General features: G+C 67.1%; 46 protein-coding genes and 10 pseudogenes (1 of these 56 cut by a window edge). 17 read left to right on the forward strand and 39 right to left on the reverse strand.

Going from position 1 to position 57,145, the window contains the following annotated elements; all coding sequences use genetic code 11:
• Positions 1 to 82: 82 nt before the first annotated feature.
• The 11 genes and pseudogenes from ACE7GA_RS26380 to ACE7GA_RS26430 form a co-directional block, all read right to left on the reverse strand.
• Complete coding sequence (locus ACE7GA_RS26380; RefSeq protein WP_376100810.1) at positions 83 to 1,069, reverse strand: TniQ family protein; 987 nt, start codon at positions 1,067 to 1,069, stop codon at positions 83 to 85.
• A gap of 44 nt (positions 1,070 to 1,113) precedes the next feature.
• Positions 1,114 to 2,028: a TniB family NTP-binding protein gene (locus ACE7GA_RS26385; RefSeq protein ID WP_376093935.1), complete on the reverse strand. Its 915-nt coding sequence runs from the start codon at positions 2,026 to 2,028 to the stop codon at positions 1,114 to 1,116.
• Complete coding sequence (locus ACE7GA_RS26390; protein ID WP_376093938.1) at positions 2,016 to 3,473, reverse strand: Mu transposase C-terminal domain-containing protein; 1,458 nt, start codon at positions 3,471 to 3,473, stop codon at positions 2,016 to 2,018. The genes ACE7GA_RS26385 and ACE7GA_RS26390 overlap by 13 nt, the downstream gene beginning before the upstream one ends.
• Before the next feature lie 318 nt (positions 3,474 to 3,791).
• Positions 3,792 to 4,082: pseudogene (locus tag ACE7GA_RS26395) on the reverse strand (transposase); the annotation flags it as partial.
• A gap of 213 nt (positions 4,083 to 4,295) precedes the next feature.
• A complete protein-coding gene (locus ACE7GA_RS26400) occupies positions 4,296 to 5,300 on the reverse strand; it encodes an isopenicillin N synthase family dioxygenase (protein ID WP_376100812.1) in 1,005 nt (334 codons plus the stop codon).
• A complete protein-coding gene (locus tag ACE7GA_RS26405; RefSeq protein ID WP_376100814.1) occupies positions 5,297 to 6,337 on the reverse strand; it encodes an ABC transporter substrate-binding protein in 1,041 nt (346 codons plus the stop codon). The genes ACE7GA_RS26400 and ACE7GA_RS26405 overlap by 4 nt, the downstream gene beginning before the upstream one ends.
• Before the next feature lie 1,202 nt (positions 6,338 to 7,539).
• Positions 7,540 to 8,250 (reverse strand): IS6 family transposase, encoded by a 711-nt coding sequence (locus ACE7GA_RS26410; protein ID WP_376100816.1) that lies wholly within the window; start codon positions 8,248 to 8,250, stop codon positions 7,540 to 7,542.
• 74 nt (positions 8,251 to 8,324) lie between these two features.
• Complete coding sequence (locus ACE7GA_RS26415; RefSeq protein WP_376100818.1) at positions 8,325 to 8,933, reverse strand: type II toxin-antitoxin system VapC family toxin; 609 nt, start codon at positions 8,931 to 8,933, stop codon at positions 8,325 to 8,327.
• On the reverse strand, positions 8,930 to 9,775 hold the full coding sequence (locus tag ACE7GA_RS26420) for a hypothetical protein (RefSeq protein WP_376100820.1): 846 nt from the start codon (positions 9,773 to 9,775) through the stop codon (positions 8,930 to 8,932). Before ACE7GA_RS26420 ends, ACE7GA_RS26415 begins: the two co-directional genes overlap by 4 nt.
• 59 nt (positions 9,776 to 9,834) lie before the next feature.
• On the reverse strand, positions 9,835 to 10,350 hold the full coding sequence (locus ACE7GA_RS26425) for a hypothetical protein (protein WP_376100822.1): 516 nt from the start codon (positions 10,348 to 10,350) through the stop codon (positions 9,835 to 9,837).
• A complete protein-coding gene (locus tag ACE7GA_RS26430; protein ID WP_376100824.1) occupies positions 10,347 to 11,114 on the reverse strand; it encodes a hypothetical protein in 768 nt (255 codons plus the stop codon). The genes ACE7GA_RS26425 and ACE7GA_RS26430 overlap by 4 nt, the downstream gene beginning before the upstream one ends.
• Before the next feature lie 204 nt (positions 11,115 to 11,318).
• Between ACE7GA_RS26430 and ACE7GA_RS26435 the strand changes: the two are divergent.
• Positions 11,319 to 11,588: pseudogene (locus ACE7GA_RS26435) on the forward strand (transposase); the annotation flags it as partial.
• Between the two features lie 154 nt (positions 11,589 to 11,742).
• Here ACE7GA_RS26435 and ACE7GA_RS26440 read toward each other — a convergent pair.
• Positions 11,743 to 12,249 carry a fasciclin domain-containing protein gene (locus ACE7GA_RS26440; protein WP_376100826.1) on the reverse strand — a complete coding sequence of 169 codons (507 nt, stop codon included), beginning with the start codon at positions 12,247 to 12,249 and terminating at the stop codon, positions 11,743 to 11,745.
• A 391-nt stretch (positions 12,250 to 12,640) separates the two neighbouring features.
• Between ACE7GA_RS26440 and ACE7GA_RS26445 the strand changes: the two genes are divergently transcribed.
• Entirely contained in the window at positions 12,641 to 13,786 is a 1,146-nt protein-coding gene (locus tag ACE7GA_RS26445) for an IS5 family transposase (RefSeq protein ID WP_376100828.1), read from the forward strand.
• 286 nt (positions 13,787 to 14,072) lie between these two features.
• Positions 14,073 to 14,297 (forward strand): annotated as a pseudogene (locus ACE7GA_RS26450) (hypothetical protein); the annotation flags it as partial.
• A gap of 56 nt (positions 14,298 to 14,353) precedes the next feature.
• Here ACE7GA_RS26450 and ACE7GA_RS26455 read toward each other — a convergent pair.
• The 3 genes and pseudogenes from ACE7GA_RS26455 to ACE7GA_RS26465 form a co-directional block, all read right to left on the reverse strand.
• Positions 14,354 to 15,091: pseudogene (locus ACE7GA_RS26455) on the reverse strand (IS6 family transposase).
• 267 nt (positions 15,092 to 15,358) lie between these two features.
• Positions 15,359 to 16,339 carry an MBL fold metallo-hydrolase gene (locus tag ACE7GA_RS26460; protein ID WP_376100830.1) on the reverse strand — a complete coding sequence of 327 codons (981 nt, stop codon included), beginning with the start codon at positions 16,337 to 16,339 and terminating at the stop codon, positions 15,359 to 15,361.
• Positions 16,340 to 16,409: 70 nt separating this feature from the next.
• Entirely contained in the window at positions 16,410 to 17,231 is an 822-nt protein-coding gene (locus tag ACE7GA_RS26465; RefSeq protein WP_376100832.1) for an alpha/beta fold hydrolase, read from the reverse strand.
• Between the two features lie 902 nt (positions 17,232 to 18,133).
• On the opposite strand from ACE7GA_RS26465, the gene ACE7GA_RS26470 reads away from it, so the two are divergent.
• Both ACE7GA_RS26470 and ACE7GA_RS26475 read left to right on the forward strand, forming a co-directional pair.
• A complete protein-coding gene (locus ACE7GA_RS26470) occupies positions 18,134 to 18,565 on the forward strand; it encodes a DUF6130 family protein (protein ID WP_376100834.1) in 432 nt (143 codons plus the stop codon).
• Between the two features lie 52 nt (positions 18,566 to 18,617).
• Entirely contained in the window at positions 18,618 to 19,535 is a 918-nt protein-coding gene (locus ACE7GA_RS26475; RefSeq protein ID WP_376100836.1) for an MBL fold metallo-hydrolase, read from the forward strand.
• Positions 19,536 to 19,828: 293 nt separating this feature from the next.
• Here ACE7GA_RS26475 and ACE7GA_RS26480 read toward each other — a convergent pair whose 3' ends face one another.
• Positions 19,829 to 20,278 carry a transposase gene (locus tag ACE7GA_RS26480; RefSeq protein ID WP_376100838.1) on the reverse strand — a complete coding sequence of 150 codons (450 nt, stop codon included), beginning with the start codon at positions 20,276 to 20,278 and terminating at the stop codon, positions 19,829 to 19,831.
• Between the two features lie 57 nt (positions 20,279 to 20,335).
• On the opposite strand from ACE7GA_RS26480, the pseudogene ACE7GA_RS26485 reads away from it, so the two are divergent.
• Positions 20,336 to 21,534: pseudogene (locus tag ACE7GA_RS26485) on the forward strand (Tn3 family transposase); the annotation flags it as partial.
• A 132-nt stretch (positions 21,535 to 21,666) separates the two neighbouring features.
• Here the strand turns inward: ACE7GA_RS26485 and ACE7GA_RS26490 are convergent.
• The 4 genes from ACE7GA_RS26490 to ACE7GA_RS26505 form a co-directional block, all read right to left on the reverse strand.
• Entirely contained in the window at positions 21,667 to 24,561 is a 2,895-nt protein-coding gene (locus ACE7GA_RS26490) for a winged helix-turn-helix domain-containing protein (protein WP_376100840.1), read from the reverse strand.
• Positions 24,562 to 24,658: 97 nt separating this feature from the next.
• The gene (locus ACE7GA_RS26495; protein WP_376100842.1) at positions 24,659 to 25,879 is read right to left on the reverse strand and encodes an ABC transporter substrate-binding protein; all 1,221 of its coding nucleotides are present in this window, start codon (positions 25,877 to 25,879) and stop codon (positions 24,659 to 24,661) included.
• A gap of 153 nt (positions 25,880 to 26,032) precedes the next feature.
• Positions 26,033 to 26,446 (reverse strand): DUF302 domain-containing protein, encoded by a 414-nt coding sequence (locus ACE7GA_RS26500; RefSeq protein ID WP_376100844.1) that lies wholly within the window; start codon positions 26,444 to 26,446, stop codon positions 26,033 to 26,035.
• 260 nt (positions 26,447 to 26,706) lie between these two features.
• Entirely contained in the window at positions 26,707 to 27,636 is a 930-nt protein-coding gene (locus tag ACE7GA_RS26505) for an SDR family NAD(P)-dependent oxidoreductase (RefSeq protein ID WP_376100846.1), read from the reverse strand.
• Positions 27,637 to 28,263: 627 nt separating this feature from the next.
• On the opposite strand from ACE7GA_RS26505, the gene ACE7GA_RS26510 reads away from it, so the two are divergent.
• The 5 genes and pseudogenes from ACE7GA_RS26510 to ACE7GA_RS26530 all read left to right on the forward strand — a co-directional run.
• Positions 28,264 to 29,021 (forward strand): IS5 family transposase gene (locus ACE7GA_RS26510; protein ID WP_376100848.1). Its coding sequence is split into 2 segments (ribosomal slippage): positions 28,264 to 28,600 and positions 28,600 to 29,021, totalling 759 coding nucleotides; the frame shifts between segments, so codons are not numbered across the junction.
• A 1,148-nt stretch (positions 29,022 to 30,169) separates the two neighbouring features.
• A complete protein-coding gene (locus tag ACE7GA_RS26515) occupies positions 30,170 to 30,703 on the forward strand; it encodes a DUF302 domain-containing protein (protein WP_376100850.1) in 534 nt (177 codons plus the stop codon).
• Between the two features lie 180 nt (positions 30,704 to 30,883).
• Positions 30,884 to 31,525, forward strand: coding sequence for an SDR family NAD(P)-dependent oxidoreductase (locus ACE7GA_RS26520; protein WP_376100852.1), 642 nt, complete (start codon positions 30,884 to 30,886; stop codon positions 31,523 to 31,525).
• Complete coding sequence (locus tag ACE7GA_RS26525) at positions 31,461 to 32,666, forward strand: IS30 family transposase (RefSeq protein WP_376100854.1); 1,206 nt, start codon at positions 31,461 to 31,463, stop codon at positions 32,664 to 32,666. Before ACE7GA_RS26520 ends, ACE7GA_RS26525 begins: the two co-directional genes overlap by 65 nt.
• 7 nt (positions 32,667 to 32,673) lie before the next feature.
• Positions 32,674 to 33,089 (forward strand): annotated as a pseudogene (locus ACE7GA_RS26530) (SDR family oxidoreductase); the annotation flags it as partial.
• 556 nt (positions 33,090 to 33,645) lie between these two features.
• Here ACE7GA_RS26530 and ACE7GA_RS26535 read toward each other — a convergent pair.
• The 4 genes from ACE7GA_RS26535 to ACE7GA_RS26550 all read right to left on the reverse strand — a co-directional run bounded on the left by ACE7GA_RS26535 (position 33,646) and on the right by ACE7GA_RS26550 (position 36,451).
• Positions 33,646 to 34,557, reverse strand: coding sequence for a helix-turn-helix domain-containing protein (locus ACE7GA_RS26535; protein ID WP_376100856.1), 912 nt, complete (start codon positions 34,555 to 34,557; stop codon positions 33,646 to 33,648).
• 157 nt (positions 34,558 to 34,714) lie between these two features.
• On the reverse strand, positions 34,715 to 35,581 hold the full coding sequence (locus tag ACE7GA_RS26540) for a YoaK family protein (RefSeq protein ID WP_376100858.1): 867 nt from the start codon (positions 35,579 to 35,581) through the stop codon (positions 34,715 to 34,717).
• 30 nt (positions 35,582 to 35,611) lie between these two features.
• Positions 35,612 to 35,767 (reverse strand): hypothetical protein, encoded by a 156-nt coding sequence (locus tag ACE7GA_RS26545; RefSeq protein WP_376100860.1) that lies wholly within the window; start codon positions 35,765 to 35,767, stop codon positions 35,612 to 35,614.
• 198 nt (positions 35,768 to 35,965) lie between these two features.
• Positions 35,966 to 36,451 (reverse strand): cytochrome P460 family protein, encoded by a 486-nt coding sequence (locus ACE7GA_RS26550; protein ID WP_376100862.1) that lies wholly within the window; start codon positions 36,449 to 36,451, stop codon positions 35,966 to 35,968.
• 331 nt (positions 36,452 to 36,782) lie between these two features.
• On the opposite strand from ACE7GA_RS26550, the gene ACE7GA_RS26555 reads away from it, so the two are divergent.
• A complete protein-coding gene (locus ACE7GA_RS26555) occupies positions 36,783 to 36,905 on the forward strand; it encodes a hypothetical protein (RefSeq protein WP_376100864.1) in 123 nt (40 codons plus the stop codon).
• A gap of 473 nt (positions 36,906 to 37,378) precedes the next feature.
• Here ACE7GA_RS26555 and ACE7GA_RS26560 read toward each other — a convergent pair.
• Both ACE7GA_RS26560 and ACE7GA_RS26565 read right to left on the reverse strand, forming a co-directional pair.
• A pseudogene (locus ACE7GA_RS26560) lies at positions 37,379 to 37,528 on the reverse strand (IS256 family transposase); the annotation flags it as partial.
• A 581-nt stretch (positions 37,529 to 38,109) separates the two neighbouring features.
• Positions 38,110 to 38,628 (reverse strand): hypothetical protein, encoded by a 519-nt coding sequence (locus tag ACE7GA_RS26565; protein ID WP_376100866.1) that lies wholly within the window; start codon positions 38,626 to 38,628, stop codon positions 38,110 to 38,112.
• Positions 38,629 to 39,401: 773 nt separating this feature from the next.
• Between ACE7GA_RS26565 and soxC the strand changes: the two genes are divergently transcribed.
• The 3 genes from soxC to tehA all read left to right on the forward strand — a co-directional run bounded on the left by soxC (position 39,402) and on the right by tehA (position 42,370).
• A complete protein-coding gene (soxC, locus tag ACE7GA_RS26570) occupies positions 39,402 to 40,673 on the forward strand; it encodes a sulfite dehydrogenase (protein WP_376101000.1) in 1,272 nt (423 codons plus the stop codon).
• Positions 40,660 to 41,220, forward strand: a complete 561-nt coding sequence (locus tag ACE7GA_RS26575) for a c-type cytochrome (RefSeq protein WP_376100868.1) — start codon at positions 40,660 to 40,662, stop codon at positions 41,218 to 41,220. The genes soxC and ACE7GA_RS26575 overlap by 14 nt, the downstream gene beginning before the upstream one ends.
• Positions 41,221 to 41,419: 199 nt before the next feature.
• On the forward strand, positions 41,420 to 42,370 hold the full coding sequence (gene tehA, locus ACE7GA_RS26580) for a dicarboxylate transporter/tellurite-resistance protein TehA (RefSeq protein ID WP_376100870.1): 951 nt from the start codon (positions 41,420 to 41,422) through the stop codon (positions 42,368 to 42,370).
• 417 nt (positions 42,371 to 42,787) lie between these two features.
• Here tehA and ACE7GA_RS26585 read toward each other — a convergent pair.
• Positions 42,788 to 43,684, reverse strand: a pseudogene (locus ACE7GA_RS26585) (IS3 family transposase); the annotation flags it as partial.
• A 65-nt stretch (positions 43,685 to 43,749) separates the two neighbouring features.
• Between ACE7GA_RS26585 and ACE7GA_RS26590 the strand changes: the two are divergent.
• The gene (locus ACE7GA_RS26590; protein ID WP_376100872.1) at positions 43,750 to 44,799 is read left to right on the forward strand and encodes an IS110 family transposase; all 1,050 of its coding nucleotides are present in this window, start codon (positions 43,750 to 43,752) and stop codon (positions 44,797 to 44,799) included.
• 241 nt (positions 44,800 to 45,040) lie between these two features.
• Here ACE7GA_RS26590 and ACE7GA_RS26595 read toward each other — a convergent pair.
• The 6 genes and pseudogenes from ACE7GA_RS26595 to ACE7GA_RS26620 form a co-directional block, all read right to left on the reverse strand.
• Positions 45,041 to 45,307, reverse strand: a pseudogene (locus ACE7GA_RS26595) (transposase); the annotation flags it as partial.
• A gap of 28 nt (positions 45,308 to 45,335) precedes the next feature.
• Positions 45,336 to 45,554, reverse strand: a complete 219-nt coding sequence (locus tag ACE7GA_RS26600; RefSeq protein WP_376100874.1) for a hypothetical protein — start codon at positions 45,552 to 45,554, stop codon at positions 45,336 to 45,338.
• A 505-nt stretch (positions 45,555 to 46,059) separates the two neighbouring features.
• Entirely contained in the window at positions 46,060 to 46,926 is an 867-nt protein-coding gene (locus ACE7GA_RS26605) for an MBL fold metallo-hydrolase (protein ID WP_376100876.1), read from the reverse strand.
• Positions 46,927 to 46,994: 68 nt separating this feature from the next.
• Positions 46,995 to 48,044, reverse strand: a complete 1,050-nt coding sequence (locus ACE7GA_RS26610; RefSeq protein ID WP_376100878.1) for an alpha/beta fold hydrolase — start codon at positions 48,042 to 48,044, stop codon at positions 46,995 to 46,997.
• Positions 48,045 to 48,142: 98 nt separating this feature from the next.
• Positions 48,143 to 48,961, reverse strand: coding sequence for an alpha/beta fold hydrolase (locus ACE7GA_RS26615; protein WP_376100880.1), 819 nt, complete (start codon positions 48,959 to 48,961; stop codon positions 48,143 to 48,145).
• A 7-nt stretch (positions 48,962 to 48,968) separates the two neighbouring features.
• Positions 48,969 to 49,547: pseudogene (locus ACE7GA_RS26620) on the reverse strand (alpha/beta fold hydrolase); the annotation flags it as partial.
• A 454-nt stretch (positions 49,548 to 50,001) separates the two neighbouring features.
• Here ACE7GA_RS26620 and ACE7GA_RS26625 point away from each other — a divergent pair.
• On the forward strand, positions 50,002 to 51,603 hold the full coding sequence (locus ACE7GA_RS26625; protein WP_376100882.1) for an ISL3 family transposase: 1,602 nt from the start codon (positions 50,002 to 50,004) through the stop codon (positions 51,601 to 51,603).
• Positions 51,604 to 51,821: 218 nt separating this feature from the next.
• Here ACE7GA_RS26625 and ACE7GA_RS26630 read toward each other — a convergent pair whose 3' ends face one another.
• From ACE7GA_RS26630 to ACE7GA_RS26655, 6 genes are all read right to left on the reverse strand, one after another.
• Positions 51,822 to 53,549, reverse strand: a complete 1,728-nt coding sequence (locus ACE7GA_RS26630) for a M28 family peptidase (protein WP_376093947.1) — start codon at positions 53,547 to 53,549, stop codon at positions 51,822 to 51,824.
• A 5-nt stretch (positions 53,550 to 53,554) separates the two neighbouring features.
• Complete coding sequence (locus ACE7GA_RS26635; RefSeq protein WP_376093950.1) at positions 53,555 to 53,686, reverse strand: hypothetical protein; 132 nt, start codon at positions 53,684 to 53,686, stop codon at positions 53,555 to 53,557.
• Positions 53,683 to 54,516, reverse strand: coding sequence for a Bug family tripartite tricarboxylate transporter substrate binding protein (locus ACE7GA_RS26640; RefSeq protein ID WP_376093953.1), 834 nt, complete (start codon positions 54,514 to 54,516; stop codon positions 53,683 to 53,685). Before ACE7GA_RS26640 ends, ACE7GA_RS26635 begins: the two co-directional genes overlap by 4 nt.
• Positions 54,517 to 54,606: 90 nt before the next feature.
• Positions 54,607 to 55,629, reverse strand: a complete 1,023-nt coding sequence (locus ACE7GA_RS26645) for a hypothetical protein (RefSeq protein ID WP_376100884.1) — start codon at positions 55,627 to 55,629, stop codon at positions 54,607 to 54,609.
• A gap of 70 nt (positions 55,630 to 55,699) precedes the next feature.
• Positions 55,700 to 56,407, reverse strand: a complete 708-nt coding sequence (locus ACE7GA_RS26650) for a hypothetical protein (protein ID WP_376100886.1) — start codon at positions 56,405 to 56,407, stop codon at positions 55,700 to 55,702.
• Positions 56,404 to 57,145 carry the 3' portion of a tyrosine-type recombinase/integrase gene (locus ACE7GA_RS26655; protein ID WP_376100888.1) on the reverse strand. Its footprint extends 254 nt past the window's final position, so 742 of the gene's 996 nt are visible here — the last part of the coding sequence; the start codon falls outside the window, past its right edge; the stop codon is at positions 56,404 to 56,406. Before ACE7GA_RS26655 ends, ACE7GA_RS26650 begins: the two co-directional genes overlap by 4 nt.

Raw genomic sequence — 57,145 nt, forward strand, 5'->3', positions numbered from 1 at the left:
TGTCACGGCACCTTAACCTGGAGAATGGAACGCGGCGCGGTGCTTGGCTCCTTAACCAAGCGAATATGAGGTGAAAGTGGGGTCACTCTGCCGTTGGCCATGCCCTACGGCGCATGCACCACTCGCGGCGATCCGCTTCGCAAAGCCTTTGCGGCAGAGAGGCGAGATCGCTCGTCCAGTGACCCAGTGGCGGACAGATCCTCTCCCGCAGCTCCGAAGTCCCGCTCATGGCGGTCGCGGTAGCCAGCAGGAGATGGCGCTCTTCCAGAGGAAGCGTGGCGAACTCGACCGGCCCGGGACGCCGGCGCCGCCTTAGGTGCCAAGGATTGTCCAGGACCGTCGAGGAGAAAGCCTCGTAGACGAGCCTGTCGGGCTCACGATGATCGGCGCGGGTGAAGGCCCAAGCGAGATCGCGCACGATGGCCGCCCGCCCCTTCCAGGATGATGGGGACTTGCCGTCCTGGCCAGCTACCTCCGTCAGCATGACATCCTGAACGACCGCCATCTCCTTGTGCAGAAGGGCAATCGCCCGATCAGCCAGCGGCGAGTGCAGCGCTGCCGGGATCTGGCGTTCCCGACCCGGACGCACGGCCGCTGCTTGGTAGGGTCTATAGAACTCTGACCAGAGCGGATGAGCAGGACTGCCGGGTACGACCGCGACCAGAGGGGCATGATGGATGGAGCAGACGGTCCGAGACGCCAGAACCCAGGCGCGACACAGCCAGCTGACGCCGCGTTCGATGCGCTGCTGTTCGAGACAGTGCGGACAGGCCGCGTAGTGCAGCCTCGGCCCGGTCATCCGGCTTCCGGCTGTCCCGGCCACCGTCGACGCGGCATTAGGTTGCGTGGCACCGATCGTGCGCGCCATGAGCCCGGCTACGTTCATCCCGAGCATCGTTGCCAGGGCTCCGAGCGCCCTCTGCTGCGTTCCGAAGTCCACGGCGGCGGGCAGGACGGGCGTTCGCCCATCACCCGCCGCGCGCAGCAACGCTGCAAGCGGAAGTCCATAGAACCCAGCAGTCCGATTGAGCCAGGAGGAGATCAGCTCGTCGTTCTCAAGGGGGGGCACGATGGGCAGGGCCCTTCCCGGCTGGAAGGTGCCCTCCCTTCCCCTCACGCCGGGATTTCGGCCCGGCGCCGCTGCTCCATCGAGAGGAGCGGCGCGGTGATGGGCAATGCCGAGAAAGTCTCCTGCCTGATGGCCTCGGTCCCACTCCGGATCGCCTCCACTGCAAGCCGCTCCAGAAGACGCACGATGCGCACCGTGATACCTTCCGAGAGCTTCAGGATCGCCGAGCGTGTCCTCTCCTCGTCCAGGTCTGAGGCCTGCCGGAGTGGCAGGATGGCGCCGTAGCTCGCCAGCAGACGCCGGAATGCGACATTGTTGGTCCAACGTGGTAGCTCAACCGACTCGAACCGATCTGCCAAGCCGTTGTCGGTCATCAAGGCGCGCCGGGCCTCTGGCGTGCCAGCGCAGACCAGCGGCATTTCCAGTTCGTTCGCAAGCAAGCGGATGACGTTGAGGAAAACCCGCTGCTGTCGATCGCCGCCGACAAGGAGCGCGTGGATCTCGTCGATCACCAGGACACGGGCACCGACGATGCGAAGCGCGTCACGGGCCATTCGTCGGGCCCTGATGCGGCTTACTTCTCCCACCAACGGCAGGCCAAGCGCCCCGAGCAGTTCCTCGTAGAAGGGCACCTCGGCCAGCTCGGGCGGCAGCTGCATCATCACGACCGGCGAGCGCGCGACGCCGAGGTGCGGATCGACCGTTCGCGGGTGATCGAGGAGGAACTTGCGCAGGATCATCGTCTTGCCCATGCCTGTCCGGCCATGCACGAGCAGGCAAGGCATCCGGCTGCGCTGCGGATAGGTCAGCAGGTCGCTCATGGCCCCGAGGGCCAGCTCCGCCGCGGGATAGCTGATCCACCTCTCGGCACGGATCCAGGCGATCCGCTCGTCGTCCGGAAGGTCAGCGGCAGGTCGATGGGCTGGGTCGAGGTGTGCGTAGGCGCTCAGATCGTCCACTCCTCGACCGAGTAGGGCAGGATCGGCCCGACATCCGTCTCCTCGTGACCCGTCGTGCCGACTGGCTGCGGCTCCGCAACTCGGCGCGTCGCGCCTCGGATGGCTCGGGATGTCCGCTCCCGCTCTCGACGGGCTCGCTTGGCTTCGGCGCTGGCGCCCTCGACAATCGTTCGCTGTGCTTCAATGGATGCGAAGATCTGGCGCTGCTCGGGATGCCGCACACCAGCGGCATGCAGACGCTTGGATGCCACCTTGATCTCCCACAACGTCGCGGCGGGAAGGCGGCGGTCGCTGTAGGGGATGGGCCAGTACGTGCCGTCGTCGTCCCGGAGATAGACGCGCGACATGTCACGCGGGTCATAGCGGACGACGAACTTGCGGCGTGCCTTCGCAAGGAATGTGGAGAGCACCCCGTCCGAGTAGGTGATGTTGAAGAGCGAGATGCCGTCACGCTGGATCATGCGATGCTCGAAGGGCAGGAAGTCGAGGTAGAAGCGCTCCGGGTCGTGCGGCAGCGGTGCGGGCGTCGGCCGCTCCTCTGTCGCTCTCCGCCAAGCCTCCAGGGGCGTGGTGCCGAGGGCGCTGTGAACGGTGTGGTGGTACACGCCGACGATCTGGTGGACGAGCCAGGTCTCGAGTTCGTCCAGCGTCATGATTGCGGTGGCTTCTGGGTCTCCTGGCCGATCAGAGACGCTCCTGCCCGTGGCACCTGGCAGGAGCCGCAACGCGCCCATGGTGGTCCCGATGAGGCGCTCAATGTGCCCGCCCCAATGCGGTGTAGCCGGTGGGCGATGGGTCACCTCGATCCCGTACTGGGCCATGCCGCGCCGGATTGCCGCGGAGCGAAACTCTTTGGCGTTGTCGAAGTGCAGCCGCTCGGGAAGCCCCGCAACGGGCCAGGGGAGGTCAACGCCTCTCGCCAGGAGGTAATCCTCCTTTGGGAGGACGGCATGGCTCAGCGCCAGCGCGACGCTGAGTGCAGAAGGGGGCTCGAGGCTGAGATGGAAGCCAGGCACGACCCGCGTCGCGACGTCGATGACCAAGGTGAGCCAGGGACGACCGAGCGGATGCCGGCCTGAGGCGGCGACCACCATGACATCGGCGAGTGTGTGATCGACCTGCACCAGCGCCAGGGGGCGTTCCTCGGTCAGGTGCCCGGCGATCAGTCCGAGCTTGCGGCGCGCGTGGGCCGCGCCGCTCCGGCGGCGCAGCACCTTTACCCGGTCCAGCGCGCGAACGCGCAGCGTGACGGCCCTGCGGGAGGGCGCCACGAGGCCGCGTTCGGCGCAGCGCCGCGCGATTTCCCGCATGAGGTCGGCGAGCGTCGGGCAACGGCGATCGAGATAGAACTCCTCGATCGCACCCGCCGTGACGGCTTCCACCTCGGCGCCGAGCAGACGAAGGCCGACCGGGCGACCGCCCGCACGCGGCAGCACCGAGGTCACGGCCGGCTCGGCGCGGAGGCGGCGAAGAAGGCGGTAGCACTGAGCCCGTCCGATTCCGAGTTCGCGGGCGGCGGCATCAATCGAGGACGCTGTCGTCCGTGATGATACCGCCAAGGGGCGGAGCACCCGCAGCCGCCGCTCGCCGGCCTCCCACGTTCGATCGTCTACTTCGTGGAGTTCAGGGCCTCGCAGCGCGAATGCTCCGGCTACGAAAGAAGTCGCGCGGTTATGGAGCGAGTTCTCCCGGTCAAGGGAAATCGCCCTCCCTTAGTCCTTGACCAGGACCGATCACCGCTCTCCTGGTTAAGGAGCGGTGACAAGATGCGTCGCGTCGATCATGACCGTGCTGATGTCCCCGTCAGCGTCGGCCAACGTCACGAGCATCCGTGCGAAGACCCCCATGCGGCTCCAGCGGACCCAGCGGTTGTAGAGGGTCTTGGGCGGACCGTAGGCAGCCGGCGCGTCGCGCCAGCGCAGCCCGTTTCGGTTGACGAAGACGATGCCGCTCAGGACGCGGCGGTCGTCGACCCGGGCGCGGCCACGCGACTTCGGGAAGAACGGCGCCAGCCGCTCCATCTGCGCATCATCCAGCCAGAAGAGATCGTCCATCCCGCACCCGCTGCCCATGGCCGGGGTGAATCACGACCAGCGTCCTCACAGCAAACCTTCATGGGTCCTGACCCTAGCACTCGTGCTCGCCACCCATCGCGCCATCGCCACACCTCCGCGGCGGCCTACCTCGCGGGATCAACGGCAACCATCAAGAAGGGCTTCTACGCTCCGCTTACAGTGCGGGTCTGGGTCGGACGACAACACCGCCGGTCAGCTAGCGACCAGCGGCTCCGCCTGAGACATCATGACCTTCTGCCGGCGGTGCTCGCCGGCGAGAACGGGCTGATGCCGCGGCGTTTCGTCGGGAGCAACGCATGTCGGAATGCATTTGATGAGGGCATCGTAGTTCGCGTGCGCGAAGAACGGCACGGAGATGCGGCTGGCCCTGCCCAGCGCCTCGGGCGGAGGGTTGACGACGCGATGTAGGTTCGAGACCCAACGGTCGTTCGTCCACATCGCCATGAGGTCGCCGATGTTGATGATGAACCGGTCGGAACGCGGCCGGACGTCGATCCAATCGCCGTCGCGCACCTTCACCTGAAGGCCGCCCGGCGCCTCTTCCGCGGCGAGGATAGTGAGGGCGCCGTAGTCGGTGTGGGCGCCAGAGCGGGTCTGGCCCGCTTCCGGCGCCGACGCCTGGTCCGGGTAGTGCAGAACCCGCATGACGCTCGTGTGGTGGGTAAAGGCGTCAAGGAGCGTGTCCTGGGATACACCGAGCGCGCCCGCAAAGACGCCGAGGAGACGGCGGGAGAGCGCTTCCATCTCCCGATAGTAGGTGCGGACCGCGTCCGCGAAGCCGGGCGGGCGGTCGGGCCAGACGTTCGGCTCGAAGGCAACCGCCGCGAAGGGCTGGCGGTAGTAGGGATCGTCGGGGAGGTCGGGGCGGCCGAACGCGACCTGCTCCTTCAGGTCCACACCGCCGCCGCCCGCGAGGGTGCGGCCGAGGTTCTCGGCGCCGACAGGAACGTAGCCGCGTCCCACACCCCCGCGCGGGTTACGGAACCGGAGCTTCTCCTCCGGCGGCAGGGCGAAGAAGGACCGCGCCGCCGCGAAAAGCCCGCCGCGGGCGGCATCGGGCACGCCGTGGCCGCTGACCGTGAAGAAACCCGTTGTGCGGAGCGCCTCGTCAACCGCGCCGTAGAGGTCGCGGGTACCGGCCACGTCCCCGACAAGGACGGGGGTAAGGTCGACGTTCGGAATTTCGGCCGCGCTCACCCTACGGCTCCGAAGCGACGGGCGTCCTGCGGTGGGAGGAACGATCCGTCGAAGACCTCCGCGGCTGCGGGAACCCGCGGCAGGGCGAAGGCCTCGGCGATGGAGCGGATCGTGTGGTCGAGGAGCCGTGGCTCGACGCCTCCGAAGCCCTCGGCAGCCGTGAAGGGCGTCAGCATGACGTTGCGGACGGTGTAGAGGAGGCGCCGCTTCTCGACCTCAGCGTCCAGTAGGGGCTCGACCGCGCGCAGGGACCGGATAGCCGCGTCGGGGTCAGCCATACCCTCGCGTACCGCACGGTTGATGCCAGCGAGGAGACCACGCACCGCACCCGGGTTTTCCCGCATGAGCTTCGGTGAGGCGATGACGCCGTTGCAGTAGATGTCGAGGCCGTTCTCGGCGTAGGTCAGCCAGCGCGCGTCCCGGTCGGGGTCGAGCCCGACGGCCGGCAGGTTGATGTAGATCGAGTAGTTGTGGCCGAGGATCCCGTCGAGGGCGCCTCGCTGCAGCATCGGCTCCTGCAGGTTGGCCGCGACGTTCGAGAGGGTTACCCGGGACGGGTCGATCCCGTTGAGCCGGAGAAGGGCGGGGAAGAGGCGAGCCGAAGCGCTCCCGGCCGGCGCCCCGACGCTCCGGCCCTCCAGGTCGCGAAGCGTGCGGACCGGACTGTCCGCGCGGACGACGACGGCGTAGGGGCCGCGGTTGTACATCTCGTAGACAATCCGGGGCGCCTCCGCCGGGTTCTGGGCCGCGGCGACGATGACCGCCGTGATGTCGCCGAAGCCCGCGTCGTAGGCACCCGACATCACCCGCGTGACCGCCGCTGCCGAGCCCTCTCCCTGGTCGATGACGACGTCGAGGCCGGCGTCCCGGAAGTAGCCGCGCTCCCGGGCCAGATAGAACCAAGCGTGCACGCCTTGAAGGCGCCAGTCGAGCGTGAACCGGATGCGTGTGAGGCCGGACTGGGCGGCCCCGTACCGGGAGAGAAGGGGGAGGGCGAGTGCGGCCCCGAGCCCCGCACGACGACCAATCGCGTTCATGCCGACAACTCCCTTCGAGCCACGCCGCCCCCACGGTGGCCGGCAGTCGGGCATGGTGTCGAAGCGCCGGTCGAACTGAGTGCCAGCAAGGAGGATGCCAGCTCCGCGGCGGCGGGCCCGCGGGTGATGACATCTCGGTCCGTTGCCCCGCGTGCACGGGGGACCGAAGGACTGGAAGGCCGTCACGACGACCTGGCGCGGGGCGACGCTCGCCTTTGGTTGCATGCGGGATAGCGGCGGCCTTCTCGGAAGGCGCCCGCGGAGGCGCCCGGGCATGCGCTCAGGCGCGCGAGATCAGGTCGGTGCGGCGCACGCCTGATCCGTCGGGCCGGTGGTGCTGTGGCGCGGCTGCGACGCGGACCCGAACGGCCGGCCCAAGAGGTCACGAAAGCGCGAGCCGCCGCACAAACTCCGTGTTACATTTGAATAGAGGAATGGGCTGTCGGCTTCCCGAGGTGAGCGTCGCTTTCCTGCAGGTCATCCCCCGATGGCCCAGCGGTGCCTGTGGAGACGTGACGACATGCGGGAGGCGCTGACCCGATTGCTCTGCGACAAGCATCCTGCCCTGTACGTGAAGCGGCACGGGCGGCCACAGGACAGCGCTCTTCCCGATCGCGGCATCGAGCATGACGATGGCTGGTTCGCGATCACCGCCGCGCTGTCCGAGGCCATCGCGACGAGGGCTCCTGAGGCGCGCGTCCTGCAGTGCAAGGCGAAGCTCTCGTCATACCGCCTACATCTCGAAAGCGGAGACGCCTTCTGCGAGGGCGCCATCCATGCGGCGGCCGCCGTCGCCCTCCGCTTCAGCGAACTCAGCGGCCGCCCTGGTCGGCCCATGGTCCAGCGACCGCCCATCACCCGTGTCCTTGCGCCTGCGGAGGCGCAGGGCTGGGCGCCTGCCTGGACTGCGCCGCCACCGCCCCGATCCGCCGGCGAGTTGCGGGCGCGCCATCCGAGGGCGCTGGCCGTGGCCGAGATCGCCGTGCCGGCGCCAGGTCTCGATCTCGCGGACGCATGGCTCGACGGCCTGCCGGACTCAGCTCGCCTGGTCCGACTGGGGCTTGGGGACGGCGCCACGTTTGCGGACGGGGCGAACGATGAGGTGCTCGGGGCGCTCGCCTTCCTGAACCGGCTCGCGCCAGGGATTGGCAAATTGTTGGGCGAGACGCCGGGTCTGACCGCGCGAGAGTGCGGGCGCGGGTTCAGGCCGCAATCTGGACGCACGTTTCCTCGCGCCAGACCCGGAAGGCCTTGGCCCGAGCGCGACGGTGCCGAGCGGCGGTCATCAAGTGCCGCCGCGGCCGGAAGTGGCCGTAGATCATCGCGTGCGCTGACAGGAACCGTTGCGCCTGCTCCGGTGACTTGAACCGCTGCATTTGCCGCTCTCGCCGGCGCGTCGGCCTGTGGGAGTTCTCGGCCCGGTTGTTCAGGTAGTGGCTGATCCGGTGCCGAACCTCTGGCATCACCTCGCGATGCGCAACGCCGTAGCCGCGCAGACCGTCGGTCACGAGGCGCTTCGGCTTGTACTTCAGCCCGACCAGCAGCCGCTTGAAGAACCGCTTCGCCGCACTCGCATTCCTGCGCGGCTGGACGAGCAGATGGAGTACTACGCCGTCTTGGTCCACGGCCCGCCAGAGATAATGCAGCTCGCCGTTAGTCTTCAGGAAGACCTCATCCAAGTGCCAGGTGTCGCCCGGCTTGGGCCGTCGCTTGCGCAGTTTGCCCGCGAACTCGGCGCCGAACTTCAGGACCCACCGCCGGATGCTCTCGTGTGTGACGGTGACGCCCCGCTCGGCAAGGATCAGCTCGATGTCACGCAGGCTGAGGCTGAAGACGTGGTAGAGCCACACGGCATGCCGGATGACCTCGGCCGGGAAACGATAGCCGGGGTAGGTGGCGGGCTCTGGCGTCATCCGGCCAGCTTCGCCCCGCCCCTTCGTTTCGGCCAGCCGTCGACAATGTGGCAATCCTCTCCCGCTTACTCCGCCTATATCCGCAGTATCCGGCGCGGCCTCATACTAGCCATCGTGAACAGGGGCGGCTGTGGATACAGCGGCTTCGTCCGGGGGAGGGCGATCACCTCGCTTTCGATGCTTCCGTCCGGCGCGTAGAGGATCCACTCCTCCAGTGCCAGCAGCGGGAAGCATTTTCCCTCCCAGCTCTTCCCCTTCCCCTCATCGAACGTGTGAAAGACCACGTTCTCGACGCCCATTTGCGAGCGCAGGTACGCGCACGTCGCCAGATGGATCGCGTCTGCCGTCCCGACCACCCGGTTGCACGGCTTCCCATCCGCCGGGTTCGTCGCCTTCGCATCCCTCAGGCGCCCAGCCGCCATCATGACGTTCGGGTTCGGCTCGATCGGGTGGAATGCAGCCACAAAGTCGTTCATGACCTGCGCCATGGTCTCATAGCCGCCCTGACGCAAATGACTGGGCTTCACTTCGGCGAAGAGGATCGTTGAAAAGTGAATCTTCCGCTCGCCTTTCATCGCATCATCAATGTAGCTCTGGATGTCCTGAGCCAGCTCCGTCGTGTCTCCGGTCAACCAGCGGATGAAGACGCACGAGTCCCAGAACACGTCCTTCGGGCCGATCACGTGTCGTCACCCTTCCACAGGTCCTGGGTGAAGGGCTCGAAGCTGTTCTTCCAGCGGCGCACGTCACCGCCGTCCGCGATTGCCTCGATGCTCATGACCTCGATGCGCCGGGGGAGTCCCGAGGTCCCATCGTAGAACACGCGTCCCGAGACCCGCACCCGGCGGTTCAGCGTCTCGCGAAGCTGCTGCACGCCCGGCTCGCGCAGGATGCAGTCGATCTCCTTGCGCCCGGCGGTCAGGACCAGCTTGACCTGCGGCAGGGCGCCGCGGAGGTCCACCAGCTTGATCTCCCCGTCGAAGGAGCCGTGCGCGAATCCCTGGAACCAGGTCGGGGGCGTCGCGGCAGCGTTCCCGCCGTCCAGGTCGATCCAGAGCCGCGAGGCCTTCTCGACCAGGTCCTCCATGAGACCATCGACGCGCACCGGCGGCTTCTCATCAACGGCAAGCTCGGCGTAGCTGAAGACCTTGCCCGATCCGCGCGCGAGGGTGCCGAGATGCTTCAGGCACGGCTCGAACCGCCGCATGGAAGCGACGTTCCCGAGCGCGACAGCGTCCAGACACTGATCGAAGACGTCGAGGCCGGATCTCCCGGAGCCGTCGGGGAAGATCTTCGGCGCCGCCCGTTCGGCCAGGACTGCTTCCGCGCTCCCGATGTTCAGCGCGGCGATCGTGTAGTCGTGGTTGTTCGCGCCGTTCGCGATCTTGTCAGCTGCGCGCAGGGCACGGACGAGCGCGCCCAGCTTCTGGGCGAAGACGGCCGCCAGCACCTCCTCACCGGACTGGGTGCCGCGCTTCTGGCCGTGGACCCTGAATCGGATCCGCTCCCGGCGTTCCTTGTCCATGACCCCTTGCGGGTTCCGCCCTCACCTTTGCCGCGAGCCTAGCACAGCCGATTCCGACGTCACCCCGCTGCGCCGGGCCGCGCCCGAAATCCCCGCAGGACCCAGCCCACCGCCATCCAAAGACTCAGCAGCACGAGGGGAGGGGCCACGGCTCGTATCGCCCACGGCCAGAGCCTGTCCGCATACCGCCACCAGCGACCCTCCCAGAACATCCGCGAGAGCTGCGTCTGGTCCGCTTCCGACCATTGCGCGCTCAGGTACAGGGCCGTCCGGTCGGGGAAGTCCATCTTCACCATGTTCCGGTCGCTGACGCGGCTGTTCCAGTCGGCCAGGTGCTGCCAGTCCACCGGCATGAACTTCTCCGGGAACGGGCCCTGACCCGGCGGATGCGCGATCTCGTAGATCGGGTGGTTGAAATCGGTCTCCCACGGCTGTGTCCGGAGCTGCATCACGTACTGGTAGTTTCCGGCGAACATCCCCTCCTTGAGCTCGAGGGCGAGGGAGACCCCCACCGTCACCAGCCAGAGGGCGCTGACGAAGACCCAGAGCCTGAAGAGGCCACGCCCCCAGCTCATTCCAGCCCGCAGCGCTCGAGAAACCGGGCCATAGGCGGGTGCCCTGACGCTCTCATGCTGTTGGCAAGGTCCATGATCAGCTTATGCCCGTCTGGTCGTTGCCGTACGATCGCGACCAGTCCCGCAATAAGCTGAAAGACCGGATCCCTCTTCGTGGCCTCGCTCTCGAGACTCGCAAGGTGCGGCTGCTTTACGGTCACAAGCTTAACGGCGCTCTCCAGATCCTTAAAGATCTTTAGGTCTCTGATTGGCCCCGGCTCATTGACGATGAGAGAACTGGCTTGAGCATCCGACAGCGCTTTTGGTGCCGGAAGAGTGGTTGCCTGATGGCTGATCAACTCCTCCGCCTGCCGCGGCTCCAGCTTAAAGTCGTAGATATCTGTCTTCCCGTCGTACTTAATGCTGACGTCGCAATTGTGCTTCGCCGCAGCCTCGGCCAAAACAGTGATCGTCTTGGTTCCCGGCCGCCGGCGATTTCGGAGCAAATAGGCGCCAGCGGCCGCGGCCCCCGCGATCATCGCCAGGTTCTTGGCAAAGTCGATCAGGTGGTTCGCCTTGTCGGCGAGCTCGGCCAGATCGCTGAATACGGTGACAAGTGAGCCTTGATATACCTCGACCAGAACCAGCTGCCGACGGCTGAACCGCCTGTAGTCAGTCGCGATTGCCGAAAGAAATCGTCCAACCTCGTCGGCCCCGAGCGGCTCCCTGCTCTCGATCCGGACGGTCAGTAACGGGGCGCTGTCAACGATCCTACTCTCGCTCAAATGAGCAGCCCCCGGGTCGGTACGGCAGCGTCTCTTCTATTGCAGCCCCTCTGAGCCGACAAGCCGAGGGGCGTCAGGCAAGCGCGCGCAGGACCTGTGGTCCTGACCCGCTGAACTGGTCCGGATGGAACGCAAGTTTTTCTGGCACTTTGAACCCCAAGTAGGGGTCGTGCCATGAAGCAGAAGCGATACACGGACGAATAGATCGCCTTCGCGTTGAGGCAAGCGGAGAGCAGCACGGCGGTGGCCGAGATCAGCCGCAAGCTCGGCGTCTCCGAGCCGACGTTCTACCGGTGGAAGAAGGAGTTTGCCGGGATGGGGACGGTGGAGATTCGGCGGCTGAAGCAGCTCGAGGAGGAAAACGCTAAGCTCAAGCGGCTGGCCGCCGACCTGAGCCTCGACAAAACCATGCTGCAGGATGTTCTGCGAAAAGTGGTGAGGCCCGCGCTGCGCCGCGACGTGGTTGCTGTGCTGCTGGAGTGCTCCCCATCAAACCGGACACGCGGCAGGGGTGGACGACTGGCTTGCGCATGCTCTCACCCCGTGAGTTCATCGCCAGCCAGTCGTCCACCCCAGCCTCATGTCCGGTCGAAGTGGGCGGCGCTCCAGAACACCCGCCGCCGATTGCTCAATCTGCCAAGAAGCCACCAATGCGGTGAATGTATCCGTTCGTCGCCCGAATATTACCTTCAACCGGGATGCCATTCGCGGTGATGCTGCCGCCGTTAGCCCCGTCACCTTCGGCCTGCTCACGAACGAAGCGAATCTGATTACCTGCTAGTGAGTTAGCGACGAACTCGTTATAGCCAGATGTGTAGTCAAGGCTACGCGCCCTCATCGTGACATGAGAGAGCACGAATCGCCGCACCGCGTCCCGGTTGGCTTCTGCCACAAGCATTGAGCGCATCTCGAACGACAACCGGCCGAAATCGGAATCTGTTGGTACGTAAAGTGAGAAAGGACCGCTCCCAGACAGTTGCTCGGCCAAGCCACTCCGCTCCACAAGCGTCGCGAAGATTCCCATGTCGGCCTGCTGACGCAGCACGTCTACGACGGTTTGAGCCCTCGCCGTCGTCGAGACTCCGACGTTCAATGCTCCGGCAAGCAGGATCCCCAAAGGCAGCATGTACGTCATAACTTGCTCTCCTATGTTGTGTTCAGACCTGACGCGTACTTCACAGCATCACGGCCACGATATAGCGGCCAGCGCTTTCATCGTTCGGCACTGGCGTGAGTCCAAATGCCCCGCCGTTTGCATCAGCAAGGACGCGACAAGTCTTACGCTCGTCTGTCGACAAGTCCCTATCTGGGATCGTGCAAAGTTTTCCGTTCGCGTGGTCGCATCATGGTCATCCCGGTGACTGCGTTACGGCCACCGTAAGTAAGCGGTATCCAGCCGGTGTGAGCCGCAGGCGTGGTGGGTTGACGAGGCGTTGCCACGTTGATGACCGTTAGCAGGCTGCTGAAAAACCCTCGCGGGTTGTGAGCTGGCGTGATTCCTTCTGGTGAGATGGCCGGAGGTTGCGATGCGCGGGGCGGACGGGCAGACGGCGGCGTTGTTCTCCTACGTGAGTTGCGAAGCACGCGTCCCGGCGGACCACCCGTTGCGGCTGATCCGGGCGGTGGTGGACGAGGCGCTGGAGGCGTTGTCGGGCGAGTTCGAGGGGCTGTACGCCCGGGTAGGGCGGCCCTCGATCGCCCCCGAGAAGCTGCTGCGCGCTCTCCTGCTCCAGGCGTTCTACTCGGTGCGCTCCGAACGCGCCCTGATGGAGCAGCTCGACTACAATCTGCTGTTCCGCTGGTTCGTCGGGCTCTCGATGGATGCCCCTGTGTGGGACGCGTCTACCTTCTCCAAGAACCGCGCCCGGCTGCTGGCAGGCGACGTCGCGCAACGTTTCCTCGCCGCCGTCGTCGCCCAGCCCCGGGTGGCAGCCCTGATGTCGTCGGAGCACTTCTCCGTCGACGGCACCCTCATCGGGGCCTGGGCGAGCCAGAAGTCCTTCCGCCCCAAGGCGGAGAGCGATGACGGGGGAGACGGCACGCCGCCCCCCTCACCCGCGGCCGGGGGTGGAGGGAGCGGGCGCAACGCGGACGCCGACTGGCGCGGCCAGAAGCGCTCGAACGAGACGCATGCGAGTACGACCGACCCCGACGCCCGGCTCGCCCGCAAGGCTGACGGGCAGTCCTCCCTGATGGCCTATGCCGGGCACGTGCTGATGGAGAACCGCTCCGGCCTCGTCCGCCTCGCCCTCGCGACGCGGGCCTCCGGCACCGCCGAGCGCGAGGCGGCGCTCGCCATGCTCGACCGGCTCCGCGCCACCACCCGGCGCCGCCTCACCCTCGGCGCCGACCGCGGATACGACGTGGGGGCCTTCATCGCCGATCTCCGGCAACGCCGCGTCACGCCCCACATCGCCCGCGACGACCACCTCACCAAAACGGGCAAGCGACGACGCTCCTCCATCGACGCCCGCACCACCCGTCATCCCGGCTACGGCGTCAGCCAGCGCGTCAGGAAGCGCATCGAGGAGGTCTTCGGCTGGCTCAAGACCACCGCCACCCTCCGACAGACCCGTCACCGCGGCCTGCCCCGCGTCGCCTGGACCTTCACCCTCGCGACGGCAGCCTACAACCTCGTCCGACTGCCAGGCTTGCTGCGAGGGGGAACGTAGACGAGGCACGAACAAGCCGCCGCAGCACGCCTCATCACCATCGGCACGCGCCAGAGCCACCCCGCCCCAGCCCGCTCAACACCAGAAAACTTCCCGCACGTCCGAGTTCTTCAGCAGCCTGTTAGCCGGAACGAAGAGGCTGGGCGAAGCTGGCGGGATGACGCCAGAGCCCGCCACCTACCCCGGCTACCGTTTACCGGCCGAGGTCATCCGGCACGCGGTGTGGCTCTACCACCGGTTCCTTTGTATCGTTTGCGTCCGGTGATGACCGGGGCCATGGTTCGGTATGGCGAAGCGGCGGCGGTTGGGTGAACTCCGGGCGGGTCGGTCCTTCAAGGGCCGCCAGTTCGCAGCCGAGGTGATCCTCTGGGCGGTCCGGTGATACCTCATGTTCCCCGTCAGCTACCGCGACCTCGATCGAATGCTTGGGGATCGAGGCGTGGAGATCGCGCACACGACGATCTTTCGTTGGATCCAGGCCTATGCGCCGGAGCTGGAGACGCGGATCCGGCTGGGTTGTGTTGCGAAGTTGGACGAGGGTCGAAGCGCGTCTTGCAGGGTGTCTGATCAGGCCGCGACCTGGAACAGTTCGGCGATCAATGTCGCCTGCGCTCGCATGTTCCGTCCCCCGACCTGCTGAACCTGCCCCTTCCGCACCATCGCCATCACCTCGTAGCCCGCCAGCGTTCGTCGCGCCGTCCGGAAGCCGCCGAAGCCCAGCCCTGGTCGGACCGACCGTTTCACGCGCCGGTGATCTTGCTCCACGATGTTGTTCAAGAACTTGGCCTGCCGCAGACGCGCGAAGTGCCAGAGCTCGACCGCGGCCTTCATCTCCCCTACCGCGCGTGGGTAGGCCGGGTTCCTGTCCACGGTGATGCTGCGCGGGTTGAGCGTGTGCGGCTGGCCCAAGGCCTTGCGGAAGAACCGCTTCGCAGCCTCCGCGTCCCGCTTGGCTGAGAGGGGGAAGTCGATCGTCGCCCCACGGCTGTCCACCGCACGATACAGGTAGGTCCAGCGCCCCTTCACCCGGATGTAGGTTTCATTGACCCGCCAGGATCCGTTGCTCATCCGCAGGTGCGGCCGGATCCGCTTCTCAAGCTCCGGCGCATAGGCCTGGATCCAACGAAAGATCGTCGTGTGCGCGATCTCCACGCCTCGATCCCCAAGCATTCGATCGAGGTCGCGGTAGCTGACGGGGAACATGAGGTATCACCGGACCGCCCAGAGGATCACCTCGGCTGCGAACTGGCGGCCCTTGAAGGACCGACCCGCCCGGAGTTCACCCAACCGCCGCCGCTTCGCCATACCGAACCATGGCCCCGGTCATCACCGGACGCAAACGATGTAACAGAACCCACCTCGGCGAGGGCCTCCTCTGGTGCTCCCCACCACTTTGCCCCGTAGAGGATGGCGAGACCGACCCAGACGCCCGTGGCGAGAAGGATCACTCCCTCGCCGATGGCGGCCGGGAGTCCCCAGACGGCGTGCGCCGCCCGCCAGGCGCCGCCGAGGCCGCTGAGGCCGAGCACGATGCCGAAGAAGGCCGCGGGGACGCGGGGCAGGCGGTGCATGTCAGACGCCGGCGTAGATGATACGGGTAAAGAAGGCCGGGCTGACGACGAAATTCCCCCAGATCGCATCGAAGGCGGCGGTCGGCCTCGCCGCGACGCATTCCGCTGCGGAGCGCCCCCCCTGCTTCAGGGCGGCGACGTTGTCGCGCACGGTTGCGAGCATCGTGTGGAAGGCCTGGAGATCACGTCGGCTGCCAATCGGGCCGTGACCCGGCACAACGATCGTCTCGTCGTTCGCCCCGGCGATGTTCCTCTCCGCGGCCTGGATCATCCCCTCCACGCTCCCGCCCGTCGAGTAGTCGATGAAGGGGTAGACGCCATTCCAAAAGGTATCGCCGGCGTGGAGGACGTTCGCCTCAACGAAGGTTGCCGACAGATCACAGTCCGTGTGGGCCGGCCCGTAGTACCGGAACGCGACCGTCGCGCCGCTGTGGCGCAGCGTCTCGCCGTCCGCGAGCGAGCCGGACGGCAGGGCGCCCGGGGGAGCGGCCGGAAAGGTGTAGTCCCAGTCTTCCACCCTCTGCGCCGCGAAAAGGTGCCGTCGCGTCTCGGGGCGCGCCGAGATGATCGCACCCTCCTGGTGGAACCAACCATTGCCGTCGGTGTGGTCGAAATGCCAGTGCGTGTTGACCAGCCGCGTTACCGGCTCCGGACCGAGGCCTGCGAGGGCGCGGGAGAGCTGGGAGCGCGACACGCTGATCCCCGCGTCGATGAGCAGCTTGCCGTCCCGGCCCGGCAGGACCGCGATGTTGCCTCCTGAGCCCTCGAGGACGGCGATGCCGTCGCGCAAGCGGTGGACCTCGATCGGTGCGCGCGCCGCCGCATCGCGGATCGTGTCGACGATACCCCTGGCCTGCGCGAAGGCCTCACGCGGCGAGAGCGTCACCGTGCCCGTCACCGCGGCGGCCGCAACGGCGCAGCATGCGCAGAAGTGTCGTCGTCCTCCGATCCCCACTCGAGCGCGCACTGGCAGACCAGGCATTTTCCCCTCCTTGGTTTCGCGGCTACGCCGAGCTCCTGCCTCGGCGGGCTCCGGGTGCAGAGCCCTGATTTTAGGACCGGATGAAGGCGAGCAGATCGGCGTTGAGCTGCGCCTTGTGGGTCATCGGCAGGCCGTGGGGCGCGCCGGGATAGACCTTCAGCGTCGATCGCTCGACCTGAGCCGCGGTGAGCAGCGCGGAGTTGGCGATCGGCACGATCTGGTCGTCCTCGCCGTGCACGACGAGGGTCGGTACGTCGACGCGCTTGAGATCCTGCGTGAAGTCCGTCTCCGAGAAGGCGGTAATGCACTCGAGCGCACCGCGCACGCCGGCCTGCATGCTCCACATCCAGAAGGCATCTCGCACGCCCTGCGAGACCGTCGCGCCGGGCCTGTTCGCCCCGAAGAAGGGGATACTGAGGTCGCGATAAAACTGGGAACGGTCATTCGTTACGCCCGCCCGGATCGCGTCGAAGGCCGCCTTCGGCTGCCCACCGGGGTTGCTCGGTGTCTGCAGCATCAGCGGCGGGATCGCATCGACGAGTACGATCTTCGAGACGCGCCGCGTGCCGTGGCGCCCGATGTAGCGGGTGACTTCGCCGCCCCCAGTCGAGTGTCCGACGAGCACCACATCCCGGAGGTCGAGTGCGTCGATGACAGCGGCGAGGTCGTCGGCATAGGTGTCGATGTCGTTGCCGTTCCACGGCTGGTCGGATCGGCCATGGCCGCGACGGTCATGCGCGACGACGCGGAAGCCGTGCGAGCCGAGGAATACCATCTGCTCGTCCCAGGCATCCGCGTTCAGCGGCCAGCCGTGGCTGAAGAGAACGGGCCGCCCCGAACCCCAGTCCTTGTAGTAGAGACGTGTCCCGTCGCGGGTCGTGATAAGCGGCATTGGGTGGGCAATCCTCTCCTGGTGGGAAGCACGGGATGGCACCGCCACCCCCGAACGTGACTGAGCGGACGCGAGGGCAGGCACTGCGAGTGAGGCCATGCCGGCGAGCACCAGCTTGCGCCGGAGAGGGCGAGGCGGGCCTGCGCCCTGGGGCGACGCGGCCCTCGTGTGGGACGTTTGATCCATCAGATCCTCCTCTCGCGGCAGGCCGTTCGCGTCACTCGGCGCCCAACCAGCGTGGCGCCGACGCGGGAATTCCGCCGGCTCGGCCAAGGTTCGAAACTGATGGAGGCGATGCTGGGATTCTTTCGGTCTCTGGCTCTGCCTTGCGCGACCGCGCGATGGACCCGGTTGCGTCCGATCAACGGCGGTGCGCGTGCCCTCCGGCAATACGGCGTTCCTTACGGTGGATCGCCTCGCGTGATCCTGCTCGGATCCACCTCCGTCCACTCACCCGGCAGTCCGGCCATCGCTGATGCCTGGAGCCTCGCGGTACGCTGCACCGGCGGACGCGACCGCTCGGAACCCACGTGGCAGCCATCGCGGGCAACCATCGCGGGCAACCATCGCGGCCGGCACACGGGCGCGAGACCACTAGGCGGTGCCGGAGAATGGCCTGGCGAGGTAGGCGCCCGGCTGCATCGGCGCGGACGCGCTGTAGGGATGCCCGTCCAGTCTCGATCCGGCTGTCCTTCGTGGGTGCCGCTGGGCAGTGACCTCAGCGCGGCGTCGCTTCCTTCCGACGACGACGATCGGGACCAGAGGTCCGCCAACTGACAATCCTGCGACACCTGCCGCAAGCGGTCTGTGCCGCCGAGGGCTAGGACTTCGCTGCCGCTGGCGACGGACAGACGGCGCCCTCGAGGACGACGGCAGGTCATGTGGACGTTGGAGCGACACCCATGCGCAGGACTGACACGACGATCGACCCTGCCGCGCCCCGTGCCCGCTCCGGAGCGGCGAGCGCGCGGGATATTCTCGGTCCGCCGGCCGTTGTGCCACTCGCGGATGCCGAGCCGCCGGCCCGCATCGTCGTTGATCCCCCGGTGCCCGATTGGCTAGCTCAGGGCCGCGTGGTGATCCAGTACCGCACGGAGAACTTGCGCGTCGTCGGGGTCTTCGGCCCGGCCGCACTCGCCGTGTCGCCCCGCATCGGCCACGTCCACGTCACCGTCGACGACCTTTCCTGGCGCTGGGCTGACGCGAGCGGTGATGCGATCATTATCAACAAACTCCCGCCCGGCCCGCACCGTGTTCTGCTCGAGCTCGTCGACGCGAACCACCAGACGCTCGACCGCGAGACGATCGCGTTCGTCGTTCCTCCCACAACGTGACCCCTGACCTGAGCCACCCCTCCGCGTCGGCGAGCATAGAAAGGTGATGGACATGGACATCGCACCTGCTTCGACCCCCGATCTGGACGGCACCACATCCGTCGTCCGTCGCGCGGACCGCTGTCAGCCCGGCCCGGACGGGCCGCTTCGCCTGCAACACGGCGAGGCGGAGATCGTCATGCTGAGCGACGGTTTCTTCCCCCTTCCCTCCGGGATCGTCGCGCCGGCCGCCTTGGCGGCGGAGTGGACCGACATCGAGACGCGGCTCAGCGGCCGTGGCGGCGAGATCCACGCTTGCGTAAACGTCCCTGTCCTTCGCATCGGTCGGGAGCTGATCGTCGTGGACCTCGGCGGCGGCGGCACGTTCGCCCCAACCGAGGGGAGCTTTTTCGCGCGATTCCTTGCCGAGGGTCTCGATCCGCGCGCCGTGACGCGGGTGCTCCTCACCCACGCTCACCCCGATCACCTCGGCGGATTGCTTGACGGCGAGGGTCGGCTCCGCTTCCCGAACGGCGTCTACTATCTGTCGGGCGTTGAGTGGGCGTTCTGGTCCGACACCGCCGGGACCATGCCGACCCCACTGGTCCCCTTTGCCCTCGCGGCGAGGCGAAACTTCGCCGCCATGCGCGACCGCGTCGTCCACCTGACGGACGGCGTCGAACTGCCCGGCGGTCTGCGGGCGCTCGCGACGCCTGGCCATACCCCGGGTCATCTCTCCTTCATCGTGCCAGGAGCGAAGCCATTGATCCTCGCGGGTGACGCGCTGACGAATGAGGTGGTCTCCGTCGAGCACCCTGCTTGGCACTTCGGCTACGACACCAATCCCAACCTCGCCGCCGCGACACGCGCTTGGCTGCTGGACAGGCTTGCGAGCGACGGTGGGCCGGCGTGTGCCGTGCACTTCGCCTACCCTGGCTTGGGGCGCGTAGAGCGCCGGGGCGAGGGCTTCCGGTTCATCCCGTTCCGCTGAGCGTCCGGGGGTCGACGTGGGCAGGCGGAGGCGCTCCGCCTCACGCTCGCCCTGGTTGCAGAGGCGCACCGGCACGCGGTCCTCGCGTGGAACCGCGGGGCTCTGGTGCACCACGGTCCAGACGTCGCACCGTCCGCCCTCTGATCGGGCCGAACACTCGCGTGAGTCTCGGTCGACGTCGTCATCCTGCCCCGGGGCGAGGGCGGATAGTTTGGCCGCCTTGGCCGTGGCGCCCTTCGCGGGGCTAGGCCAGTTCGGACGCAATCGCAGGGGCATATAGAGGGCAACAGCTATCAGCTAGATCGCTCATGAGGTCGGGCGAGCGTGTCAGCCGGCTTCGGTCCCGGGCGGGCCTTACCGCCACCGCTCCTTCCACCTCGAGCCTTCGCTGCGGCCGAAAGGGGCATCTGCAGCGCGCCGCCGCTGTTGCGGCGCAGGCCTTCGGCGGACCCGCTCTCGAGCGGCACGGGCCAGAAACACTCGACCCGGCCCTCCTCGCCGCAGAGGGCGAGGAAGACAACGCGCTTCACCGAGCCGTCGGCCTCGGTCTCGACCGCGAAGCGGAACATCAATGCACCCGCCGCCTGCCGCTCCGCCCACCGCAGCCAGGAGCGCACCAGCCGGTCCGGCAGGCCCAGCTCGGACGCCACCTGCGCGACCGAGCGCCCACCGCGGATCGCGGCCACTGCCTCGAGCTTGAACTCGTCCGGAAAGCTCCGGCGCCGTCTCACGGCCTCTGACATCGTCACCTCCAGGCCTTTCAGCCTATGAGGTGTCCGCTTATCCGGGACAGGCCCATCACCCATCTCCGCAAAGGCGAGGCCGCGCCCAATCCCCGCGTGCTCATGGCGGTCCTGCTCGCGGACGGGCTGAACCTCGGGCTGACCCGCATGGCCGAGGCCTGCGACGTCGCCAACCTCGGCCGGCTCGCCTGGACCGCCGACTGGCACGTCCGTGACGAGACCTACGCCGCGGCACTGCGGCGCCTCGTCGACCGGCAGGGGCGCGAGCCCCTGGCCGCCTACTTCGGCGCCGGCACGGCCTCATCCTCGAACGGCCAGTTCTTTAGGGCCGGCGGACCAGGCCGCGACGCGGCCCGCCTCAACGCTCACTACAGCGATGCGCCCGGTGCCAAGTTTTACACCCACCTCTCCGACCGCTACGCCACGTCCCACACGAAGGTCATCGCGGCCACCGCGATCGAGGCCGTCCACGTCCTCGACGGCCTGCTCGACCACGGGAGCGAGGTCGCCACCTCGCGCCACTACACCGACGGCGGCGGCGATTCCGAGCATGTCTTCGCGCTGTGCACGCTGCTCGGCTTCGGCTTCGCGCCGCGCATCCCCGACCTGAAGCACCGCCGGCTTTACGTCTTCGGCAAGGCCGCCGACCACCCGGCGCTCGAGCCGCTGGTCGCCGGCCGCATCAACGTCGCCCTCACCCGCGCCCACTGGCCCGACATCCTGCGCGTCGCCGCCTCCATCCGCACCGGCACGGTCACCGCCCCCTCATCATGCACCAGCTCGCCTCCTACCCGCGGCAGAACGGCGTCGCCGCCGCGCTGCGCGAGCTCGGCCGGCTGGAGCAGGCGCTGTTCACCCTCGACTGGGTCGAGGACCCCGAGTTGCGCCGCGGTGCCACGCGCGAGCTCAACCGCGGCGAGTCCCGCAACTCCCTCGCCCGCGCCGTCTTCCTCCACCGGCTCGGCAAGATCCGCGACCGCACCTACGAGAACCAGCGCCACCGCGCCTCCGGGCTGAACCTCCTCGTCGCCGCCATCATCCTCTGGAACACCCGCTACCTCGGCCGCGCCCTCGCCGCGCTCCGCCAGGCCGAGGACGTGCCAGACCACCTCCTCGCCCACCTCTCCCCGCTCGGCTGAGAGCACGTGAACCTCACCGGCGACTATGTCTGGGCGGCCTCGGACTACGTGTCGGATACCCGTGACGGCTTCCGCCCCCTCAGGGCCACCAGCGACGCCGCGCGCCTCGCCGCCTGAGATCGCCCTTCGTCCCGCTATGCTACACGGCCGCGCATTCCGTTAGGTCTGGCCGATCGTGCTATACGAAATTCCTTTGAAAAAGCTCCGGGTCGCGACCCCGGCCGCATAAGGACAAGCTACCGACCGAGATCATTTCAACCTGTCAAGAAGGCGCTTTGCCTCCAGGAGGTCGTAGGTTTCGAAGCCTTCGGTGAAGCGTCCATATACGGTGGCAAGATCGGAATAGGCTTGGCTGATTCGCCCGCGACCATGGTCAAGCCTCAGAAGGCTCATAGCGGCGCGCAGTTCCCACGAAAGCGCCCCCTGCTGGCGCGCGCAGTCCAAGGACCGCTCAAGGCAGTCCTCGGCAGAAGCTTCGCTGTCGGCGCCACGCCTCATGAGGGCGATCTCGCCTTTAATGCGAAGGAGCTCAGCAAGGTTCCAGCGCTCGCTCAGCCGGTCACAAATTTCCAGAGCACGGTCGATCGCCTCGATCGCCTCGTCGACCTCGCCTGCGCGACCAGCCGCATAAGCATACTCGCCAAGAAACCAGGTATAGTGCGCCTGGTACGAATGGTAGGGAATGTTCCTCAACGTAGTCTTGAGCAGATCTGCTGCGGCCACGAAGCTTTCTTTGCGAGACAGGAGACTGCCTCGCCAGCATTGACACATCAGACCAAATTGTCCCGTGGGATTGGAAGCAGTATACTTCGTCAACAAATTCAAATTGTCTTCTGCCGCGTCGATATTTCCAGACAGTATGTCGACCTTAATCATTGTGTAGGATAACCCAAAAATGACCGATAAATCGTGGTCGGCTTCTCTGGCATAGTCGAGGCATGATTGTGCCACTTTTCCGGCCTGATCAGGCTTACCTAGCATCCAGAGCGTCATCGAAAGAATAGTCGCTAGGATCGTTCGCTGATCGAATTGAAAGCGGATTAGATCAAGCTGTATGTTCACATCCCTGTATGCAGCAAGGGCAGTGGCGCACCGCTTGCGTGCAGCTTCCAGCCGCCCTGAGTACTGATCCGTCATCGCGAGCATACGAGCGCTGAGCTGGGTGTAGGCAGGGTCGGCCAACGTCTCCGAGACCTCGTCGAACCTCTCCGCATAGGAGTTGGCAGACGTCAGATCACCCGCGTTGAAGGCGCTGGTCCACAGACCCTTGAGGGCTCGCAACTTGTAATCGACAGCACCCAAAGACTCGGCGATCTCGAGCGCCCTGGTCCAAGCTGTGAAAACCTCAAGATCGCGGTGGAGCGTGTACATCAGAGCGCCACCGAGTTCGGCCCATAGCTGCATAGCGCGACGCCCCGCACCAAGTTCGTCGGGTTGTAGGTGAGCAAGCGCTGCCGTCACGCGGGAACGACATTCATGATGCAACGACGTTAGTAAGAACAGCGGAGCCGCCGCGATGGTCAGATTCACACCAAGTTCAACATCGCCCTCAAGAGAGAATGCCCAGTCGAGCGATGTGCGCACATTGTCGATCTGACGCCCATACTCGGCCAGCCATTCTACCAAAGGCCAGACTTTCAGCTGCTGCGCCGCTCCTTCTAGAAGCTGCAGAAGATACCCCGCATGTTGCCGAAAGATCTTGGGAGCTTCGCCACTTTCGTTCAATCGTTCCTGAGCGTAGGCTCGCGTGGAATCGAGCAGCCGGTAACGCACGACATCTTCGGTGTCTATCATCGTAAGAAGTGATGCCGCGACTAATGTTATAACTTGGTTCTCGATTTCGGCGTCGTCGACCGCGGTGCAGCGTGCAACCGCACATGCCGCATCCAGCGTGAAATCGCCGGCAAGCAGCGCTAGTCGGCCCAGCACAATTCTGGCCGGCCAGTCCAACAGTCCGTAGCTCCAATCGAAGGTTGCACGCAAAGTCTGGTGGCGTGGCACGGCGGTCCGGTAACCGCGCGTCAGCAATCGAAAGCGATCGCCCAGCCGCGCCGCGACTCCGCGCACGCCAAGGCTCTCCACACGGGAAGCCGCCAATTCAATGGCCAGTGGAATGCCGTCCAGGCGCCTGCAAATCTCACCGACAATCGGAGCATCGCTATCCGTCAACTCGAAGGAAGCGGACATAGCCGACACTCGCTGAACAAACAGCTGGACCGCCGAAAACTTCAACGCAACTTTCGCCGTGGTAGCGCTGGCTTCGGGTGGCACCTCCAGCGACGATAGTCGCCAGATGTTTTCACCTTCTACGCGTAGAGCCTCGCGGCTGGTCGCCAGGATGTGGACGTTGGGCGCGTTCCTGAAGATCTGCTCTGCCAGCGTTGCGGCACCATCGATGACGTGCTCGCAATTGTCGAATACCAGCAATATGCGCTTGTCTCGGAGCACCGTCAGCAGATGCGGGATTGGCTCGAGGGAGCTGACAGGAGTGCCGAGCACCAGGGCGAGCGCGGTCGGCATTAAAGTTGGATCGCTGATTGTCGCGAGGTCGAGCAGCCAGACACCGTCGGCGCCGAAGGACCGCAACCCGGCCGCTACTGACAACGCCACGGTCGTCTTGCCGATCCCCCCAGGTCCGACGATAGTTACGAACCGTGACTCTACCAACTTCGCGGTAAGCGCCGCGACAGTCTCATCCCGGCCGACAGTCTTCCGGACCAGCATCGGGAGATTGTCCGTTGCAGTCGCGTGGATGGTCGGGCGCGCTGCGCCGGGTTTCTGAGCGGTCCGCAGCACCGGCCCGACCAGGCTGTAACCGCGTCCGGGCAGAGTGATGATGAAGCGGCGGTCGGCCTGCCCGTCACGAAGCGCCCTACGCAGTGCAGCGACATGAACCCGCAAGTTACTCTCATCAACGAAGATACTTGGCCAAGTCTTAGCGATGAGCTCGCGCTTGCCGATGGGCGTGCCCGCCCGCTCCGCCAAAGCGACCAAGATGTCGAAGGCACGACCTCCGAGCGCGACTGGAGATCCCTCCTCCAGCAGCAAGCGTTGCGCGGGCAGTAGTCGGAAGGGCCCGAAGGCGAACTCGTCATCACGCGCGACAGGATCGGCTTCAGATGATGCCTGGCGCTGTCCATTCATCAGAAGATCTTCCAGCGTAGATGCACAGCCCGCCCTTGTCTCCTTTCGACGAGACAGACCGCACATGAGAAGGCTACCTTCATAGCGAACGGTCTCATTACGGCCTGATCAATGGACAGCCGCCCTCTACCATCGGTAGCCATGCTTGATCCTCCGGCGTTGTGGCCACGAGGCGCAACGTATCGATCCCCTGTCTTATCTCGCCAGGTGGCTTGGCCTGAAGCAAATGCACCGGGAAAATTGCCCGTCCATCCGGACGAACGGTGCCCGATCCGAATGCGTCATCATCGACCGCAAGCTCTTTCATGCGGGCGACTACGGCAGCACCATCCGCCTTCGCCCTGGCTGGGCCTAGTGCCGCGACGGCTTTCAGGTAATGAATCGCTCCAGAGTAGCAACCTGCTTGCACGGCATTAGGTGGCTGACGCTGAGGCATGCGATCAATTACACGCCAACTGAAAGCCCGCGTCCTGTCATTCAGATCCCAGTAAAATGCCGACGTCAGGAACAGGCCTTGCGCAACCTCCGGACCGATAGCGGCCACGTCATTGGCATTGGCTGCTAACGCCACCAACCTAACCGTTGGGCCAAGTCTAAACTCGTGCGCCTGCTTGACGCCGTTGATCGTGTCATCGCCGCCGACCGTGAAGCAGATGACGTCTGCCCTGCTTGATCGCGCCTGAAGCAGATACGACGAAAAATCGGAAGTTCCGGGGAATGGGTACTCGACCCGGCCCACGACCGTGCCGCCGTTAGCCCTGACGAACCGCGACGCATCCCGCTCCAGCTGCCGACCGAAAACGTAATTGCCCGTCAGAAAGAACCACCTTGTACCACCCAGGCGCACGACCTGAGTCGCTGTGGAGCGGGACAGCATATAGGTGTCAAAGGTCCACTGGACCGTGTTCGGGCTGCATTGAGCCCCCGAGAGGTCCGGCGACCCCGACCCAGAGCAGATCATCACCTTGTTCCTGGCGCGCACGACATCCGAGACGGCGAGGGCAACCGACGAAATCGGAACGTCTAGGATCAGGTCAACATCTGCCAAGTCGATCCATCGTCGTGCGATGCTGACGCCTACATCGGGTCTGTTTTGATGATCCGCCGCCACTAACGCGACCGAGAACGACGGATGACTGAACTCGGCAAGAGCCTGCTGCGCACAGACCACCGAACCCGGCCCGCTCCCGTCTCGCGTTGGACCGGACTGATCGTTGAGCACACCGATCCGAATGACCGGAGCCTGACCATATGCGCGAACGGCCGGCGCGGCCAACCCGGCAGCTGATCCCAGGAGCATGCGACGCGCCAAGATCATCTGCTCGTTCTCCTGACCAAGCGTGAATGACGGCCACCGTGCTTCCGCTAGTCTGTTAAGGGTAGCAGTTCCCTGTCGCTCACCTCTACACAGGAGTAGCTTGACAAGGATTTTTGAGACGGCCGTCAGGGCGGGTTCGTCGTGGGACCGACCCTAGCCGGCTGGATGCGCGTAGATGACGTACTCGGCAATAGCCGTCAGCGTCCGGCGCATGTAGAGCAAGACTTGCTCGTTCCCAAGCCGCGCGCCGTGGCGCGCCGCAATCCAGCCAGGGTCGTTGTAAGCCAGCCAGGTGCTGCCTTCGTCATCCACCCACACGACGGCCCGCAGAGGCAGGTCGATTCCTGTCGTCGGCTTCGACTGCATCAGCGTCGTACTCGACAGCACGTTGCCAAAGATCAATACCTGCAACGGCCGCAACTCCAGCCCAGCCTCGGAGGCGGCTTGGCCGTGGTCGATCTGAGCAAAGATTTTCATCCCTTGCGCCAAGATTGCATTCCGCATGCGCTGGATCGTTTCCTGCATGCCGTGGCTGCTCACCCACGGCGTCAGCCCATCGATGTCCATGTTCAGGCTCCTCCAGCAGCGAGATTAAATCGCGGAACATGCTGAGTGACGACGGAGAACTTTGCAGAAGCAGGATCGCCAGCGAGTCCAGTGGCGTCGCCTCCGAATAGAAGATGTTATGTGCTCGATCATGACGTCGCGGTGCTTAAACCTCCTCGCCTATACGTGACGAGGGACGTGGGCCTCGACTATCTCTACCACGACTGAGCCGCCCTGATTGCTGAGGTTGGCGTAACCCACTCGTTGAGTAGACTCGTGGATCACTTGCATGCATCCTGGACGAGCCGTTCGGATACATCCCAGAGCTTGGTAGCATTGGCAGGATCGAGCGCGTATGCGGCGTAACCGCCGGTGAAGTCGGTCGGACGCTTTGCCACTTGCTCCGCTTCATTGCAGTCCTCAAAGTAGCGGCCGCCAATGCTCCTCAACAGAGGTGACGTTGCTAGCAGCACCGACGTTGCTGCGCCTTGTTCAGGCGTCTTGCGGCGTTCGACGGGAGTCTTGAGTCCACCGGTGTGCTTCTGAAGCCCGGTCGCAATCGCGCCGGGATTTAGGGCGTTGGAAGTTATACCATAATCGGACCATCTCTGAGTTATCCCTACGGAGAGCAGCGCTGTCGCCGACTTCGACTGCCCATAAGCGCCAATAGGGGTGTAGGGCACAAAGTCAAAATTAAGGTCATCGAACATAACGGGCGAGAAAAGATGCCCGCTTGAGCTGACCGACACGACTCGCGCACCGCATGCTTCTGCGAGAAAGCGATGCATCGAAAGCAACAACGCAAAATGACCGAGATAATTGGTGCCGAATTGAAGCTCGAAGCCCTGAGGTGTTCGCTCAAACTCCGGGACGGCCATAACGCCGGCGTTGTTGATCAGAATATGGAGTGGGCCCGACCAGTCATCAACGAAAGCGCGCACCGAGCGGAGATCTGCTAGGTCAAGGAGCCGTACGGCGATCGCCGGATTGCCGGTCGCCTGTCGCAACCGGTCGGCCACCGGTTCCGCTGCGCTCGGATTTCGCACCGCCAGCGTGACTTCCGCGCCCGTGCTTGCCAGCACGCGAGCTGTTGCTAAGCCGATCCCGGCCGCACCGCCCGTGATAATGACCCGCTTGCCGGTGAGATCAACTCCGCGAGCGACCTCTGTGGCCGTTGACAAGAAGCCGAATGGGGTAATGAGACGCTGCATGACATCCTCATCGGGTGGTAAGCCGTGGCCACGAGGCAGCATTGGACCAACCACCCAGTTCTCTCCAGAAGAACGGAGGCGCTGATGAAAATCTCTGATGACAACATCCCGAAGTCGAGCCAACCACGACGGGACTGGGCAAGGATTTGGCCGGCAGCACCCTTGACCAGATAAATCGCGTATCCTCTGGCTCGCTAGGTAGCGGACGACCATGCTCCATGCTTTCTTATCCACAGCGTATTTTCCCAAAACGGACGTTCGGGCGGACCGGTTTCTGGCCGCTTTCGCACCTGGCCTTGGTTTCTTAGCCCAGTAGCACGAACCTGAGATGGACCAGGGCTATTCGAGATAATTTCTCTACTATGACGCTGAGTATGATCCTGCCATGGTGTTGGTATCACTCCGAAGAACCATTTGCGGCTGCGTTCGCAGTGGTTGGCGATCGGGGCTACATCCCTCATCAACCTGCGCCGTGAACCAGGTGTTTGTGGCCGCTTTCGAGCAAGGTCTCGGCTCGCTGCCATTTCACGATTAGGACGGCCGCCTGTAGCTAGGGTCAGGACCCATGAAGGTTTGCTGTGAGGACGCTGGTCGTGATTCACCCCGGCCATGGGCAGCGGGTGCGGGATGGACGATCTCTTCTGGCTGGATGATGCGCAGATGGAGCGGCTGGCGCCGTTCTTCCCGAAGTCGCGTGGCCGCGCCCGGGTCGACGACCGCCGCGTCCTGAGCGGCATCGTCTTCGTCAACCGAAACGGGCTGCGCTGGCGCGACGCGCCGGCTGCCTACGGTCCGCCCAAGACCCTCTACAACCGCTGGGTCCGCTGGAGCCGCATGGGGGTCTTCGCACGGATGCTCGTGACGTTGGCCGACGCTGACGGGGACATCAGCACGGTCATGATCGACGCGACGCATCTGAAGGCGCATCGCACGGCCTCGTCCCTGCACCGTCAAAAAGGGGGCGCAGCCGCCTCATCGGACGCACCAAGGGCGGCTTGAACTCGAAGCTGCACGCGGTGACCGACGCGAGAGGTCGCCCGATCCGCCTCTTCCTGACCGCAGGCCAGACCTCGGACTACATCGGCGCGAGGGCGCTGCTGTCGTCGATCCCCGGAGCCGGAACGCTGCTGGCCGACCGCGGCTACGACGCCGATTGGTTCCGCGACGCCCTGAACGCACGCGGCACCACTCCCTGCATTCCCTCCAGAAAGGCGCGCAAGGTCGCCATCCCGCACGACAAGGCCCTCTACCGCCAGCGCCACCGCATCGAGAACACCTTCGGCCGCCTCAAGGACTGGCGCCGTATCGCAACCCGCTACGACCGCTGCCCCGACCTCTTCCTCTCGGCTTGCTCCCTCGCCGCGGTCACCCTGTTCTGGTCGTGAGTCCTGACCCTAGCGCGAACGCGATCTGCTCCTCCGTGTACCGGCTCTTCCGCATCGGCAGGCCTCCTCCTGGGTCAGGGATCCTGGCGGAAAACTCTCGGAATGGGCGGGCCAGTTCTCGGGTTTAGGGTCACGTCGGCGGGCACAGCGATTCATCTCTGCTGTGCTCAGCGGGTGCACTCGGCGAGCCAGGGAACCGATTCGCCGATGTCGAAAGCCCAAACGTGAGTTGTATCACCATAACCGGATCATGAGGCATGCCATCGAAATACTGATCGCGGTTTACCCGCCCTTCGCTATCGGCCCGCCGTCGGACGGTGGCCATCTGACCGCCGACCATACCCTATCGGCTTCGTGAGCCCATCGTTGAACGAGGGCTTCTTCCGAAGCCAATCTGACCGCGCGGTTCGTCACTCCCCCAGCCAACGCGTGACTTAATCCCCCCGTTGGTAGCCCGCGCGAAACTGGCGGGCCGGCGAGACCTCCTCGCCGGCCCGTCCCTTTGATCGATGTGAGAGTAGTTCGGGATCACAAGAGGGAGACCGCCGCTCCGTCTCTGCCAGCATGACGACGTTCGGCGTTCGGCGTTCGGCGTTCGGCGTTCGGCGTTCGGCGTTCGGCGTTCGGCGAAGATCGATCCCGATGGTGACGTGCTGGGAAGCCTACCCCGCTTCCGAAATCGCGCGTTCACGAGGCGTGGCTCGCTTTTACAGGAAACTTCCGGACTCCGCCGTGTGATCATGTGAATGGACATCAGAGGGGACACGAGGCGTGCAAACCGGAACACCTCGCGCGCGGCGGCAGCGTCAAGGGTGGCACGGCTTACCGTTCGTCCGTGCCTTCGCTCTCTGGGGATGTACGACGCGAAAATCGCCAAGGCTTCCCGTATCGATAGCGGGTCTCGACGGGCCTCCGGCCACCATGTCCGAGAGGTCGGCGGACATTAGTCTGATCATGTGCCCAAACGAACTAAGGGTCGGTGATCAGTATTCGCCTGGTAGTTCGATGCCGAGAGAAATGTCGTTCACTCGCATCGTCTCTGCTGAAGCTGGACCGGCTACGCGCCAAGGGCCCTGCTGCGCCGAGATACGCAACTCACGGCGACCGACATGCCGGCTCGTATGAAGCCCGGGACCGGATCCCGCGGCATGGCTCAGCCAGGGCCGGAGCGGCCGGGCGGCGTACGTCGACGGACGGTGTTTCAGCGCTTCGTCACGCTGACGGCGCTGCTGGCGACCATGGAGGCTCACCTGCAACCAAGACCATCGATGGGAGGGGAGACCATGCAGGACGGATTGCTCGTCGTAGCGAGCGCACACGACGTTGCCGCATCGCTGGACCGGATCGCGGAGGTCGCGGCGGAAGCGGGCTTTAGACCCGTGGTCCGCGTGGACCACGCCCTCTCTGCGGCCGAGGTCGGCATGCAGCTCCGCCCGACGGTCCTCTTGCTCCTCGCGAACCCGCAGGGCGGGACGCCGCTGATGCGATGCGACCAGCGCGTCGGGATCGAGCTGCCCCTCCGCGTTCTCGCTTGGGAGGACGAGACCGGGCAAGTCAAAGTCGCCATCGGAGATCCATCCGGCCTGGAGCAGCGCTTCGAGCTGGGCGACATCTGCGGTGAGCCGCTTGCGCGGCTACGCGCGATCACTGGCCGGCTGCTCGATTCCGTCCGGCGACCATAGCGCACCAGCAGGGGCGTTGTGCCGCGCGCCCGAGACGACGCCCGGCGCTCCTCCTGCCCGGCGACAGGCGACGCTGTTATCCTCGCTGTCGCTGGTCATTCACACGACCAGTCCCGCGATCCCGAGAGCGCGGGGCCCGCTCCGATCCCAAAATGAGGGCGGCAAGATGGATGGAGTGCCATGGGATCGTTGCAGGACAGGACGGCCGTGATCACGGGCGGGACGAGCGGGATCGGCCTCGCCATCGTTCGCCGCTTCGCCGCGGAGGGCGCGCAGGTTATCGTCACCGGCCGGCGCCAGGCCGAACTCGATGCAGCCGTGAAGGCAATCCGATCGGGCGCCATCGGGGTTCGGGCGAATTCTGCCGATCTCTCCGACCTCGACCGGCTCATTGACCGGGTGGGGCAACTGGCACGGCCGATCAGCGTGCTCGTCGCGAATGCCGGTGGCGGCTCGTTCCTCGCGCTGGGGGAGATTACACCGGAGCAGTACGAGGATACCTTCGGACGCAACGTAAAGGGTGGATTCACGCGGTCGTCGCAACACCGAAAAGGAGGGTGGCATGGCGGGACGGCGGCGGTCGGATCGGTGTTCGCGGGCCAAGTTGAGGTCGCCGGGGCGACCGGGGGTTGCATCGCGGGAGGAACGGCGGCGGTTCTGGGCGTTGATCTTGACAGGGATGTCGAGCGAGGACGCGGCGATGGGAGTGGGCGTATCGCAGCCGGTCGGGTCGCGATGGTTCCGGGTCTCTGGAGGGATGGCGCCGTCGCACCTGGCGCGGTCCGCGAAGCCCCTCTCCGGGCGGTATCTCTCGTTTGCTGAGCGGGAGGAGATCGCGCTGCTGCGGGTGAAAGGGTTGGCGGTGCGGGAGGTCGCGCGGCGTCTCGGGCGGGCGCCATCGACGATCTCGCGGGAGCTGCGGCGGAACGCGGCGACGCGGGGCGGCAACCTCGACTACCGGGCGACAACGGCGCAGTGGCATGCGGAGCGTGCGGCGCGTCGGCCGAAAGTCGCCAGATTGGCCGCGAACCCCGCGCTGCGGTGCTACGTTCAGGAGCGGCTCGCCCGTCTCGTCAGCCGGACCAGTGGTGAGACCATGACCGGACCTGCGGTGCGCTGGAGGAAGCGGCGACATGGACGGCGGCAGCACCGCCGATGGGGTCGGGCCTGGAGCCCGCAGCAGATCGCGGAGCGTCTGAAGCTCGATCACCCGGACGATGGAGCCATGCGCATCAGCCACGAGGCGGTCTACCAGGCACTCTACATCCAGGGCCGTGGCGCGCTGAAGCGCGAGCTGACCCAATGCCTGCGGACGGGACGGGCGTTGCGGGTGCCGCGAGCCCGCGCACCCGGACGAGGCAAATCGTTCGTGACGCCGGAGGTGCTGATCGCAGAGCGTCCAGCCGAGGCGGAGGACAGGGCCGTACCCGGGCACTGGGAAGGAGACCTCATCCTCGGCCTGAACCGCTCTGCGATCGGCACCCTCGTCGAGCGGACGACGCGGTTGACGATGCTGCTGCACCTGCCGCCGATGGAAGGTCACGGGACCGTGCTAAGGGAGAGGGGTGGACCTGCACTCGCGGGGCACGGCGCCGAGGCGGTGCGCGACGCGATCACGCGTACGATCACCACCCTGCCGGTGCAGCTGCGACGATCGCTCACCTGGGACCAGGGGTCGGAGATGGCCCAGCATGTCCAGCTCCGTGTCGACACGGAGCTGCAGGTCTACTTCTGCGACCCGCACAGTCCTTGGCAGAGGGGGACGAACGAGAACACCAACGGGCTGCTGCGGCAGTACTTCCCGAAGGGCACGGACCTGAGCGAGTGGAGCGCCGATGACCTCTCGGCCGTTGCCGCCACGCTCAACGGGAGGCCACGCAAGACGCTCGGCTGGAGAACGCCAGCCGAGGCGCTCGACGCCGTGCTGAGGTCCGTTCAGGATGGCGTTGCGACGACAGGTTGAGTCCGGGAAGGGCGTGCTCTTCACTGTGCAGAAGGCGCTCCCGTTGCTGGCCCCCGCGCCTCGGTTATCCTCATCGGCTCGACGGCGGCGTACGGCGGCACGGCGAGCTTCAGCGTCTATGCCGCGTCCAAGGCGGCTATCAGAGCCTTCGCCCGGACCTGGATCCTGGACCTGAAGGCGCGTGGCGTGCGCATCAACGTGCTCGCCCCCGGCCCGACGCGGACACCGGGGCTTGCCGCGCTCGCTGGTCCGGATCGCGCCATGCAGGAGCGACTTTTAGCAGGCATGGCCGCGGAGGTTCCCCTTGGGCGCATCGGGGAACCCGAGGAAGTAGCCGCGGCGGCGCTCTTCCTCGCCTCAGACGAATTGCGCTTCGTCACGGGCACCGAGCTGTTCGTGGATGGCGGGACGGCCCAGGTCTGATCACGCACCGAGGCCGCCATGCATTGCCGCTGCTCCTGAACGCCCAGCGCTTCGATGGCCCGTTCGGCGCGTTCCAGAGCGTGTCCCATGGAGCCGCGCGAGGTCGGCACGGGCAGTCCTTACTGTCCGGCCACGATGCCCGCGCGCCCGCCGAAGGCGCCGCGGGGGCCGGAGCCCGCCCGAGCTGGTTCCCCGCACCGACGGGGTCACCGGCCCGGGAAGCGGGTCCAGGAACGCTCCGACTCGCCACCGGGTGACGCAGCCACCAATCTCGCGGCGGGATGTCCGCCGTCACGGCCTGCTGGACGCGCCCTCACGGCCCGGTCCATGGCGGACATGCTGCTCTTCGACGCTGCGGGTCAAGCGGCGGCCGCGGGAGTGCGCGGCTGACCGGGAAGCCCGTGCCACGCATCGCCGGTGAGCGCAGCCCTGTAAAGGGGCGAGACGCATCCCAAGCGGGCCGGCAGGAGCCGACGATCGCGCCTCCATACCCCGGTCCGGCCACCGTTCGGTCCTCCTGCCCCTGGTGCGGCCGCGCCGGAGCCCACCGGGCGCCTCAGCGGTGGTCGCGCTGGGCCACCCGCCACCGGGCGGGAGAGGTGCCAGTCTGCTTCTTGAAGACCGTGGAGAAATGCGCCTGGGTCTGGAACCCCACCGCTAAAGCGATTTGAACGATCGCCGTTTCGCCGTCGGCAAGCATGGATTTAGCGCGCTCGATCCGCTGCTCCGCGACGTAGTCATGAGGTCGAGAGCCGGTGGCGACCCGGAACTGGGCGGCGAAGTAGGAGCGCGACAGGCCCGCCACCCCCGCTAGGTCCGCCAGGGTGATCGGGCCGTCCAGGCTCGCCTCGATATGCTCCTGCACTCGACGAAGGCGCCATTTTGGCAGCGCGCCCACTCCGTTCGCGGGATTGCTGAGCAGCGCCACGCGCAGCAGCACCGTCCGGGCGACGCTCTCTGCGTAATTGGGATCGCAGCCATGGGCTTCCTCGGCCAAGCTGCGTGCGAGGTGCCCTGCCACGTCGTCGCGCAGGACGGCACTGGAGAAGCGACCCTCCCCACCAGACGTCTCGATCCGGTCCACGTGGTCGTTTGCAACGTAGAGATGGATGAAGTCGCAGGGGCCCTGCACCTCGGCCTCCACCGTTTCAGCCGGCCCCGTCACGTACACGGTACCAGGGCCCATCAGGCCATCGAAGATTTCGACGGAGTCGCTGGTGACCCGCACCCGACTCCGGCGCAGCGCGACGCCGATAACGTGTCGGTCGGAGGGGTTCACCACCGCATAGCGGCGCCGCGCCGGGTCATCATCCAGCCAGCGGGAGGCGAGGACGGGGTCGCGGCGGTGCTGCTCGCATCTGGGCTCCACCGGCCGCCGCCAGTTCAGCTCGCGCGGCGCGCCATTCGGCGGTGCTGGGTCGGCGCGAACGGCCGGGATGACGCTGAGGGTCGTCGCCTTGTGAAGCATTTGAATCTCCGCCTGCGATCTGGCGACCCGCCCTGGCTGCCGGGGCCGCGGTCCGATGCGTCGGAGGTACTGCGCAGATGCTCCCGACTCACGTGGCACGTTGAGAAGCGCCGTGAAAGGTTGTGAAGGACGCGTCAACGGACGACGATCCCGCATCTCAAGGAGTCGCTCCTGGACGCTCATGGAGCGTGTCGGCGTGGCGACCTCCCGATCGGCCGCGGGTCCCGTCAGGGCGACCATCCCCCGCCGGCCGACCTGCGCGGAGGGCGATGGCCAGTGCCGGGCCGAGCGGCACGAGCAGGCAGGCGAAGCCGAAGATCCGAAATCCGGTGGCGCCTGAGCCGGCGCCCATTACGAAGCCCGCCACGACCGGCCCGCCGACTCCCAGACACCGCATCGCCGCGGCCCGGTCGCCGCCGCCGCCGCGTGCGGTTTCCATCGCGTCCACTACCAAACCTGCGGAGTTCATGTTCACGGCGGTGCTCGTCGGAAGGACCGGCAGGGCTTCTCGCACCGTCGCGTTCTGGCATCCCATGGCCGAAACGCCGACCATACCCGCGAGGATCGCCCCGGGTGAATCAGCATGTAGGACCGGGGACGCGGCCGTCGCGCAGACGAAGAACAGCAGGATCAGGGCGGCCTCGCCGAGCAGTCCCACCCGCAGCACACCCATCCCGTGCCGCGCAGCTATGCCCAGCTGAAGGTGTGTCACGACGTCGGCCGTTAAGAAGAGAGGGAGGGCGAGCAATCTCGCGCCGCCGGCGTGCGGCTCGTCCCCCGCCAGCGTCACGCCGAGCAGGACGACGTTGCCCGGCAAATGCGCGACGAAGAGGCCGAGCAGGCCGACGAAGGCCGCGGCGTCGCAGAACCCCGCTGCGAAGGCGAGGGTCGTGTGCCGCGCCGTGACGCTTCCGTCGGCAGGAACTGGTTGGATCGGGGGATTGCCGGCTTCCCGGAGCGCCACCCGGCTCGATAGGCTGGCGCGAAGCCGCTCGTGGCTGGCGGGGGCTCGACGCCGTGGCATCCCCGGATGTTTGCCAGTGGCCCCGCCCGATTAGCCTCGCATCTCAGGGGCGGTCAGGTGTTGGGCGATCAACCAGGCCTGCACCTCCTTCTTGCGCACGACCGCGCCGACCAGCAGGTCATCCGTCCCGTCATCGCCTCGCTCGCCCGCCTCGCGGGCCAGGGGCCGGGCCTCCTCTAGAATCATCTCATGGGCGTCCACGAAACGGCGAAGCTGGTGTATCACCGCATCCCGCCCGCGGCGCGCGGCCGACCCAGCTCTCCTGCGCGACCTCCTGCGCGAGGGCAAGCGCCTGGATTTGGCGCGACGGGGGCGGCCCATGTCAGCGGCCTCTGGCGGGAAAGGAGAACACCCCGCCAGCAGCCAAACGCAAAGAACAGACGTTCAGCGCGCGTAACGCGTGAAGACGAAGTCATTATCCCGCGGCGCCCGAGCATGGCAGGGAGAGCACGTGTTCATCAGCGCCTCGCTCAGGTTTGCCCTGCCGGCCTCGAACTGGCCGAAGCCCCAACCGCCCGTGGACGCGTAACGCGTAGAATCCTTGACGCTGAATTGAATGTTCGTAGGGGCTCCCGCGACGAAGGACTGATCCTGTCCAAACACGGCATTGTTCTCCGCCGACGGCTCGTACCGCCACGCGATCCGGGCGATGATGGCGCCATCGGGGAACGGTCGTGTGCCATCTCGGAACGCTCTCACGGCGATGTCGTTCCCGAGCATGGCCCGAAGGTCGTTGAGCCCACCCGCCTCGTGAGCCACGCTGATCAGCTGCCAGTCGCGATACCCAGCCGGTATTCTCACGCCGAAGACGGGGGACGCGTCGTCGCCCGTGCCGTCCGCCGAGGCCTGCACCAGAGAGGCGACGCACATCGCCGCAACGGCCGTGAGGACGCGCCTTTGTGTCCGTGTCATGAGGTAGGTTCCTCCTCCCATTCGGTGAATGTCTGTGAGCCGCGAAGCGGCTAGGTCGATCCGTCACTTCGCTGAACGATTGCGGGATAGCATGAACTCGGCGGCCGCCCTTGTCCCATCGGCGCAGGGATTGCCGGACGGGCCGCCGCCAGATGGGTAGCCTCGCGAGATGGGGAGATCCGGCGATCGGTGTGCAGCTTCGGCGGGCCTTGTGAGGCCCCGCTGACGATCATCGCATTCACGCCGAGTCGCGCGAGACAGATGAACGATCGAAGACGAGGGACGACCCATGCAGATCCGCCGTCTCCCGGTCGCGCTGCCGATCCGTTCCGGCGTGATGTGCCCGGCCATAACAGACAGCCAGATGCTGCCGGGCGATCACTACTCCTCCGCCCTGCTCGGGGGCGGCTAAGTTATGCCTGCAGGGAAGTTCGCCTGATCGCAGCCCCCGCGCGCCATATCCTCGCGTCGTCGCTGATCGCGGCGCCCGATCCAGACATGATTCAGCCATTGAGGGAGCCGCGCCCGAGACGGAAGGGCATGCCAAGCGCGTGACGAGCCGAAGAAAGGAGATCCCTATGGTGACATCGGTACGCGCTTTCGCACCTCCGCTTTTCAGCCTCGGTTCCGCCTTCCTGCTGACGGCCTACAGCAGCACGCCGACTCAGGGGCCGGAAACGCTGACACTGCGGGAGGGAACGCGCCTCTCGAGGGGCATTCCCACCGCCATTGCATCGTGACAGCCGGGTGGAGAACCATCGGAGTTGCCCCGCGACGTGCTGGGTTTCTCGACGAACCCGACGAACACGACTGATGCCGGCGGTCGGGGTCGTATCCCATCGCGTGGTGTAGGAGCGGTGCTCCCCGGCGGGTTGGGCCGCCGCGTCAGGCTGGCACGGCGGCGACGGTTCCCAGGGTCATGTGTCGGGCGAGCTGGGTGGCCGATTCGTCGGACTTCTCTAGCAGCAGGGCGCCAACGAGGCCGACGACGGCCGCTTCGTTCGAGAATATGCCGACGACGTTGGTGCGCCGCTTGTATGGAAGGTTTCTGGCAACCCGATTCCCTCAATTGCACCCCCTCGCTGGTTGGATGTTCGAAGCTTCGTGACCTCAACCGGAAGAGAGCCCGTCTGCAACACGCACACTGCGCGTTGCGACCTTGGATTCGGTGAGCCCGCTGGGCACGAACCATGATGCAGGCATCCGCATCGACAACAGGGCTCAGGGCGGCGGTCCCTCTCTGGAAAGCCGTTCGAGGACCACGTCATGTACCGGGCTGCCGCCACCTCCGGGCTCGTCAGACCCGGTTCGACGCTGCCGAACCGGGTCCGGACGAATCTCAGGCGGGTGGTAGTTTCTCGGCACGCAGATGCACGCCCGGGGGTACAACGCCCGTGCGCGTCTCCTGCCAGAGTGCCACCAGAAGCTTCCTCGCGAGCGCCACCACCATTGTCATGCGCGTCTGTCCGCGGCCGTCAGCTGTGCGCTGACGATACCAGTGCACAAGCGCGCTCTCCTTCTGGAACACGAGAAAGCGCCTGGCCAGCTGGACCATCCCACACCGTACGCGAGCGTTTCCGGCCCTCGACAAGCCGCGTTCCCGCCGCCGTGCTTCGCTATCGGCGGGCGATCCCGTGCGCTGTATAGGGAGCGACGGTGCGCCAGTCCCGAAGGTTGCCGGAGAGCGCCTCGTGCACGAGCGTGTCGGCCGTCTCGGTCCTGAGGCCGATGACGCGCGACAGGCTGCGCCCCACTTCCCGGGTGCCGCCGGCTCCAGACTCGTCCGCGGCCTGCAGACGACGGTCACGATCAGCCTCAACCTCAGCGATCTGGCCCTCAACGAAGCACAGCCTCGTTAGGTCGCGGTGCGGCTCGGCCAACGTGTTTGGTGGGATCGCCCCGCCGTCTGGCACGCGCAGCTCGCCGAGGTCCCTTCGGCTCCGGCGCCGGGCTGGATCGAAGCCCCGGATGCCAAGCCGCGCCAGCGCTGCCTTGAGCCGGTTGATAATACGTGTGCGTTCCCCCACGAGGTTCTCCCGCTCCCTCGTCGGCCGCCGGGCATCCTCCTCGGCAACCGTTGGCACGCTCACCATCGAGCAATGTCCGCGCTCGCCGCGCAGCCAGCCCCAAAGCACGCGAAGCAGAAGCGCTGTGTCGAGCCGGTCGGTTTTGGCGCGCCCGCGCTCCCTCGATCCCGCGCACCCTGAGCCAACGGGCCAGCCAAAAGCCGTCGCGCCCTGCCTCGTAGGCCACGACGACCCGTCGGATCTCGCGCCCCGCGGTTGAAGCCTCCTCTCGCCACCCCTCGACCAAGCGCAACAGCGCTGCCTCGTCCGGCGCAAGCTTCTTGAGCGGCCGCCGCTCCACCCCGGGCAGAACGCCTGCCACGAGCCAGGACGAGAGGCTCATCTCGATGACGACCGTCAGCGTGCCGTCTGCCTCGAAGGCCGTTGCACTCCGGCCGACTGCCGCGTGGTCCAGCATGGGGGCATCTCCAGCGTTCCCGAAGAGCGCCAGCGTGACCCGCCGGGCTCGCCCCATAGCATCTGGAAACGGTCGCCGCCGTCAGCGAAACAGGCCCCGTTGGGCTCGGCGCCGTGCCCGCCTGACCAGCGGCCAAGCCCGCCCGGAGCCACCAGTTCCTACACCATGCTCTGGGACACGACCCTCGGTTGCGGATCACTCGGCGGCGCGCGGCAACGGCGAGGCAGGTTTAGCGCGGGAAGGGTCATTCACACAGAGCAGGACCTCGTCTGATGAAGGTTGGCGAGGCCGTAGCCCGTTCACCCGCGGGTTTGCGCCTGCGGGAACTCTGCTGGCGGCCACGCCAATCCGCATGAGGCCGGCCGCATAGGGACGAGCCGATGCGCCGTTTGAGGCCTGATTCCGACGCACAGGAGACCGCATGATGCTTCCGTTCCTCAACCGCATGGCGCGCCCAAGACCCGCGTCGCGTCTCTCGCGGCGCCGGGTGCTCGCGGGCTCGGTCGGCGTCGCGGGCGCGGCGGTGGTGGAACAGGCCGTAGCCGACAGCCTAGCTGACGTGCCGCCGCGCGGCCCTGGAGCGCAGCTTTCCCCCGTGGGTTACCGCTCCGAGCACGTCCACCTCGCGCGCGTCCCAGAGTCCACGCCCGGGCGACGCCCAGTGGACCCTTCTGAGGCAATCAATTCCAAGACGCCGATCGGCCAGTTAGTCGGCTCGATCACGCCGAGCGACCTGCATTACGAGCGGAGCCACGCGGGCGTGCCGGACATCGATCCCGCGCAGCACCGGCTCCTCGTGCACGGGATGGTGCGGGAAGATCTTGTTTTCACGATGGACGACCTCCTCCGCATGCCCTCGACGTCCAGGGTTGCATTCCTCGAGTGTACCGGCAACGGATGGGAGAACTGGAAGGAAGCGCCCCCCGAACTGACTGTGCAGAACACACACGGTCTGATCAGCACGAGCGAATGGACCGGCGTCCCCCTGTCATTCCTGCTGGACCTCGTCGGTGCAGACCGGAACACCACCTGGATGCTGGCCGAAGGCGGCGATGGCGCTGCGGTCGCGCGCAGCGTCCCCCTGACGGACGAGATTATCGCGGAAGGCCTGTTAGCCTACGGACAGAACGGCGAGCCCCTTCGACCCTCAAACGGGTTCCCGTTACGACTGTTCCTGCCCGGCTTCGAAGGCAACCTGAACATCAAGTGGCTCAGGCGGCTTAAGTTCGGCAACCAGCCCTTCCTGACTCGCTGGGAAACGGCCCGCTACACCCAGCTTCAGGCCGACGGATCGGCGCGCCAGTTCCAGCTTCGGCAGGAGGTGAACTCGGTCATCACTTCACCATCCGGGATGATGCAGATTCATCCGGGCTTCAACCCCATTACGGGACTCGCTTGGAGCGGCCACGGCCGCATCACGCGCGTTGAGGTGAGCACCGACGGTGCCTTGAGCTGGCGCGACGCGGAGATCTCCGGACCAGCCCTGTCCAAGGCGCAGACTCGGTTCCAGGCGCACTGGGCCTGGGACGGTGGCCCGACCAAGATCGTCAGCCGCTCAACCGACGAGAAGAGTAACGTGCAGCCGAACCGCGCAACATTCATTGCGGCGACCGGGTCGAACGCCCTGTTCCACTACAATGCCCAGCAGACATGGGCGATCGACGGCGACGGGAGGGTCCGCAATGTCCTGGCCTAGGCACCTCCTGCTCTGCCTTCCTGCTGCCTTAACCATCGCGCTGGCGGCCTCCGCGTCCGACTTCGGCCGACCGGCGTCGCCGGACGACGTGCGGGTCTGGAACATCGACGTGCTGCCCGACGGCACCGGCCTGCCCTCGGGGAGCGGCAGCGTTGCGCGTGGTCAAGAGGTCTTCGCGGAGAACTGCGCTGCCTGTCACGGGCACCGCGGCCAGGGCGGGGTGGCTGACAGTCTGGTGGGCGGCCAGGGCAGCCTTGGTTCAGCGCATCCGGTTAAGACAGTCGGTAGCTTCTGGCCCTATGCTCCGACGCTCTTCGACTACGTGCGGCGGGCCATGCCCTTTCCGGCGCCGCAATCCCTGAGTGACGACGATACGTATGCCGTTGTTGCCTACGTGCTGAGGCTCAACGGGTTGATCCCAGACGGCGCCGTCATGGATCGCACGAGCCTACCCCTGGTTCGCATGCCTAACCGCGACGGCTTCGTTCCGGATGCAGAATTTAGGGCCATCCGCAATTCCCGCATGTGGCAGGCGGCCGGGCCGTGAGCAGAGGCCGAGCTCTGGCCAGGACGAACGGCTGCCCAGTCACCAGCCTCCCCGTCACGCCAGTGCGGCCGGGATGCTCCCGGAACAACCGCGTGACCTCGACGCGCCGTCCCGACCACCGCATCGGTCCGCCTGCGCTGTCCGCCGCACGGCTGGGCAGCGCCGCGACCTAGCATCCAAAGCCTGGGTGACCCTCCTGATGCCAAATCTTCCTGCGTCTTACTTCGGAATTGTGCTCGGCCTCGTGGGCCTCGGCAATGCGTGGCGTGCCGCGCACGGGGCTTGGGGATGGAGCGCCCTACCTGGCGAGCTGCTCGTCCTGCTCGGCGCAGGTCTCTGGCTGGCGCTACTAACCCTTTTCGCCGCGAAGTGGCTCATAGCGAGGGCGGTCGCAGTGCGAGAGGCGGCTGATCCGGTCAGCGGATCCTTCCTCGGCATCCCTGGGGTCTCGGGCATGCTGGTGGGCACCGCGCTGCTCCCCTATGACCGAACCGTCTCGGTTGCCCTATTCGCCCTCGGCCTGATCTACGCGGTCGGCTTCGCCGTGTGGCAGACGGGCAGCCTGTGGCAGGGCGGACGCGACCACGCGGCTACCACGCCGATCCTCTACCTACCGACCGTCGCCGGTTCCTTCGTCGCGGCGGCCGGCGCAGCAGCCTTCGGGTGGCAGGACTGGGGCCTCCTGGCTTTCGGCGCGGGCCTCTTCTCTTGGCTCGCCATCGAGTCCGTCCTCGTGCACCGGCTCTACACTTCGACCCCGCTGCCGGAGGTGCTCCGGCCTGTTCTTGGCATCCAACTCGCACCGCCTGCAGTCGGGTCGCTCGCCCTCCTCGCAGTCGCGGGAGAGGAAGCGCGAATGGTACTGCACGTGATGCTGGGTTACGCTCTGTTGCAGGTGCTCGTCATGCTGCGGTTGCTGCCCTGGATTCTGCGTCAACCCTTCGCCGTGTCGTACTGGGCCTTCACCTTCGGGCTCACTGCCCTCGCAACGGTCGCGCTGCGCCTCTCCAACGGAAGCTCGGTCGTTGTGACCCTCGCCCCTGTCCTCTTCACACTGGCGAACATCGTCGTGCTCGTTGCCCTAGTTGGGACGATGCGGCTGCTCCTGGCGGGACGCCTTCTGCCTATACTGGCTACGCAGGCCCGGTGATGCCGGGTGCAGGCGACATCGTGCCGACGCGGGCATCTCGCGTGGCTTAGGCGCTGCGATGATCGGTGTGCAGGGTCGAGATGACCCCGTGGGGTCCTGGGCTGGGCACCTCGCCCGGCCACTCGCGCGCTGCGTACCCGCCAAAGCCCGACCACTGGCCCGCGGCGACGCCCCGCGCCCTCGCGTCCTCCCGTCCGGCAAGCCCTCCCGCGGATCCGGAGGATTTGGCGTGCAGGACGGCTGTGAATGGGCGCTCGTCACGCGCCGAACTGGGACTGGCGCGTGCCGGAACTGCGACGGAGAGGGCATGCCATGACGAACGTATTCAGGGTTGCGGGCCACAGCCGTCGCGGCGTCCTGGCCGCGATCTCCCTACCCGGTGTTGACCAGCCCCCGTGAGGATGTCCGGGCGAGATTTTAGTGGATCATGGCTGCGGGCGGGACTGAACTGGGAGGCGTCAGGCTGCTTGGCGGCGGCGGTCGAGGCGACAGGATGACGTCCGGTGCCGGAGGGCGGTACCGCAGCGAGGAGTGCGGGCGGACGGTGTTGTAGTGGCGGCGCCAGCCCTCGATGAGGATCTCCGCCTCGGCGAGTGTGTTGAACACCTCCGCGTTCAGCAGCTCGTCCCGGAGCTTGCCGTTGAAGCTCTCCACATAGCCGTTTTCCCAAGGGCTGCCGGGCTCGATGAACGCCGTCCTCGCACCCACGCCGGTGATCCAGCCCTTCACGGCGGTGGAGGCGAACTCCGGCCCGTTGTCGGACCGGATGTGGCCTGGGGTACCGCGCAGGATGAACAGATCGGACAGCACGTCGATCACGTCCGCTGCCTTGAGCTGACGCCCAACACGGATGGCGAGACACTCGCGGGTGAACTCGTCGACCACGTTCAGCATCCGGAACTTGCGACCGTCCCGCGCCCGGTCCTCGACGAAGTCGTAGGCCCAGACGTGGTTCGGCCGCTCCGGCCGCAGCCGCACGCGGGACCCGTCACTCAGCCAGAGCCGCCCCCGTTTGGGCTGCCGCCGTGGCACCTTCAGACCCTCACGCCGCCAGATGCGCTCCACCCTCTTGTGGTTGCAGCACCAGCCCTCGGCCCGCAGGAGTGCCGTGATCCGCCGGTAGCCGTAGCGCCCGTACCGCCGCGCCCAGTCGATGATTGCCGCCGTCAGCGCCGCCTCGTCGTCGGCCGTCCGCGGGGCCCTGCGCTGCACCGAGCGGTGCTGCCCCAGCACGCGGCAGGCGAACCGCTCCGACACGTCCAGCTCCGCCGTGACGTGCTCGACGCAGACCCGACGACGCGCGGCGCTTACCAGTAATGGGATGGTCCGCCCCGACCGGCCTTTGGCAGAATGGCGGTACTGCTGAGAAGAGGAACGATATGAGTAGGACCAAGCCTCGTAATGCCGCGGTCTACGGCGTCGACCTCGGCAAGAACGTTTTCCACGTCGTTGGTCTGGATCGCTCCGGCCAGCCGATCCAGAAGGCGAAGGTTCGACGCGACACCCTGTTGCAGTTCTTCGAGTGCGCCGCTCCGGCGGTTGTTGGCATGGAGGCGTGCGCTGGATCCCAGTGGCTCGCACGAAAGATCAAGGCGTTCGGGCACACCGTGCGCATCATCCCCGCCCAGTTCGTCAAACCGTACGTGAAGTCGAACAAGAGCGACCTCATCGATGCAGCCGCAATCGCCGAGGCAGTCACACGGCCGACGATGCGCTTTGTCGAGATCAAGACGACCGAGCAGGTCGACCTGCAGGCCCTGCATCGCATCCGCGAGCGCCTCGTCACCTCCCGCACGCGCTTGATCTGCCAGATGCGGGCGTTCTGCCTCGAGTACGGCGTCGCCATGCGGCAGGGCGCCGGTGCGTTCAAGCTCGACCTGACAGGGGTGATTGAGGACGAGGAGAACGACCTCACGCCGACCATGCGTCGGCTCTTGGGCGAGCTCCGCGAGGAACTCAGTGTGCTGGAGGCGCGCATCGCAACCGTCTCGCGCGAGATCGAGGCGACCGCTGCGTCCAACGAGGTCGCTCGCCGTCTGGCATCGATCCCCGGCATCGGCCCCCTCGGTGCCACGGCGATCGTGGCTGCTGTCGGAGAGGGGCGGCAGTTCCGAAAGGCGCGCGACTTGGCGGCCTGGGTCGGGCTCGTACCACGACAGCACTCGACGGGGGGCAAGACGACCCTCCTCGGAATCAACAAGCGGGGGAACTCCTACATCCGGCGTCTGCTGATCCACGGCGCCCGCTCCTGCCTCATGCACCTGGACCGCAGCCGAGACAGGCTCGGGGCCTGGCTGGACCGGCTGCGGGCGAGGATGCATCCCAATAAGGTTGTGGTCGCTCTGGCGGCGAAGATGGCGCGCATCGCCTGGGTGATCCTGAATAGGCCTGGTGCCCTCTACGAACGGCGGGACCCCGCCTTCGCCTGAGGACACCTGCCCGCAGCTTGCGAGGTTCGAGGGAGTGATGACGAAGCAGGCGATCGGCGCAGCGTAAGCCCTTCTCGGGAAAACGGGCCTCGTGCCCTTACCAGTATCTGGGAACGCTACGCGCAGATCTCATCATGGCCTGGCCGCAACAGCGGCTCACTCGCGAGAGGCCGGATACATTGACGCAACTGCTGTCGTGATCACCAACTCGGCCCTTGCCGGGGAGGGGCGGACCATACATTCCCGAGGCAGCCTCTTTCAGGATGACCTTCTCGAGCGTCAGGTCGGCCACGGCTTTCTTCAGGCGAGCGTTCTCCCGCTCCAGCTCCTTCAGCCGCTTAACCTGGTCCAGCTTCAGCCCGCCATATTCGGCGCGCCATCGGTGGTACGTCGCCTCGCTCACCCCGATCGCCCGAACCGCGTCCACCACCGACTTGCCACCTGCGATCAGCACCTCCGCTTGGCGCCACTTCGAGACAATCTCCTCGGGCTTATGCTTCCTCGCCATCCCAGCGCCCTCCACGGCTTCGCCGGTCTCACATTACCGGCGGACCGCTTCTACGGGGGAAGGTCAGTCCCAGACCGTTGAGCCCACTGGCATTGATGATCTCTAGGATCCATCCCGGGTCGTCCTCGCCGCGGTAGATCAGCACCTCGGCCGTGACGCCGTCCCGGGTGACGTGTTCCTCGAACCGCGAGTGAATGATGGTGTAGTCGTCATACATCGGCGCCACGTCCTCGCTGCGGGTGTTCATAGCGGCTTCCGCTCATGCCATCATGTTCGAGGCGCTCCACTGGCAAGTTGCGGCACGCTTCAGACCACTCTCGCCCGAGCCGGTTCGTCCAGCCACGCAGCATCTTCTCCGTCGGCAAGGCCGTCGCCAGAGTAGTCGTCGCGCCCGCCGCCGTCAGCGGCGGGGTTAGGGTTTGCAGGCCTGAGTCGACGGCGATACCCGCTTCCACCGCGTCCGGTAGTAGCAAGTCGGCCGACAGCCGCGCCGTCGTGCCGCACCGTCACATGACCTTGCGTCGCGCGGCGTGGGCAAGGACTCCCGCGGCCGGGCGCGAAACTTGGGCCGGCTCGTGCAGCCTACGGCGGCGGCCCCGACCCGCAGCGCGACCGGGTGAAGATCCTTGCTAACCTCTTGGACGATCGGGGTCAGGGCCATATTTGCGAGACTGCACCCCATCTCTGGGCCGTACTCGTCGGGGTTTGACTCCGATGGTCACAGCACGCGGCAGATGATCGCCGCGCTCATCTCAGCCCGCCCCGACGAAGGCGAACCCGTTCCCCCGCCTCTCTGCGTAGCCGAGTCCGGGGTAGGCCCAATGATACCCAAGCATCCTCGTCCGATCCGTCGCGGCGCGGTCCAGCATGCGACGTCGCGCGCAGATCGCGAGGTCCGGCAGTGTATCATATCCGAACGGCCAGTCCGGGTGCTTGAAGGAGACGATCTCGTTCACCGCGACGTCCGCGGTGATGAGCAACCCCTCCCCGCCGGATACCTCGAACGAGAGATGTCCCGGTGTGTGGCCGGCCGTCTCGAGCGCGCGAAGGCCGGTGACGACGTCGTCACCCGGGCGGAGCAGGACGACGCGCTCGCGGATGGCACCGAGATCCCGTCGAGCACCCTCGGCGAAGGCGTGGAGGGCGGGCGGCATCCTCGTGAGATAGTCCGGGTCCATCCAGAACTCCCACTCGGACGCCCCCACGTAGTACGTCGCGTTCGGGAAGCGCAGGCCGCCACCCTCCAGCACGGTCGCCGAAACGTGGTCGGGATGGGCATGGGTGAAGGCCACCTTGGTCACGCTCAGCGGATCGATACCCGCGCGCTCCATGTCACTCGCGAGCTGGCCGTCTGTGGGCTGGTATCGTCGGCCAGCACCGATATCCACGATGATCAGGTCGCTTCCGGTCCGGAGCAGGGGGATGTTGGCCTTCGGCAGGACGGCGCCATCGCGGCAGTCCAGCTGGGCGAGGACCTCAGCGCGCTCCTCCGGTGCGCCCTCCGGTACGAGGACCTCGCCGGGTACCGAGATGAAGCCATCGCTGAGGACGGTGATCTCGAAGTCGCCCACCGTCATGCGGTAGCGGGCCGCAGCGATGGCCGAGTCCGATTCAGTCACCGGATGGTGCATTGTCCGTAGCATCGTCATTGCCGCCCATGGTTCGAATGATGGCCCAGTCTGTCCGACTACCGGATCGCCGGTCCGGAACCGCGCAACCGGGGTGCAACCCGTTGTGCGAGGAAGTCCCGCATCAGCGGCACCATCACGTCCAGCTTGTCTTCCAGCGCGAAATGGCCGGTGTCGAGCAAGTGAAGGTCGGCGTCAGGGAGGTCGCGCTTGAACGGGTGCGCGCCCGAAGCTGGGAAGATCTGGTCGTTGGCGCCCCAGGTGATCAGCGTGGGCGGGCGGTGCTGCCGGAAGTAGGTCTGGACCGCCGGGTAGAGCGGCAAGTTCGTGCGGTAGTCGTAGAACAAGTCGAGCTGGATATCGGCGTTGCCGGGCCGATCGAGGAGGGCTTGGTCATGCACCCAGTTGTCAGGGGCGATCCGCGTCACGTCGCGGACGCCGTCCGTGTACTGGAACTTCGTCGTGGCCGGCGCGACGAGGACGTTCAGCGCCCGCCGGCGCTCCGCAGAGCCGTCGGCCCAGTAGGCCTTGATCGGATCCCAGAACGCGCCCAAACCCTCCTCGTACGCGTTGCCGTTCTGAACGATGAGGCCGGTGATGCGGTCGGGATGCCTCAGCGCGAGGCGCCATCCCACCGGCGCACCGTAGTCCATGACATACATCGCGTAGCGCCGGGCGCCGAGCTGATCTAGCAGTCCGTCCACCAGGTCCGCGTAGCGGTCGAAGGTGTAGGGGAACGTCGCGCGATCAGGCATGTCGCTCTGCCCGAACCCCGGATAGTCGGGCGCGATCACGCGATAGCTGTCGGCCAGCGCCGGGATGACATTGCGGAACATGTGCGACGAGGTCGGGAAGCCGTGGAGCAGCAGCAGGACGGGCGCGTCCGTCGGACCGGCCTCGCGATAGAAGACGCCAATTCCTTCCACTGAGGCGGTGTGGTGATGCGTCACCGGGACATCTGATCGGGCCGACCGCGTCCCGTACGCGGCCTGGGCCCGCGCCGTGCCGCTCGCGGCCACGGCCGCCGCAATCCCGGCTCCGCCGAGCAGGAAGGCTCGGCGCCAGCCATGCGGGTCCGGCTCGCCGATGATCGTGCGTACGTCTCTCATAGTGTTCTCCTCCATATCCGGTGCGTTGGGATTCGCCTGCCGGTAGGCCGTCGCCGCCGGCGGGCGTCGTGGGTGACGGCCCGGTGCCGTGCTGGGGCCTAAGCGATGAACGAGAGTAGTTCCGCGTTCACTCTGTCCTTCATCGTTGTGCACAGGCCGTGAGGCGCCCCCTCATAGACCCGCAGCGTGGCGTCGCGGATCAATCGGGACGACAGCATCGCGGATGCCGCGATCGGCACGATCTGATCGTCCGAGCCGTGTAGGACGAGTCTCGGGACATCAATTCGCCCGAGGTCCTGCGTCAGGTCGGTCTCCGAGTACGCCTTGATGCAGAAGTACGATGCGGGAAAACCGGTCATCATGCCGTGTCGCCAGAACTCCTCCCGCACGGCCTCGGAGGCCTCGGCATCGGGCCTGTTGAAGCCATAGAAGGGCAGGCTCAGATTCCGCCACAGCTTGCCCCGATCGGATTGCACGCTGGCGCGCAACTGGTCGAAGACCTCGATCGGTGTGCCAAGGGGATTGGCGCCCGTCTTCAGCATCAGCGGCGGGATGGCGCCGATCAGCACCACCTTAGCCACGCGCCCGGTCCCGTGCCGGCCGACATAGCACGCTACCTCTCCGCCCCCGGTCGAGTGACCGACGTGGATGACGTCCCGCAGATCCAGCGCCTGGACGAGCGCGGCAAGGTCGTCGGCGTAGGTATCGAGATCGTTGCCTTCCCAGGGCTGGCTGGATCGGCCATGGCCGCGACGGTCATGCGCGATGCAACGGTAGCCGCGCCGCGCGAGGAAGAACATCTGATCCTCGAAGGCATCGCTGCTCAGCGGCCACCCGTGGCTGAAGACGATAGGACGACCGCCGCCCCAGTCCTTGTAGTAAATCTCCGTACCGTCGGCGGTGGTGATCGTGCCCATGGGGCGGCGTCCTCGGATGATAGGTTGATGGAGGGTGGGTGAAGGCACCCGGATTGGCAGCCATCCTCACCAGCGTGGGCGTGACAGAGGACACCAGCATCGCGCGCTTCACCCGGCCGGTGCCGTGCCGGCCGATGTAGCGCGCGACCTCGCCGCCGCCCGCCGAATGGCCGACATGCGTCACATCGCGAAGGTCCAGCGCCTGGACGAGCGCGGCCATGTCGTCGGCGTAGGTGTTCATGTCGTTGCCGTGCCACGTCTGGCTTGAGCGACCATGCCCGCGCCGGTCGTGCGCAATGGCCCGGAAGCCGTGGGATGCCAGGACCAGGAATTGGTCGTCCCACGCGTCCGCGTTCAGTGGCCAGCCGTGCGAGAGCAACACGACGGGACCAACGCTCCAGTCCTTGAAGAAGATCTCGGCGCCGTCACGCGTCCTGACCTCGTTCGCCGACCGGCTTTCCGGCGACGGCATGGCACACGCTGGCGTGCCACTCAGGAAGGCGACGCCCCCCGCAGCGGCAAGGCTAGTCGCCATCGTCATCAGATGGCGTCGCGAGCGGTCCTTATCGATGGGTGTGTTGGTCATGTTCCGTCCTCCACCCGAACCATCGCAGCCGCGTGCTTGCTGGCGCTTTCTGCACCACGCTCTTCGTTGCGGGATTCGGCGACAGCGATCAGGTGACCAACGGACCGCCGGAAGCCGATGCCCGGCTTGAGAGAACGCGGCATCCGGTCGGGATGGGGATCCCCCGCATCCACGCACGTGTCCGTCCAGGGGAATGGGGCGAAGCCGCAAAGGGTCTCCGCCGGGAGAAGGGTCGGGTCATCAAGTCGGGCTAGGCACGTCGCGCGGTGCTGGGGCGGGAGGTCATCCCTCAGTCCCCACCGCGATGAGGTCGTCAGGTGATTGGGCGTCACCCGATGACGTCACCCGCAACCGTCCGGTGCCCAGGGTGTCGTTTTCCCTTAAAGAGGTCCTTCCTGAAACTCTGTGCAGAGGCTGGGTTGCTGCCCGGGTCGCTGGCGGGCGCCTTGATCCGATGAGGTTCAGCATCTCGCCTTCCACCCCCGTCGGCGTGCGCATCACACGGGTCGACCGCTCCGCTGAGGGCTGGATTGTCGATGCGTCCGGACCGGGTCAGGGGGCCTGCTCGGATTGCGGTGTACCCTCGCGAGCCCGGCACGGCAGCTACCTGCGCCATCTGCAGGACCTTCCCATACAGGGCAGGCCCGTCGCGATCGCGCTGCGTGTCGTGCGCCTGCGTTGCCGTAATCTTGTCTGCAACCGGCGCACCTTTGCGGAGCCGCTGCTGGAGGTGGCAGAGCCCATGGCCCGCCGTACCAGCCGGCTGGCCGACATCCTCCACAGCGTCAGCCATGCCCTGGGCGGGCGCCCCGCCGAGCGGCTGCTGGCGCGGCTCGGCATGCCGTCGAGCGACGATACCTTCCTGCGCATGCTGAGGCGCCGGGCGATCCAGGGGACCTCCAACGCGCCGCGTGTTCTCGGCATCGACGACTGGGCGTGGTCGAAGGGCCAGCGCTCCGGCACGATCCTCGTCGACCTGGAGCGGCGGACGGTGGTGGACCTGCTTCCCGACCGCTCCTCCGCGAGCACGGAGGCTTGGCTGGTCGAGCACCCTGGGGCCGAGTTCATCAGCCGCGACCGGCACGGCCTCTACGCCGAAGGAGCCCGCGCCGGCGCACCGGGTGCCCGGCAGGTTGCCGATCGCTTCCACCTCGTCCAGACGCTGCGCGAGAAGATCGAGGGGGCGCTCGGGCGCCTGGACCGGCCTGTCCGTCGGGGCACCGTGGCGGCCGCCGAGGCCGAGGAACGCAGGGCCCTGCGCCGGGGAGAGTTGGAGAACAGCTTCGCCCGGATGCGCGACATGCACGAGGCGGGCCGGACCGCGGCCGACATCGTCCGCGAACTCGGCCTGAGCCGCAGGCGTTTGGACAAGTGGCTTCGCCTGACGGGCCTGCCGGAACGCAACGCCATGGCTTCGGGCCCGCGCTCGCCGGCCCTCTTCGATGCGCACCTGCGGCGCCGCTGGCGAGAGGGGTGCACGGTGGTGCGCCGCCTCTTCGTCGAGATCCAGCGGCTGGGCTATGCGGGCTGCTACACCTACCTCGCCCGCTACGTCGCGGCCTGGCGCCGGGGTTCGGAGAGGAAGGGTGCGCCGCCGAGCACCGCCGCATCCACGTCCCTCCGGCTGCCCTGCCATCCCGACACGGGACGTCGGCTGTCGCCGCAGGTGGCCGCGGCGCTCTGCCTCAAGCCGCGGCCGCAGCTGAACGCCCGGCAGGCGGCAGCGGTCGATGCCCTGAAGCACTCCGTCCCCGACTTCACGGCGCTACGCCGCATGGCCATGCGCTTCCGCGGTGTCCTGCGCGGCCATGATGTTGGCCAACTCGACTGCTGGCTGCGGGATGCACACGAGAGCGGCATCTACGCCATGCGACGCTTCGCGCGCACCCTGCAGGGCGACATCGACGCCGTCCGAAACGCCGTCACCCAGCCGTGGAGCAACGGCACGACCGAAGGTCAGATCAGCCGCCTGAAGACGCTCAAGCGCAGCATGGGCGGCCGTGCCGGCTGCGAACTCCTCCGCGCCCGCATGCTCCCTCTCCAAGCTGCCCCGTAGCACGGAGATTGGGGAAGGACCGAATACTGGAAAGCTCACACGTAGCATCGATGCACAGCGGGCGGAGGCGGCCATTGCCAGCGCCGCGCTGAACCGCAAGGCCGAACTTGGGATGCCTCGCGCCATCCGCGTCGTGTGAGCCGACCCGGAACGCCCGAATTCCAACCGCCCCCCTCCTTCTTGCAACAGACCCACACGGACCTGAGCGACGCGGTCGTTCAGCGCTGTACTGCTGACTCCATCGCCGCCTCCACCGCGGCGACTACGTGGTTCAGCCCGCGCCGCAGAGTCGTCTCTGCGAAGCCGATGGCCTGAGGTGGGTAGCGGTCCAGCTCCGCCGCGACGGCGAGATGGGTGAGCGGTGGCGCCGGCAGGCCGAAATCGCGGCGCCAGCGCGTGCCACGCGTGTAGTCGAGCGGGACGAGGTGGCGCAGCACGGCGAGGCGCGTCGCGGTCGCGACCTCCGGCGAAGGATTACTCGCCTCGAAGGTGGCGAGACGCGCGGCGAGCGCAGCGAAGGCCTCCCGTGCCGGGGACAGGTCGAAGCGATAGCCGGCCGCCTTCTGATAGCGGTCCAGATGCGTCGAGAGCTCCGCCACCAGCGCGCCGGGATCGAGCGGCAGGGCGGGCGCGGTCGCCATGCGGTAGACCGCCAGCGCATACAGCCGGATATCGGTCAGCAGCACCTCCGGATCCGCGACCCCGAGCAGGTCGCGATCCGTGTGCCAGGCGGTGTTGCCACCGTTGCCCATGACGAAATACCAGCCCCGCCGCTCCACCTCGGCTGCCGGGATACGGGAGGAGGCGGAGAAGCAGCCGGAGATGCCGAGGTTGTTGAAGGAGAAGTCCGAGGATTGCGTCGGCCGCTTGCCGCGAGCGGCCACACCGGTGGCGTCGCGCACCACGTTGGCGACGAAGACCCGATTTTCGGCCATCCAGGGGATGCCGGGATAGTCGGTGGCGTCGCGGCAGCCGGGGCTGTCGCAGTTGAGGTGCGCGACGCAGCCATGCGCGAGGTCGCGCGCGAAGGCATCGGCATACCAGGTGCTGCCGGCGAACTTGCCCGTGGAATGCCCAGGCCACCAGCAGATCCGCACCCCGCGCCGAAGCCCCGCGCGGTGCGCGTGCAGCGTCCGCGCGACCTCCAGCATGCAGGCGTCGCCGGTCGCGTTGTCGCCGACGCCGACGTCCCAGGAATCATAATGGCCATGCAGCAGGACGAAGTGATCCGGCTCCACCGTGCCGGGAATTCGGACCTCCGGCAGAACCTGGTCGAACCAGCCCTCCTCGCAGATGGTGGTGAGCGTCGCACTCTCGCTGCGGCGCGCGGCCTCGATCAGCGCCTCGCCATCCGGGCCGCTGACCGCGCAGCCCGGGATAGGCGTGCGGCCCGGCAGGTCGTCGAGGTCCGGCGTCCCCCAGATGGCGCTGCCGCTCCCCCAGTGCATGTCGGTCCCCGGGTTCACCGCGATCACGCCGGCGGCGCCCAGGGCGGCAAACTGCAGGATCTTCTCGGCCAGGATCATGCCGCGGAACAGCACGAGCCGGCCGCGGAGGTCCGGCACGCCGGGCGCTGGGTCATAGCCCGGACCGAAGAGCTTCGCGGTGTTCGGTGTCCAGCCCATCGGTGGGGCGACCGGGTTCTCCACGAAGACGAGCGGCGCGGTGAGCCCTGCCGGCGCCGTCTCGGCGAGCTGTGCCGGGCGTGCGCGGAAGCGCTGCGCACCGAGCGTCACATGCGCCTCCTTCGGGACGGCGAGGTAGAGGCGTGGCCGGTGCACGGTGACGGGCAGGCCGAGCGCGTCTAGTCGACGCGCAATTTCCTCTCCCGCCTCAGCAGCCTCCTGGGGATCCTGGCGGCGTGTGTTGGCGAAGTGCTCGACGAGCGACCAGGCGTGGTCGATGCGCGCCGCCGCCATCACGGCGGCTTCCTCCCCTGTCGTCATCGGTCTCAATCCATCGTCACGCCAGTGGCCCGCACGACGGCGGACCAGCGGTCGATTTCGGCGAGCACGTAGCGCCCCGTCGCGTCGGGCGGCTCGCCTACTGGCTCGACCCCGATGGTGGCAAGGCGCTCCCTCACGGCGGCGCTGTCGAGCGCACGGCGGAGCTGCGCATACATCGCCTGCACGATCTCCTCTGGCACGCGCGCGGGCCGGCAAGGCCGAACCAGTTGGTGGTGACGAGGCCCGGCACGCCCGCCTCGGCGAGCGTCGGGATCTCGGGGAAGGCCGCGCTGCGGCTCGCCGAGGAGAGGGCGAGTGCCCGCACCGTGCCGCTCCGGACATGAGGGGCGGCGGAGGGCAAGCTGTCCCACATGCTCTCGATCCGCCCGCCGATGACGTCCGCCGTCGCGGCCTGGGCGCCGCGGTAGGGGATGTGGGTGGTGCGGATACCGGCGGCGGAGTTCAGCAGCTCCCCCGTCAGGTGGTGCAGCGTGCCGTTGCCGCCTGAGCCGAAGTTCAGCACGCCCGGCCGGGCACGCGCGGCCGCAACGTAGTCTGCAAGGGTCCGAAAGGGTTGGGCGCCACCCACGATGAGAACCAGCGGCAGGGTGCCGAGGATCGTGACATGGCGGAAATCGGTTCGCGTGTCGTAGGGCAGGTTGCGGTGGAGTTCCCGGAAAATCGCCTGCGGGCCGACATTGGTGGTGAGCCATGTCGTGCCGTCCGGCGCCGCCTTAGCAACGTGGTCCGAGCCGACGACGCCACCGGCCCCGGGGCGGTTCTCCACCACGAAGGGCTGGCCGGTCTGCTCCTGCAACGCCGCGGCGATCGTGCGGGAGAGGATGTCGGAGGCGCCGGCTGGCGGCGACGAGGAGACGATCCGCACCGGCCGGCTGGGCCAGGCGCCCTGGGCGAGCGCCGGCAGCGGCAGGGCCGCGAACGCGGCGAGAAGCGGGCGGCGACGCATGGCGGGCTCCTATGGCGTTGCCGACCAATGTGAGCCGCACCCTCCCTCCGGTCGAGACGGCTGTCATCGGCATCCAGAGTCCAGGGCGGGTCAGTCGGCTCCACCAACGTCAGCCGGGGGAGCTCGCGCGCGGCGGCACGTGTCGGTCCTACCTGCTCCCGATAGTGCGACTGCGGCATCCTGAAGCACTGGTCCGAACGCCGCGCCGGGGTACCCGGCGAGGCTGCCGATGACGAATAACCGCCGTTGATCGCACGTGCGACCATCGCGAGCATCGTGAGCCTCATCCCTGCTCCTGAGTCCATCGGCGCCGCTGTCATGCGACGCGGGCCGATGGAGCGACGGGGCTGCTGACGCCGACTTGGCCGAACGGTTCGTGTTGCTCCAGGCGGATAGCCGCGTCACGCGCGAGTTCGAGGCCCGCGACCAGAGTGGAAGCCAGCGCAGCACGGCGCTGGAGGGGGTGGGCGTCGCTGCCCGGGATGGGAGGAAGTGCTCGAGCGGCAGCGCCTCGTCTCGGCCGAGGTCCGCCATCTCGCCGAGCAGCCGCCGCATGCGCGCCACCGCGGCGGGTGGGCGCCACAGGTCGGGTGGGTTGGGCCGATAGGCGGGCACGCGTTCCGGCCGGCTCATCAGCTCGAGGCAGGCCCGCAACAGCGTCGTGAGATCCGCGACGGGTGTCGCTCCCCTCCCCTCGGATACTTCGCCCTGCGCGTGTTCCGGCGCCCCTCTGGCAAAGACCTGGCGCCCGAGCTGGCGGCGGTTCCCGAGCCAGTCGGCAAGCGCCGCGACGGCGGCCCGGTCCGCGAGCTGGCGCCGGAGCGCCTCCGCCTCCAGCCGGGCCTCCCGCCCCTCCCGGCTGTCCTCCGGCAGCAGCAGTCGCGAGCGCAGCAGCGCGAGGTTCGCCGCCGCCACGAGCCAGTCCCCGAGCCGGGACAGCGGCACGTCCCCGCGCCCGATCGCCCCCTCCAGCGCGGCCTCGAACTGGACGGCGAGGTCGAGGAGGGAGATCGCGCCGACGTCGACCCGCCCCGCGCGGACGAGCTCGAGCAGGAGGTCGAGCGGGCCGGCGTAGCCCCGCAGGTCGAGGTGGAGCCCGTCGCGATCACGCACGGTTTTGCGCGGCGGATCCTCCCAGCCTTCCTCAGACGCCGCGGCCACGGTTGCACCGCCCCCGACAGCCTCAGCCATCGTCGTAGCGGGGCCGGAGGTCCAAGGAGAGCGAGGGCCAGGCCTGGCGCACCCGCACGAGCGCCGCCCAGGGCGTCCAGTCCGCCGACCAGAAGGCGAGCGACAACCGGGCAGGGTTCGCGTCCCCTCCCCTGCCAGTTCCCGCTCCGCTTCCGCGCTTCCCGCGTCCCCTCGTCGCCTCGGACCGGTGCGCGACGTGCCGCAGCGGCCAGGTCGTGCCCCAGTTCGCCCACAACCACCCGAGCGCCTCCGGGTGCGACGGCCCGAGCCGGAGTACGTCAGGGGGGACCGGCACGAGGCGGTGCAGGTCCAGCGGCACCGGCCCGCCTGGCCGGCTCGCAGCCGCCCGGACCCGCTCGTCCGCCCGCTCCAGCGCCGTCCTGATCCCGCCGGCCACCACGCGGCAGCCGTGGAGGGAGAAGATCCGCTCACCGCGGGGCGGGGCAGCGAGGAGGTGGAACAGGTCCTCCTCCTCCCCCGCCCTGCCGTGCGTCCACGGGATCACCCCGGGTCCGGCCGCGGCGAGCCGGAAGAGTGTGAGGTCCTCCGCCGGCCCGGTCACGTCGAGGTGGTGGAGGAGCCAGTCCGGGTGGTCGAGCGCGAGGATGTCGGCGAGGGCCGAAGACCCACCTCCCGCCGTCTCGGCCGGCCGCGCCGCGCCGCCCAGCCCGTCTCCCCTTCCCTGCCCCGCGCGGGTCACAGGTCGAGCAGCTTCACCGGGCTCGCGGTCACGAGCTTCGCGCGCCGGACGTAACCGCGCATCGTCTTGAGGTCGCGGTGCCGCGTGTGGCCCATCACCTCCTCGTCCCGCGCGCCCGCGACGTAGGCCTCCGTCACGAACCCCGCCCTGAGCCCGTGCGGGCTCAGCCGCTCCCCCGCGTCGGCCTTCAACTTCGCCATCCCCGCCCGGCGCAGGAGGACCTGGCGCACCGCATCCGGCGAGAGCCGGTCGTGGCCGATCCGCCCCCAGCGGTCCACCTTCGTGAAGACGGGGCCGAAGCGGATGTCGGCCGTCTCGCACCAGGTCTCGACCGCGCGCACGGGACAGGTGTCCCGTCGTTTCCCGCGGGGGATGCCGAGCTCCACTCCCTCCCCGGCCTGGTCCGTCTTGGAGCGGGGCAACAACAGCCGCAGCCCCTCGCCGGTGAAGCGCAGGTGCTCGCGATCCACCCCCACCAGCTCGGAGCGCCGCAGCGCCCCCGCGAAGCCCAGCAGCAGGAGCGCGCGGTCGCGCGTCCCCGTCAGGTCGGCGTCGCAGGTCGCCACCAGCCGGCGCAGTTCGGCCGAGGTGAGCGCTGCGGCCTGGCGCACCCGCGAGCCGTGCAGGCGGGCGATGCCCTGCAGCGTCGTCCGGATCGCCGGGTGCGAGGGCGTCCAGTCGAGCCCCCGCACCCGGTGGGCGTGGCCGATCGCGGCGAGCCGCCTCTCGAGCGCCGAA

Origin of the sequence: Roseomonas sp. CCTCC AB2023176 (assembly GCF_042259275.1) — a bacterium.
Lineage (GTDB): Bacteria > Pseudomonadota > Alphaproteobacteria > Acetobacterales > Acetobacteraceae > Roseomonas.

Bases quoted from the DNA above. Each gene is read 5' to 3' on its own strand.
- ACE7GA_RS26405 (WP_376100814.1), bottom strand. From the start codon at position 6,337: ATGAACGCGATTGGTCGTCGTGCGGGGCTCGGGGCCGCACTCGCCCTC.
- ACE7GA_RS26410 (WP_376100816.1), bottom strand. From the start codon at position 8,250: ATGACGCCAGAGCCCGCCACCTACCCCGGCTATCGTTTCCCGGCCGAG.
- ACE7GA_RS26420 (WP_376100820.1), bottom strand. From the start codon at position 9,775: ATGGACAAGGAACGCCGGGAGCGGATCCGATTCAGGGTCCACGGCCAG.
- ACE7GA_RS26425 (WP_376100822.1), bottom strand. From the start codon at position 10,350: ATGAGCTGGGGGCGTGGCCTCTTCAGGCTCTGGGTCTTCGTCAGCGCC.
- ACE7GA_RS26440 (WP_376100826.1), bottom strand. From the start codon at position 12,249: ATGACGTACATGCTGCCTTTGGGGATCCTGCTTGCCGGAGCATTGAAC.
- ACE7GA_RS26445 (WP_376100828.1), top strand. From the start codon at position 12,641: ATGCGCGGGGCGGACGGGCAGACGGCGGCGTTGTTCTCCTACGTGAGT.
- ACE7GA_RS26460 (WP_376100830.1), bottom strand. From the start codon at position 16,339: ATGCCTGGTCTGCCAGTGCGCGCTCGAGTGGGGATCGGAGGACGACGA.
- ACE7GA_RS26465 (WP_376100832.1), bottom strand. From the start codon at position 17,231: ATGCCGCTTATCACGACCCGCGACGGGACACGTCTCTACTACAAGGAC.
- ACE7GA_RS26470 (WP_376100834.1), top strand. From the start codon at position 18,134: ATGCGCAGGACTGACACGACGATCGACCCTGCCGCGCCCCGTGCCCGC.
- ACE7GA_RS26475 (WP_376100836.1), top strand. From the start codon at position 18,618: ATGGACATCGCACCTGCTTCGACCCCCGATCTGGACGGCACCACATCC.
- ACE7GA_RS26480 (WP_376100838.1), bottom strand. From the start codon at position 20,278: ATGTCAGAGGCCGTGAGACGGCGCCGGAGCTTTCCGGACGAGTTCAAG.
- ACE7GA_RS26490 (WP_376100840.1), bottom strand. From the start codon at position 24,561: ATGAATGGACAGCGCCAGGCATCATCTGAAGCCGATCCTGTCGCGCGT.
- ACE7GA_RS26495 (WP_376100842.1), bottom strand. From the start codon at position 25,879: ATGATCTTGGCGCGTCGCATGCTCCTGGGATCAGCTGCCGGGTTGGCC.
- ACE7GA_RS26500 (WP_376100844.1), bottom strand. From the start codon at position 26,446: ATGGACATCGATGGGCTGACGCCGTGGGTGAGCAGCCACGGCATGCAG.
- ACE7GA_RS26505 (WP_376100846.1), bottom strand. From the start codon at position 27,636: ATGCAGCGTCTCATTACCCCATTCGGCTTCTTGTCAACGGCCACAGAG.
- ACE7GA_RS26515 (WP_376100850.1), top strand. From the start codon at position 30,170: ATGGCTCAGCCAGGGCCGGAGCGGCCGGGCGGCGTACGTCGACGGACG.
- ACE7GA_RS26520 (WP_376100852.1), top strand. From the start codon at position 30,884: ATGGGATCGTTGCAGGACAGGACGGCCGTGATCACGGGCGGGACGAGC.
- ACE7GA_RS26525 (WP_376100854.1), top strand. From the start codon at position 31,461: ATGGCGCCGTCGCACCTGGCGCGGTCCGCGAAGCCCCTCTCCGGGCGG.
- ACE7GA_RS26535 (WP_376100856.1), bottom strand. From the start codon at position 34,557: ATGCTTCACAAGGCGACGACCCTCAGCGTCATCCCGGCCGTTCGCGCC.
- ACE7GA_RS26540 (WP_376100858.1), bottom strand. From the start codon at position 35,581: ATGCCACGGCGTCGAGCCCCCGCCAGCCACGAGCGGCTTCGCGCCAGC.
- ACE7GA_RS26545 (WP_376100860.1), bottom strand. From the start codon at position 35,767: ATGATTCTAGAGGAGGCCCGGCCCCTGGCCCGCGAGGCGGGCGAGCGA.
- ACE7GA_RS26550 (WP_376100862.1), bottom strand. From the start codon at position 36,451: ATGTGCGTCGCCTCTCTGGTGCAGGCCTCGGCGGACGGCACGGGCGAC.
- ACE7GA_RS26555 (WP_376100864.1), top strand. From the start codon at position 36,783: ATGCAGATCCGCCGTCTCCCGGTCGCGCTGCCGATCCGTTCCGGCGTG.
- soxC (WP_376101000.1), top strand. From the start codon at position 39,402: ATGCTTCCGTTCCTCAACCGCATGGCGCGCCCAAGACCCGCGTCGCGT.
- ACE7GA_RS26575 (WP_376100868.1), top strand. From the start codon at position 40,660: ATGTCCTGGCCTAGGCACCTCCTGCTCTGCCTTCCTGCTGCCTTAACC.
- tehA (WP_376100870.1), top strand. From the start codon at position 41,420: ATGCCAAATCTTCCTGCGTCTTACTTCGGAATTGTGCTCGGCCTCGTG.
- ACE7GA_RS26590 (WP_376100872.1), top strand. From the start codon at position 43,750: ATGAGTAGGACCAAGCCTCGTAATGCCGCGGTCTACGGCGTCGACCTC.
- ACE7GA_RS26600 (WP_376100874.1), bottom strand. From the start codon at position 45,554: ATGAACACCCGCAGCGAGGACGTGGCGCCGATGTATGACGACTACACC.
- ACE7GA_RS26610 (WP_376100878.1), bottom strand. From the start codon at position 48,044: ATGAGAGACGTACGCACGATCATCGGCGAGCCGGACCCGCATGGCTGG.
- ACE7GA_RS26615 (WP_376100880.1), bottom strand. From the start codon at position 48,961: ATGGGCACGATCACCACCGCCGACGGTACGGAGATTTACTACAAGGAC.
- ACE7GA_RS26625 (WP_376100882.1), top strand. From the start codon at position 50,002: ATGAGGTTCAGCATCTCGCCTTCCACCCCCGTCGGCGTGCGCATCACA.
- ACE7GA_RS26630 (WP_376093947.1), bottom strand. From the start codon at position 53,549: ATGACGACAGGGGAGGAAGCCGCCGTGATGGCGGCGGCGCGCATCGAC.
- ACE7GA_RS26640 (WP_376093953.1), bottom strand. From the start codon at position 54,516: ATGCGTCGCCGCCCGCTTCTCGCCGCGTTCGCGGCCCTGCCGCTGCCG.